The organism is Bradyrhizobium sp. USDA 4502 (genome assembly GCF_054063355.1).
In genome coordinates this window covers 2,352,792-2,408,546 of the sequence record NZ_JBSSGF010000001.1, presented here as the reverse complement: position 1 = coordinate 2,408,546, position 55,755 = coordinate 2,352,792, and the positions used below count along the sequence as shown (strand labels likewise).

At 61.3% G+C, this 55,755-nt stretch carries 55 protein-coding genes and 4 pseudogenes (2 of these 59 running past the window's edge); 33 read left to right on the top strand and 26 right to left on the bottom strand.

Going from position 1 to position 55,755, the window contains the following annotated elements; genetic code table 11:
- A protein-coding gene (locus ACVW1B_RS10780) for an alpha/beta fold hydrolase (RefSeq protein WP_456821599.1) crosses the window boundary here: on the bottom strand, window positions 1–414 show its beginning. 2,802 nt of this gene lie to the left of the window's left edge; 414 of the gene's 3,216 nt are visible here — the first part of the coding sequence; its start codon is at window positions 412–414; its stop codon lies beyond the left edge, outside the window.
- Between the two features lie 1,129 nt (window positions 415–1,543).
- Between ACVW1B_RS10780 and ACVW1B_RS10775 the strand changes: the two genes are divergently transcribed.
- From ACVW1B_RS10775 to ACVW1B_RS10745, 7 genes are all read left to right on the top strand, one after another.
- Window positions 1,544–2,386 (top strand): DUF1194 domain-containing protein, encoded by an 843-nt coding sequence (locus ACVW1B_RS10775; protein WP_253609022.1) that lies wholly within the window; start codon window positions 1,544–1,546, stop codon window positions 2,384–2,386.
- A 270-nt stretch (window positions 2,387–2,656) separates the two neighbouring features.
- A complete protein-coding gene (locus ACVW1B_RS10770; protein ID WP_253609023.1) occupies window positions 2,657–3,211 on the top strand; it encodes a thioredoxin family protein in 555 nt (184 codons plus the stop codon).
- The gene (locus ACVW1B_RS10765) at window positions 3,208–3,381 is read left to right on the top strand and encodes a hypothetical protein (RefSeq protein ID WP_253609024.1); all 174 of its coding nucleotides are present in this window, start codon (window positions 3,208–3,210) and stop codon (window positions 3,379–3,381) included. Before ACVW1B_RS10770 ends, ACVW1B_RS10765 begins: the two co-directional genes overlap by 4 nt.
- A 256-nt stretch (window positions 3,382–3,637) precedes the next feature.
- Window positions 3,638–4,060, top strand: a complete 423-nt coding sequence (locus ACVW1B_RS10760; RefSeq protein WP_253609025.1) for a hypothetical protein — start codon at window positions 3,638–3,640, stop codon at window positions 4,058–4,060.
- A gap of 413 nt (window positions 4,061–4,473) precedes the next feature.
- Entirely contained in the window at window positions 4,474–5,313 is an 840-nt protein-coding gene (locus tag ACVW1B_RS10755; protein ID WP_456780764.1) for a universal stress protein, read from the top strand.
- A gap of 262 nt (window positions 5,314–5,575) precedes the next feature.
- Window positions 5,576–5,908 (top strand): hypothetical protein, encoded by a 333-nt coding sequence (locus ACVW1B_RS10750; RefSeq protein WP_253609027.1) that lies wholly within the window; start codon window positions 5,576–5,578, stop codon window positions 5,906–5,908.
- A gap of 390 nt (window positions 5,909–6,298) precedes the next feature.
- Window positions 6,299–6,721, top strand: a complete 423-nt coding sequence (locus ACVW1B_RS10745) for a hypothetical protein (RefSeq protein ID WP_456780765.1) — start codon at window positions 6,299–6,301, stop codon at window positions 6,719–6,721.
- Window positions 6,722–6,951: 230 nt separating this feature from the next.
- On the opposite strand, the gene ACVW1B_RS10740 is transcribed toward ACVW1B_RS10745, so the two are convergent.
- Window positions 6,952–7,152: a DUF6494 family protein gene (locus ACVW1B_RS10740; RefSeq protein ID WP_456780766.1), complete on the bottom strand. Its 201-nt coding sequence runs from the start codon at window positions 7,150–7,152 to the stop codon at window positions 6,952–6,954.
- Between the two features lie 272 nt (window positions 7,153–7,424).
- Between ACVW1B_RS10740 and ACVW1B_RS10735 the strand changes: the two genes are divergently transcribed.
- Together ACVW1B_RS10735 and ACVW1B_RS10730 are read left to right on the top strand one after the other, a co-directional pair.
- Entirely contained in the window at window positions 7,425–8,864 is a 1,440-nt protein-coding gene (locus ACVW1B_RS10735; protein WP_253607763.1) for an IS1182 family transposase, read from the top strand.
- Between the two features lie 133 nt (window positions 8,865–8,997).
- Window positions 8,998–9,744 (top strand): molybdate ABC transporter substrate-binding protein, encoded by a 747-nt coding sequence (locus tag ACVW1B_RS10730; protein WP_456780767.1) that lies wholly within the window; start codon window positions 8,998–9,000, stop codon window positions 9,742–9,744.
- Window positions 9,745–9,972: 228 nt separating this feature from the next.
- On the opposite strand, the gene ACVW1B_RS10725 is transcribed toward ACVW1B_RS10730, so the two are convergent.
- From ACVW1B_RS10725 to ACVW1B_RS10705, 5 genes and pseudogenes are all read right to left on the bottom strand, one after another.
- Window positions 9,973–10,275, bottom strand: coding sequence for a hypothetical protein (locus tag ACVW1B_RS10725; protein WP_253610088.1), 303 nt, complete (start codon window positions 10,273–10,275; stop codon window positions 9,973–9,975).
- Window positions 10,272–10,610, bottom strand: coding sequence for an adenylate/guanylate cyclase domain-containing protein (locus ACVW1B_RS10720; protein ID WP_456821598.1), 339 nt, complete (start codon window positions 10,608–10,610; stop codon window positions 10,272–10,274). The genes ACVW1B_RS10725 and ACVW1B_RS10720 overlap by 4 nt, the downstream gene beginning before the upstream one ends.
- 46 nt (window positions 10,611–10,656) lie before the next feature.
- A pseudogene (locus ACVW1B_RS10715) lies at window positions 10,657–10,767 on the bottom strand (SAM domain-containing protein); the annotation flags it as partial.
- A gap of 46 nt (window positions 10,768–10,813) precedes the next feature.
- Window positions 10,814–12,256 (bottom strand): FAD-binding oxidoreductase, encoded by a 1,443-nt coding sequence (locus ACVW1B_RS10710; protein WP_253609031.1) that lies wholly within the window; start codon window positions 12,254–12,256, stop codon window positions 10,814–10,816.
- A gap of 888 nt (window positions 12,257–13,144) precedes the next feature.
- Window positions 13,145–13,894 (bottom strand): annotated as a pseudogene (locus ACVW1B_RS10705) (MFS transporter); the annotation flags it as partial.
- A 106-nt stretch (window positions 13,895–14,000) separates the two neighbouring features.
- Between ACVW1B_RS10705 and ACVW1B_RS10700 the strand changes: the two are divergent.
- Window positions 14,001–14,246, top strand: a pseudogene (locus ACVW1B_RS10700) (AMP-binding protein); the annotation flags it as partial.
- Window positions 14,247–14,310: 64 nt separating this feature from the next.
- Window positions 14,311–15,489: a class I adenylate-forming enzyme family protein gene (locus tag ACVW1B_RS10695; RefSeq protein ID WP_456780768.1), complete on the top strand. Its 1,179-nt coding sequence runs from the start codon at window positions 14,311–14,313 to the stop codon at window positions 15,487–15,489.
- Window positions 15,490–15,499: 10 nt separating this feature from the next.
- Here the strand turns inward: ACVW1B_RS10695 and ACVW1B_RS10690 are convergent, their stop codons facing one another.
- A complete protein-coding gene (locus ACVW1B_RS10690; protein WP_456792127.1) occupies window positions 15,500–16,552 on the bottom strand; it encodes a hypothetical protein in 1,053 nt (350 codons plus the stop codon).
- Entirely contained in the window at window positions 16,549–17,190 is a 642-nt protein-coding gene (locus ACVW1B_RS10685) for a TetR/AcrR family transcriptional regulator (RefSeq protein ID WP_253609033.1), read from the bottom strand. The genes ACVW1B_RS10690 and ACVW1B_RS10685 overlap by 4 nt, the downstream gene beginning before the upstream one ends.
- Window positions 17,191–17,279: 89 nt before the next feature.
- Between ACVW1B_RS10685 and ACVW1B_RS10680 the strand changes: the two genes are divergently transcribed.
- From ACVW1B_RS10680 to ACVW1B_RS10660, 5 genes are read left to right on the top strand one after another with little or no spacing between them, the layout of a single operon-like run.
- Window positions 17,280–18,470: a CaiB/BaiF CoA transferase family protein gene (locus ACVW1B_RS10680; protein WP_456780771.1), complete on the top strand. Its 1,191-nt coding sequence runs from the start codon at window positions 17,280–17,282 to the stop codon at window positions 18,468–18,470.
- Window positions 18,467–19,684 carry an ABC transporter substrate-binding protein gene (locus ACVW1B_RS10675; RefSeq protein WP_253609035.1) on the top strand — a complete coding sequence of 406 codons (1,218 nt, stop codon included), beginning with the start codon at window positions 18,467–18,469 and terminating at the stop codon, window positions 19,682–19,684. The genes ACVW1B_RS10680 and ACVW1B_RS10675 overlap by 4 nt, the downstream gene beginning before the upstream one ends.
- Before the next feature lie 16 nt (window positions 19,685–19,700).
- Window positions 19,701–20,474, top strand: a complete 774-nt coding sequence (locus ACVW1B_RS10670) for a crotonase/enoyl-CoA hydratase family protein (protein WP_456780772.1) — start codon at window positions 19,701–19,703, stop codon at window positions 20,472–20,474.
- The gene (locus tag ACVW1B_RS10665) at window positions 20,474–21,490 is read left to right on the top strand and encodes an NADPH:quinone oxidoreductase family protein (protein ID WP_456780773.1); all 1,017 of its coding nucleotides are present in this window, start codon (window positions 20,474–20,476) and stop codon (window positions 21,488–21,490) included. The genes ACVW1B_RS10670 and ACVW1B_RS10665 overlap by 1 nt, the downstream gene beginning before the upstream one ends.
- On the top strand, window positions 21,487–22,629 hold the full coding sequence (locus tag ACVW1B_RS10660; RefSeq protein WP_456780774.1) for a CaiB/BaiF CoA transferase family protein: 1,143 nt from the start codon (window positions 21,487–21,489) through the stop codon (window positions 22,627–22,629). The genes ACVW1B_RS10665 and ACVW1B_RS10660 overlap by 4 nt, the downstream gene beginning before the upstream one ends.
- Window positions 22,630–23,653: 1,024 nt before the next feature.
- Here ACVW1B_RS10660 and ACVW1B_RS10655 read toward each other — a convergent pair.
- The 11 genes from ACVW1B_RS10655 to ACVW1B_RS10605 all read right to left on the bottom strand — a co-directional run bounded on the left by ACVW1B_RS10655 (window position 23,654) and on the right by ACVW1B_RS10605 (window position 31,323).
- Window positions 23,654–23,779: a hypothetical protein gene (locus ACVW1B_RS10655; protein ID WP_258769898.1), complete on the bottom strand. Its 126-nt coding sequence runs from the start codon at window positions 23,777–23,779 to the stop codon at window positions 23,654–23,656.
- Window positions 23,780–24,040: 261 nt separating this feature from the next.
- On the bottom strand, window positions 24,041–24,442 hold the full coding sequence (locus ACVW1B_RS10650) for a host attachment family protein (RefSeq protein WP_456780775.1): 402 nt from the start codon (window positions 24,440–24,442) through the stop codon (window positions 24,041–24,043).
- Between the two features lie 44 nt (window positions 24,443–24,486).
- A complete protein-coding gene (locus ACVW1B_RS10645; protein WP_456821597.1) occupies window positions 24,487–25,065 on the bottom strand; it encodes a Na+/H+ antiporter NhaA in 579 nt (192 codons plus the stop codon).
- Entirely contained in the window at window positions 25,016–26,356 is a 1,341-nt protein-coding gene (locus ACVW1B_RS10640) for a Na+/H+ antiporter NhaA (RefSeq protein ID WP_456821596.1), read from the bottom strand. Before ACVW1B_RS10640 ends, ACVW1B_RS10645 begins: the two co-directional genes overlap by 50 nt.
- Before the next feature lie 30 nt (window positions 26,357–26,386).
- On the bottom strand, window positions 26,387–27,454 hold the full coding sequence (locus tag ACVW1B_RS10635) for a sensor histidine kinase (protein ID WP_456780777.1): 1,068 nt from the start codon (window positions 27,452–27,454) through the stop codon (window positions 26,387–26,389).
- A gap of 689 nt (window positions 27,455–28,143) precedes the next feature.
- Window positions 28,144–28,353, bottom strand: coding sequence for a hypothetical protein (locus ACVW1B_RS10630; RefSeq protein ID WP_456821595.1), 210 nt, complete (start codon window positions 28,351–28,353; stop codon window positions 28,144–28,146).
- Window positions 28,350–28,538, bottom strand: a complete 189-nt coding sequence (locus ACVW1B_RS10625; RefSeq protein WP_456780779.1) for a hypothetical protein — start codon at window positions 28,536–28,538, stop codon at window positions 28,350–28,352. Before ACVW1B_RS10625 ends, ACVW1B_RS10630 begins: the two co-directional genes overlap by 4 nt.
- A 289-nt stretch (window positions 28,539–28,827) precedes the next feature.
- Window positions 28,828–29,136, bottom strand: coding sequence for a hypothetical protein (locus ACVW1B_RS10620; protein ID WP_456821594.1), 309 nt, complete (start codon window positions 29,134–29,136; stop codon window positions 28,828–28,830).
- Between the two features lie 282 nt (window positions 29,137–29,418).
- A complete protein-coding gene (locus ACVW1B_RS10615; RefSeq protein ID WP_456780781.1) occupies window positions 29,419–29,880 on the bottom strand; it encodes a winged helix-turn-helix domain-containing protein in 462 nt (153 codons plus the stop codon).
- 346 nt (window positions 29,881–30,226) lie between these two features.
- Window positions 30,227–30,862 (bottom strand): response regulator transcription factor, encoded by a 636-nt coding sequence (locus tag ACVW1B_RS10610; protein ID WP_456780782.1) that lies wholly within the window; start codon window positions 30,860–30,862, stop codon window positions 30,227–30,229.
- 266 nt (window positions 30,863–31,128) lie between these two features.
- Window positions 31,129–31,323 carry a hypothetical protein gene (locus ACVW1B_RS10605; protein ID WP_456780783.1) on the bottom strand — a complete coding sequence of 65 codons (195 nt, stop codon included), beginning with the start codon at window positions 31,321–31,323 and terminating at the stop codon, window positions 31,129–31,131.
- 578 nt (window positions 31,324–31,901) lie between these two features.
- Between ACVW1B_RS10605 and ACVW1B_RS10600 the strand changes: the two genes are divergently transcribed.
- Window positions 31,902–32,303: a response regulator transcription factor gene (locus ACVW1B_RS10600; protein ID WP_456792123.1), complete on the top strand. Its 402-nt coding sequence runs from the start codon at window positions 31,902–31,904 to the stop codon at window positions 32,301–32,303.
- On the opposite strand, the gene ACVW1B_RS10595 is transcribed toward ACVW1B_RS10600, so the two are convergent.
- The gene (locus ACVW1B_RS10595) at window positions 32,269–38,697 is read right to left on the bottom strand and encodes an AAA family ATPase (RefSeq protein WP_456821593.1); all 6,429 of its coding nucleotides are present in this window, start codon (window positions 38,695–38,697) and stop codon (window positions 32,269–32,271) included. The two genes, ACVW1B_RS10600 and ACVW1B_RS10595, sit on opposite strands and share 35 nt — an antisense overlap.
- Before the next feature lie 253 nt (window positions 38,698–38,950).
- On the opposite strand from ACVW1B_RS10595, the gene ACVW1B_RS10590 reads away from it, so the two are divergent.
- The 8 genes from ACVW1B_RS10590 (at window position 38,951) to ACVW1B_RS10555 (ending at window position 44,546) form a co-directional block, all read left to right on the top strand.
- Window positions 38,951–39,835, top strand: coding sequence for a LysR family transcriptional regulator (locus ACVW1B_RS10590; protein ID WP_456780785.1), 885 nt, complete (start codon window positions 38,951–38,953; stop codon window positions 39,833–39,835).
- Between the two features lie 232 nt (window positions 39,836–40,067).
- Complete coding sequence (locus ACVW1B_RS10585; protein WP_456780786.1) at window positions 40,068–40,349, top strand: DUF427 domain-containing protein; 282 nt, start codon at window positions 40,068–40,070, stop codon at window positions 40,347–40,349.
- A gap of 347 nt (window positions 40,350–40,696) precedes the next feature.
- Window positions 40,697–41,083: a DUF1003 domain-containing protein gene (locus ACVW1B_RS10580; protein ID WP_456780787.1), complete on the top strand. Its 387-nt coding sequence runs from the start codon at window positions 40,697–40,699 to the stop codon at window positions 41,081–41,083.
- A 139-nt stretch (window positions 41,084–41,222) separates the two neighbouring features.
- Window positions 41,223–41,636, top strand: coding sequence for a cupin domain-containing protein (locus tag ACVW1B_RS10575; protein WP_456780788.1), 414 nt, complete (start codon window positions 41,223–41,225; stop codon window positions 41,634–41,636).
- Between the two features lie 111 nt (window positions 41,637–41,747).
- Window positions 41,748–42,353 carry a sulfite oxidase-like oxidoreductase gene (locus tag ACVW1B_RS10570; protein ID WP_456821592.1) on the top strand — a complete coding sequence of 202 codons (606 nt, stop codon included), beginning with the start codon at window positions 41,748–41,750 and terminating at the stop codon, window positions 42,351–42,353.
- The gene (locus ACVW1B_RS10565) at window positions 42,346–43,092 is read left to right on the top strand and encodes a ferredoxin reductase (RefSeq protein WP_456780790.1); all 747 of its coding nucleotides are present in this window, start codon (window positions 42,346–42,348) and stop codon (window positions 43,090–43,092) included. The genes ACVW1B_RS10570 and ACVW1B_RS10565 overlap by 8 nt, the downstream gene beginning before the upstream one ends.
- 250 nt (window positions 43,093–43,342) lie before the next feature.
- Window positions 43,343–44,029: an antibiotic biosynthesis monooxygenase family protein gene (locus ACVW1B_RS10560; protein ID WP_456780791.1), complete on the top strand. Its 687-nt coding sequence runs from the start codon at window positions 43,343–43,345 to the stop codon at window positions 44,027–44,029.
- A gap of 19 nt (window positions 44,030–44,048) precedes the next feature.
- A complete protein-coding gene (locus tag ACVW1B_RS10555) occupies window positions 44,049–44,546 on the top strand; it encodes an OsmC family protein (protein WP_456780792.1) in 498 nt (165 codons plus the stop codon).
- Here the strand turns inward: ACVW1B_RS10555 and ACVW1B_RS10550 are convergent.
- From ACVW1B_RS10550 to ACVW1B_RS10540, 3 genes and pseudogenes are all read right to left on the bottom strand, one after another.
- Window positions 44,543–44,895: pseudogene (locus tag ACVW1B_RS10550) on the bottom strand (DUF488 domain-containing protein). The gene ACVW1B_RS10555 and the pseudogene ACVW1B_RS10550 overlap by 4 nt on opposite strands.
- A 43-nt stretch (window positions 44,896–44,938) precedes the next feature.
- Complete coding sequence (locus ACVW1B_RS10545; RefSeq protein WP_456780793.1) at window positions 44,939–45,484, bottom strand: carboxymuconolactone decarboxylase family protein; 546 nt, start codon at window positions 45,482–45,484, stop codon at window positions 44,939–44,941.
- A 200-nt stretch (window positions 45,485–45,684) separates the two neighbouring features.
- Window positions 45,685–46,689, bottom strand: coding sequence for a helix-turn-helix domain-containing protein (locus tag ACVW1B_RS10540; protein WP_456780794.1), 1,005 nt, complete (start codon window positions 46,687–46,689; stop codon window positions 45,685–45,687).
- Between the two features lie 479 nt (window positions 46,690–47,168).
- Between ACVW1B_RS10540 and ACVW1B_RS10535 the strand changes: the two genes are divergently transcribed.
- Window positions 47,169–48,227, top strand: coding sequence for a LysR family transcriptional regulator (locus tag ACVW1B_RS10535; RefSeq protein ID WP_456780795.1), 1,059 nt, complete (start codon window positions 47,169–47,171; stop codon window positions 48,225–48,227).
- 81 nt (window positions 48,228–48,308) lie between these two features.
- Here the strand turns inward: ACVW1B_RS10535 and ACVW1B_RS10530 are convergent, their stop codons facing one another.
- The gene (locus tag ACVW1B_RS10530; protein ID WP_456780796.1) at window positions 48,309–48,995 is read right to left on the bottom strand and encodes a redoxin domain-containing protein; all 687 of its coding nucleotides are present in this window, start codon (window positions 48,993–48,995) and stop codon (window positions 48,309–48,311) included.
- A gap of 298 nt (window positions 48,996–49,293) precedes the next feature.
- On the opposite strand from ACVW1B_RS10530, the gene msrB reads away from it, so the two are divergent.
- The 4 genes from msrB to ACVW1B_RS10510 all read left to right on the top strand — a co-directional run bounded on the left by msrB (window position 49,294) and on the right by ACVW1B_RS10510 (window position 51,977).
- Window positions 49,294–49,746, top strand: coding sequence for a peptide-methionine (R)-S-oxide reductase MsrB (msrB, locus tag ACVW1B_RS10525; RefSeq protein WP_456780797.1), 453 nt, complete (start codon window positions 49,294–49,296; stop codon window positions 49,744–49,746).
- Window positions 49,747–49,748: 2 nt separating this feature from the next.
- Complete coding sequence (gene msrA, locus ACVW1B_RS10520) at window positions 49,749–50,261, top strand: peptide-methionine (S)-S-oxide reductase MsrA (protein ID WP_456780798.1); 513 nt, start codon at window positions 49,749–49,751, stop codon at window positions 50,259–50,261.
- A gap of 309 nt (window positions 50,262–50,570) precedes the next feature.
- Window positions 50,571–50,825, top strand: a complete 255-nt coding sequence (locus tag ACVW1B_RS10515) for a DUF2171 domain-containing protein (protein WP_456780799.1) — start codon at window positions 50,571–50,573, stop codon at window positions 50,823–50,825.
- A 123-nt stretch (window positions 50,826–50,948) separates the two neighbouring features.
- Window positions 50,949–51,977 carry a transaldolase gene (locus tag ACVW1B_RS10510; protein ID WP_456781921.1) on the top strand — a complete coding sequence of 343 codons (1,029 nt, stop codon included), beginning with the start codon at window positions 50,949–50,951 and terminating at the stop codon, window positions 51,975–51,977.
- A 256-nt stretch (window positions 51,978–52,233) separates the two neighbouring features.
- Here the strand turns inward: ACVW1B_RS10510 and ACVW1B_RS10505 are convergent, their stop codons facing one another.
- Window positions 52,234–53,508, bottom strand: coding sequence for a helix-turn-helix domain-containing protein (locus ACVW1B_RS10505; RefSeq protein ID WP_456821591.1), 1,275 nt, complete (start codon window positions 53,506–53,508; stop codon window positions 52,234–52,236).
- A 730-nt stretch (window positions 53,509–54,238) separates the two neighbouring features.
- Here ACVW1B_RS10505 and ACVW1B_RS10500 point away from each other — a divergent pair.
- The 3 genes from ACVW1B_RS10500 to ACVW1B_RS10490 all read left to right on the top strand — a co-directional run.
- Window positions 54,239–54,559, top strand: coding sequence for a hypothetical protein (locus ACVW1B_RS10500; RefSeq protein WP_456780801.1), 321 nt, complete (start codon window positions 54,239–54,241; stop codon window positions 54,557–54,559).
- Window positions 54,537–54,833 carry a GNAT family N-acetyltransferase gene (locus ACVW1B_RS10495; protein ID WP_456780802.1) on the top strand — a complete coding sequence of 99 codons (297 nt, stop codon included), beginning with the start codon at window positions 54,537–54,539 and terminating at the stop codon, window positions 54,831–54,833. The genes ACVW1B_RS10500 and ACVW1B_RS10495 overlap by 23 nt, the downstream gene beginning before the upstream one ends.
- Before the next feature lie 350 nt (window positions 54,834–55,183).
- On the top strand, window positions 55,184–55,755 hold the 5' portion of the coding sequence (locus ACVW1B_RS10490) for a gluconate 2-dehydrogenase subunit 3 family protein (RefSeq protein ID WP_456780803.1). It continues 223 nt past the right edge of the window; 572 of the gene's 795 nt are visible here — the first part of the coding sequence; its start codon is at window positions 55,184–55,186; the stop codon falls past the right edge of the window.

The following is a 55,755-nucleotide window of genomic DNA, read 5'->3' as shown; positions in this document are numbered from 1 at the left end:
GATGTATCCCTCGAAGCGCGCCACCGCTGCTGCAACCGCCTGGTGGTAGGCCGCAAGGATCTCTCTCATGTCCTCGGGGTCTAGACGCACCGAGAGGGCAGTCGACCCGACAAGGTCGGCGAACATCACTGTCAGATGACGGCGCTCGGCGCGCTCCATTTTCCTCGACGGCGGCGAGGAACTGACTTCCGCCACCGGCAGCCCGCGATCGTCCTCCACCGCTCCGTCACGCGGCTGGGATAAGGCGGCGATCGCCGAGAGGAGCCTCTTGCGATGTCCCAGTGACGTGACGCCGAGCTCACGCAAATCCTCTGCCGTCAAGCTGAGCAGCGTCTCCGTGTCCACGTCGTTCTCACGAAATGCGCTTTCGTACTGGTCTAACCCCAGGCGTCGCAGCCAGTCCGCCAGCTCCATATCGACCTCCCAGAGAGCGCCGATCCTTAGCCGGAGGAGTCTAGCGCCGCCTACGACCGTACACAATCGTGATCCCCCGCTTGCCGGCAAGGAACGGCCGCGGTCTGCACCGCCCGGAGTGCCAGCGCAATCCCAGTCATCGTCCTGCCCAACCTATTGTGACCCCGCCGGAGAGCCGAGCGTAACGTCAGCCTTTGGCCCTGCAGAGACGTGCGGGTCCGGCAGAATGACCGCTTTGCGCCAAGGGCTGCCCTCCCCGCCAAGTCGGTGCTTGGCCCTTCCGAGACATGCGGCACCGGCATAACGTTCGGTTTGGGCCAAGAGTTACCTTCCTTGAACTGAGGGTTCGCCTGCGTCCTGCCTTCCTTTCTCATCCGAGACCGCCAGCCTGGAGCTCTGGGCCCCCCATGCCGACCATGGTCGGGAGCCCGGACCTGCTCGGCTTCTTTCCCCAGGACAGCTCGTTGGGGCAACTCGCAACAGCCATGCGTAGCAGTCGCAGACCTGCAGAAGCGAGCAGCCAGCTGGGCTGCATGGCTTTATTGAGCGACGGAGAGCATTTTCTCCCGATGCACTAGCAAAAAAGACCGAAGCAAATCGCAGACAGCGAGCCTCTCAACGATCGCTTGGTGCTGGTTCTCGGGTGCCCGAGATCCATGCCAAGCCCCATGCCGCGCCAGAACGGACGGGTCAAGGCCGCGAAGCGCTCGTAGGGCTTGGCCTTGAAGCGACCGGTCTGGTGTGGCTGCATAAGAGAATTGTTATCAGTCCCGGAATGGCTGAACGGTCAAACGCTGGAGCAACGCGGAGGCCAGAGAAAACGCACCCGGTCGCGTGTCAGGTGATAGCGGTGCCGCAGGCAGACGCGCGAACGAGTGCAGCCCCGAGACCGGTCAATAACGGCACCCGGCGCGCGCATTAGTGATAGCGATGCCGCAGGCAAATGCGTGACCGAGTGCCTCCGGCGAGGGGTTCATCGTGTCCTGGCGTAAGGCATTGCGATCCGAAGGGCGCAGCCAGCACAGAATCTCCAGCGGAGATCCAAGCGGGCTCCGGGCAATTGCATGTTTCCGCTTTTCGGACTGCGTTCTGGGTGTCACCATGCTCGTGAAAGGACGGGAGAGCCACCATGCGCAGGTGTGTCTCGGTCGGGGCGGTGCTTGTTGCGGGGGCGATCGTGGGAGGTGACGTTGCGGGCATTGCCGCGCCGACCCCGAACTCTCGATTCGCCGACACCAACCGCAGTGTACAGCCCGTCAATGTCGAGCTCGTTATCGCAGTCGACGTCTCCTATTCGATGGATATGGACGAACTCGCCATTCAGCGCGAGGGCTATGCACAGGCCATCATGTCGAAAGACTTCCTTCAGGCGCTGAGGGCCGTTCCGGGCAGCAAGGTGGCCGTGACCTATTTCGAGTGGTCGATGTCGGGCGACGAAAAGATCATCATTCCCTGGCGCGTGATCGACGGCCCGGAATCGGCGGATGCCGTGGCCGCCGAGATCATGAAAGCGCCGGTTCGTCGCGGCTCGAGTACCTCGATTTCCGGCGCGATTGATTTTGCGGTGCAGCTGTTCGAAGAGAACCCCTATCGCGGGTTGCGGCGCGTCATCGATATTTCCGGCGATGGGCCGAACAACGACGGAGCCCCCGTAACCGGCGCCCGCGACGCTGCCCTGGAGAAGGGCATCATTATCAACGGCCTCCCGATCATGGTGAAGGAGCCATCCCTCTCGACGACCGATATCGAGAATCTCGATCTCTATTACGAGGACTGCGTGATCGGGGGGCCGGGCGCCTTCATCATGACGATCAAAGATCGCGAAAAATTTCAGGAAGCGATCCGGACCAAGCTTGTTCGCGAAGTTGCGGGCCTCACGCAAGAGAGCGGGATCGTGCCAGCCGCGGAGAAAGAGCCCCGGGTGCCCTGTCTGATCGGCGAAAAACGATCGCAGGAGCGCGGCCGGCGGTGAGTGTCGAGGCAATCATTCAGAGGCGCCGGACGAACAAACTTTAGACAGCAGCATATTATGGTCGCCGCCCCACGCGCCGGGCATTGGAGGTGCTAATGTCCGTTCGCGGTCCACACCGACGAATTCCCGCGCTCGTCCAAATCGCGGCTGTTAAGGGTCGCCCGGGAAGGGTCGACGTACGGTCAAAACGGCGCGACTGGCGAAAAGGTTTTGGAAACTGTGCCCCAGCAGGCCGTCATCAGCGTATATTGGGGCACGAGGAGGTGCGATATGGCGACACCAGCTACCCAACTCGTTCTTGATACGCCGGCGGCGGGGTTCCGGCTTCCGGCCACCGACGACAAGACCTACGCACTGGACGACGTTGCGGGGAAAAAAGGCACGGTCGTCGTCTTCATCTGCAACCATTGTCCCTACGTTAAGGCGGTGATCGACCGCATGGTTGCGGACGCCCGCGTGCTGATGTCGGAGAGCGTAGGCTTTGCGGCGATTTGCTCGAACGATGCGGCGAGCTATCCTGAAGATTCATTTGAGAATATGAAGCGTTTCGCGAAGGCTCATGAATTCCCGTTTCCATATCTCCACGACGAGACCCAGACAGTCGCTCGGGCGTATGGGGCGGTCTGTACGCCGGACTTCTTCGGTTACAATGCCGACCGCAAGCTCAAGTATCGCGGCCGGCTCGACGAAGGGCGCACAACCCCGCCTCGCGCCGGGGCGCCCCGAGAGCTTGTCGAGGCCATGCGCGCGATTGCGACCACCGGTCTGGCGCCGGCTGACCAAAAGTCGTCCATTGGCTGTTCGATCAAATGGAAGGACGAATGAAGCCGATCGCTGTCAACGGGTTTCGTATCCGAGACCGCCGCGTGCGGCAGCATTTGCTGCACATGTGCGATTTGACTGGCGGCATCACGAGGGCGCTGCGGCTGCTGCCGGCGTCGCTTCGCCCCCTTCTCCAGGTCTGCTTCCGGGGCAACACGGACATCAACCGGTGAGATACCCGGTTAAGCCCGTCGAACATGACCCACAGCGGACGTTTCAGTGAACAGATTTACCAGGCTGGACGTACCGAACCGTTTTGCGAAGCCGCAGCAGATCGGAGCTCTGCCATCGCCTCTCAGGCAATAGTCGCGCGGTGTTGCAGCCAAACTTCCGATTATACGATCGTGCAGCGTTATTCACGGGTGCGAATCTCATGTTGGCTTTGCAGGCCCGACGCCCTAGAATCGTGGCGATCGCAGGACGAGCGAAATGCAGTATGTTTGCGACGCGCCGAAGGGTAAGACCTGGTTCCGTATCGAGACGGAAGGTGAAGCGGCGCATGAGTCGCGCCTGATGAACCACAACGTCGAGAAATATTTCCGCAACGAGCGGGAGAAGGCACTCCAGTCCTGGCGTCCGGAGCGGCCCAACGCGATCGAGCGCGACATCGGCCTCGAGGCCCATGTACGACGAGAGATGCCGGTTTTCCTCACGTTGCGCGACAGGGAGGGCAATGCACTGGCTACAGCGATGCTGCCACCGGGTGGCAAGGATCGCGGCAGGTTCCGGATCATCATCGTTGCCGCATCCAATGCCGATCCTTATCCTGAGCAGGAAGCGGCCATCGCTGCGCTGGGAGCGCATTTCGGTCTCACACTCGATCGTCACCGCTGCTTCCCTTATGGCCGCTAAGAAGCCTGACAAGTATCGCGCGGGATTGGAGCGACGTCGGGCTCATGGCCCCGTTTGGGACATGCCAAGCGGCCCGGAAGCTGTCCGCGCGCGAGCGTCTGCAGGAGCGCGCCGGCCTGACCTTCCGCGCGCGTTAAGAACGCCCAGAATTGCAGCAGCTTGCAGGATTACGTGGATCGTAACCCACGAAAGCGCGGACTGGCGTCCGCCGGTTTGCTCGCTGGCGACGTGATCGCGTTTTGGCTGATGTCGAACAGACCGCCGGGCAGTGCTAACATGGAGGGCTAATCGCTCGGCATTTTGATAACGATCTGCACAGCGACCGGAAGATTCTATCGGCCTCAGTCGCAAGCCGTTAGTCTTCAAGGGCAACTAGACGTTGTCAATGTTCACCTGAAACACGGGGGTTGAGAATGAAGACGATCTTGGTCCCGATCCAAAACATTGCGACCATGGCATCCACACTCGAGGCCGCCGCACGTCTCGCGCAACGTACCGGCGCCTACATCGAAGGCTTTCCGCTCCGGTTCGGTATCCCTCAATACTTAGTCGCAGAATTGGCTACTGGCATCCCTTTGGATTCCTACTATGCGAAGAGCCAGGAAGAGTTAGCCGAAATGCACCGTTTGTTCGAAGCGTTCATGCTAACGCACGATATTCCTCCAGCCACTGCCGGCTCGAGCCGACCATGCTTCGGCTGGCTGGAAACCGCGCCTGAGGGTGAAGACTTTGTTGGAAGTTATGGGCGTGCTTTCGACGTCATTGTAATGCCGCGGTCGGACGTTGATGCTGCCGGCCCGAACCGGCGCGCCATTGAATCCGCACTGTTTGAGAGCGGTAGACCCGTTCTACTGGCGCCACCAGACGCGCCAGGAAGCATCGCGACAAACATTGTGATCCACTGGAACGGTAGTACCGAGCAGGCTCGGGTCAACGCTTTTGCCATGCCGCTGCTTCGTCTGGCAGAACGGGTAACGGTGCTGACCGTGATTGGCGGACAAGACGTACCAGGCCCATCTGCCGATCAGATAGTCCGACAATTGCGGTACAACGACATTGCCGCCAAGCTAGTGAGCATAGAACTGGAAGACCGCGACACAGGTGAGGCGGTTCTTGATGCCGCCAGAGTACAAGGCTGCGATCTGTTGATAAAAGGAGCCTTTACCCGCAACAGGCTGCGGCAAATGATATTCGGTGGCGCAACCAGTTACATCATGGAGCACGCGGATTTACCCGTCCTAATGGCGCATTAGAACTGCGCGTACAATTCGCTCCGCCTCCGACGCAGTGCGGCGCGAGCAAGCATAGAATTGCTTTCTATCGCAGCTTGCCCAACGCAGGAGTGCGCCTTCCTCGCGCCCTGTCAGCCCGCGGCAATTCCTTGGGGCCTTTGGCTTTATCTCTGACCGATAAGAGATCCATCCCTGACTAGGTCCGGTTTGCGCCACAAGACCCTAGTCCAGTGATGGCTCGATATGCTTTGATGCGAGGAGCCGGAAACGCGTAGGTGGCCTCATGTACATGGTCATTCGAAAGTACACCAAGGTTCGTTCGGTCGCGGATGCTGCTCGCCGCGCGAAAAGTGGCATCGGTCAGATCTTAAGGGAATCGCACGGCTTCAGATCTTATTATGTATTGGACGGGGGCGAAGGCGTCGGCGTCGCTGTGATGATATTCGACGACCGAGAAAGCGCCATCGCGGCGAACGATAGAGTACTGGCATTTGTTCAAGCAAGCTTGCATGACCTTGATCTTGGAGACCCCGAAATTCTCGCCGGGGAGGTTCTGGTGGATATAGAGGCGGATGCGTCATCATTCGTGAAGGCTCATCCAGCGCGTGAACGCTAGGTCGTCACACAGGAAGGTGCTTAGAGGACTGCACCTGCGATGTCGGCCGTTGGCCGTTGCTGACGTAGCGCTCCAAACATATGTCCGCTTTGCGCCAGGAGCGGTCCTCCTCCCGATTCGCAGAATGGCCCTTCGCGACATATTGCAGCGCCGCGCGGCTTTGGTCGCTAAGGGCGTATAGCGGAAGTCCGATGGATGCGTAGGAACGGCGGTGCCGGTTGCGTTTGGTTCATCAGATCTGAGTTCCACCATCGCCTCTCAGGCAATAGTCGCGCGGTGTTGCAGCCGAACTCCCGATTATACGATCGTGCAGCGTTATACGGGAGCGAAACTCATATTGGCTTTACAGGCCCGTCGCCCTAAAATTGCGGCGATCGCAGGACGGGCGAAATGCAGTATGTTCGCGACGCGCCGAACGGAAAGACCCGGTTCCGTATCGAGACGGAAGGTGAAGCGGCGCACGAGTCACGCCTGATGAGCCACACAGTCGAGAAATATTTCCGCCGCGAGCGGGAGAAGGCAGTCCAGTCCTGGCGTCCGGAGCGGCCCAATGCGATCGAGCGCAACATCGGCCTCGAGGCCCATGTGCAGCGAGAGATGCCGCTTTTCCTCACGTTGCGCGACAGGGAGGGCAATGCACTGACTACAGCGATGTTGCCACCGGGTGGAAATGATCGCGACGGGTTCCGGATGATTATCGTTGCCGCATCCAATGCCGATCCTTATCCCCAGCAAGGCGCGGCCATCGCTGCGCTGGGAGCGCATTTCGGTCTCACACTCAATCGCGACCGCTGCTTCCCCTACGGCCGCTAGGGAGCCTGACAAGTATCGCTACTTGATTGGAGCGATGTCGGCTCATGGGCTCATCACGTCATTTCGTCGCCGCGCAGTAGTGGGGCGCTTTCGGGGAAAAAGCAGACATCAAACGGCAGGCAGGATCGGTTGGGTCGGTCGCGAATGACCCAAAGCAGTCTGTTGCTAGAAATCAACTGGATTGAATGCTCCACCAAGAGGGCGGCAATGCCGGGGCAGCCGGGACATCGTCAGAGTGCGATTGTTTCCTCGACTACATGTTTCAGCGGCGTCCCCTCAGCGGACAGGGTCATCCGCAGTTTGAGCTTGCCACCTTTCACCGCCCCGCTACGCACCAGGTTCTCAATTTCACGCTGCGATGTAACTCCGACATGCTTCAGAAATTTACGGATAGCCATATTGAAGCGGTCTTCATCGAACTCGGCGATCATGGCTGTTCTCCCTAGTCGGGCAGGCGAAGTCTAACATGAGGCGAGCAAAAACCAAACATCGAGACCCAACTCGCGTCGCCGCCGACCTCCTCGTCAACCTGATTGCCTACAACGCCGGCCCGGAGCTGAAGACTACACCTGAGGCTGCAAGGTCGGCCGTTTGAGGTGGACCGGACACGGCTGGCGCTGTCCCCGACCGCCGCTTGTGACCCTGGCTGTGTGAAAACGCTGGGCTGCTGTTATGATTCTCCTGTGATTCTTTGGGGGAATCGATGAGGCGCTTCGTTGAAGAGGCGGATCGTGGACAGCGGTCGCTGTTGCCCGAATGCCTCGATGACTTCATTGACGAGAGCAACCCTGTTCGCGTGATCGACGTATTTGTCGATGCGCTCGGTTTGGCTGAGATGGGCTTTGAGGGTGTGGAGCCGGCGGCCACCGGTCGGCCGTCGTACCATCCCTCGGTGCTCCTGAAGCTTTACATTTACGGTTATCTGAACCGGGTACAGTCGAGCCGGCGGCTGGAACGAGAGGCCGGGCGCAACGTCGAGGTGATGTGGCTGCTGGGTCGGCTCGCTCCCGATCACAAGACGATTGCGGACTTCCGCAAGGACAACGGCCTGGCGCTGCGCAGGGTATGTGCGCGCTTCGTCGAACTCTGCCGAGAGATGGGTCTGCTGGCGACGGCGAGCGTCGCCATCGATGGCAGCAAGTTCAAGGCCGTGAACAACCGGGACAGGAACTTCACGCGCGCGAAGATGGAGCGACGGCGTGCTCAGTTGGAGGAGAGCGTCGCGCGCTATCTGAGCCAACTTGACACGGCCGACCGCCAGGAGCCGACCGAGGCCCTGGCCACGAAGGTGACGAGGCTTACCGAGAAGCTGACGAAACTGAAGGAGGAAATGGGCAAGCTTGCCGTCTACGAGAAGCAGATGCTTGCGTCACCCGACCAGCAAATCTCCCTGACCGACCCCGACAGCCGCTCGATGGCGACGAGCGGGCGCGGCTCTGGTGTTGTCGGCTACAACGTACAGGTCGCCGTAGACACCGAACACCATCTGATTGTGACGCACGAGGTGACGAACAGCGGCTCGGATCGGGCACAACTTGCCAATATGGCCAAGCGGGCGAAGGCTGTTCTGAAGACTGAGACGCTCGAAGCTGTAGCCGATCGCGGCTACTTCAACAGCCCAGAGATCCTTGCGTGCCACGAAGCGGGCATCACGGTAACTCTGCCCAAACCGCTAACGTCCGGCGCTAAGGCAGACGGACGCTTCGGTAAACAGGACTTTGCCTATTTGCCAGAGGAGGACGTCTATCGCTGCCCGGCCGGGGAGCGGCTATCATATCGCTATACGAATGAAGAAGACAGCAAGGTGCTGCGGCGCTACTGGACCACGGCCTGTCAAAGCTGTTCGCTCAAGACCCAATGCACGCCTGGGTCAGAACGGCGGATTACGCGATGGGAGCATGAGCATCTGCTCGAGGCTGTGCAGCAGCGCCTTGATGCAAGCCCGCACGCCATGCGTCAGCGCCGCGAAACTGTCGAGCATCCGTTCGGCACCATGAAGGCCCGCATGGGAGCGACACACTTCCTCACCAAAACGCTTCCGAAAGTGGCGGCCGAAATGGCGCTCTCCGTCCTGGCCTACAATCTGACACGGGTCATGAACATCGTCGGGATCAAGCCGCTGATGGCTGCGATCGCGGCATGACACCAATCCAGTCCCGACTGCCTCGGGACTGGCGTTTTTACACGACCAAGACCCGATGCGGACGACAGAATTCCCCGTTTTCATTTACTGCATGCTAGCTTCGAGTGTCGAAGTCCAACAACTAGGGGCTGACATGAAGTCTGGATTTATAGTCGCTACGGCAGTGTTCCTACTTGTATCCGGCGCTGCGAGCGCCGCGGAAATCAAAGTGCTCGCCTCGGGCGCGACAAAGGAAATCATCAATGAAATACTTCCCGCTTTCGAGAAAGATTCTGGTCACAAAGTTGCAATCACATTTGCAGGCACCGCCAATATTAAAAGGCACATAGCGGCTGGAGAAACGTACGATCTAGTTATCGTCGGGGCACCGGTAATTGATGCGTTCGCACAGCAAGGCAAAATAGCGTCCGGCACTCGGACGGATTTGATGAAATCAGGTGTTGGTGTCGCAGTGCGGGCAGGCGCATCGAAACCAGATATCGGATCGAGCGAAGCGCTGAAAAAGACGCTGCTCGCAGCCAAGTCCATCGGCTATTCAAGCGGACCAAGCGGGGATCATGTGCTCAACTTGGTTGAGCGTATGGGTATCGCCGATCAGGTTAAGTCAAAAATGAAACAGGTCCCCTCTGGCAGCCGGATCAGCACGATGATCGAAAGTGGTGAAGCGGAAATCGGTTTTCAGCAGATCAGTGAACTGATCCACGAAAAAGGCATCGACTATCTTGGTCCGCTGCCCTCAGAGCTTCAGAAGATTACGGTGTTTTCAGCCGGCCTCCACACTGGCGCAAAAGAACCGGAGGCCGCGAAGGCTCTGGTCAAGGCACTGACAGCTCCGAACGCCGCAACTGTCATCAAGGCATACGGCATGGAGCCTGGCTGAAGCTTTCGACTAGACTGTACAGGTTGATGCCTTCCGACCGAACGTCCGCCTATGGCCCAACTCGGACCTCCGATGATGTCCGCCGTTGCGCCGCTGTCAGAGGCACAGCGGACATCGCGAGCGCCTTGTGGTGTTGAGAACGGCTCCCGGCGGGTGGGCCGCGTCAGGAATGCCCACCCGCCGAGCCGCGCCGCCAGACCATGCCGTGCAGCGGCGCATCGGAAAGCGTTATGGGCCGACGCGGTGGACAATGCCGGCTTGACCCTCGTCCTCGCGAGGGACAGCGGGGGCCGCCGAAACCAGCTTGACGCCGAGCACAGCCGCCGGCGCAAGGTCGGCTCGAGGTATGATCGCCGCGCCATCGTGCATCGTCCGCCAGGTCAATTCCGCCTCTAACCGCTGCGCTGCCAGCCGACTGGCAGATAGCTCGGCCATTTTGCGCTGCCTCTCCTCGTCAGACAACGCGGCGCTATGGTCGCTGACTTCGTCGATCTCGACGGCAAGCCGTGAAATCAGCGCGTCCTTGTTCATCCTGCGCCTGACGACATGCCGCTGAACGCTGTTGCCACCGCAAGTCCCGCCCGGACAGCTTGCTCTGCCGCATCTTCGCTTGCGCGCGGCCAGCCGAAATAGGCCTGCACTCCGTCTCCCAGAAACTTCGCGACGTGGCCCTCCAGTCGCGCAATCTCTCCCGCCACCGTGTTCGAGTAGGCCCGCATCACCTCGCGCAGCTCCTCGGGATCTAGACGGCGGCTGAGGTCGGTCAAGCCGACGAGGTCGACGAACATGAGCGTGAGCTGTCGGCGCTCCACCGACGCGGCGGGCCGCGCCCGCCGCCAGGTCCGCTGGTAGCAGGCCGATTGCATCGAAAAGCTTCCGCCGGTGGCCGACGGCCTGGACTCCAATCTCCTTGAGATCTTCAACCGTCAGGTGGGGCAGGATCTCAAGGTCAATTCCGTTGTCGCGGAACGTCTGCTCATAGGATTGCAGACGCAGGCTGCGCAGCCATTCTCCGATGTCCAACTTCGTCTCCGTAGTCCCCTCGATTGCGGATCCCCTCCTCTTCTTGTCAGGCGGCCGGTCGCTGTGCGGCGGACGGCCTGATGTTCTGGTTTAGCCGGAACAGGTTGCCGGGATCGTACTTGGCCTTCAGCGCGGCAAGACGAGCGTAGTTCGGGCCGTAGGCGCCGACTACGCGATCGGTCTCGTCCTCCGGCATGAAATTGACGTAGACGCCGCCGGTTGCGTGAGGCGCGGTCTCAGTAAAGAGCCTGCGCGCCCAGGCGATCGAACGTTGCTCATCCGCCGGATCGCGCCATCGCGTGTGAACGTTCATGACAAACTTCGCATCGCGGTGGGGGAACGCCGTGGCGTCGACGGCCTTACGACCGGTGGCGCCACCAAGCTGACCCATGAAAATCTCGCACTCCCCGGTCGGCAGGCTTGTCGTATGGCTCACCAGCGTGTCGAGAAGACCGTCGTTGAGCTCAACGAAATTGTGCGACTTCCAGTAATTACAGGCGCCGGGCGTGAGCAGTGGGTCAAACGCGGTCTGCCAAGCCGCGAAGGGCTGCATGCCGATCACGTCAGCGATCGGCTCTCCGAGCGCGCGCAGCGGCTCTAATGCATGCTTGCCCTCGTTCTCATCTCCCGCATAGCAGACGGCGAACGCGACGATCTTCTTGCCGTGAACCTCGGCGGGCAAGAACGGCAGCGGCGGCGCCTGCCTGAGCACCACCCACACCGTCAGTTCGTCGGGCGCCTTGGCGGCGACGTCGCGATAGCCCGCGAGCAGCTCCTTCGCCCGCGCAAAGGGGTGGACGATGAGTCCGGCCAGAACCATCGGACCAACAGGATGCAGGCGGAACTCGAACGAACTCACCACCCCGAAATTGGCTCCGCCTCCGCGCAGCGCCCAGAACAGGTCGGTATTCTCGGCGATGCTTGCCCGGACGAGCTCGCCTTCGGCCGTCACCACGTCGGCCAAGATCAGGTTGTCGGCGGCAAGCCCGAACTTGCGGCTAAGCCACCCGAAGCCGCCGCCCAGCGTCAATCCCGCAACGCCGGTCGTCGAGTTGATCCCGAGCGGGGTGGCGAGGCCGAAAGCTTGCGCCTCCTTGTCGAAGTCGCCAAGCGTTGCCCCCGGGTCCACGCGCGCGGTGCGGTGAAATGGATCAACCCGGACGGAGCGCATCAGCGAAAGATCAATCAAGAGCCCGCCGTCACAAACGGCATTGCCCGCAATGTTATGGCCGCCGCCGCGCACGGCGACCAAGAGGCCGTGCTCACGCGCAAGCCGTACGGCACGAATGATGTCTGCGGCCCCTCTGCAGCGCACGACCGCGCCTGGGCGGCGATCTATCATCGCATTCCAGATCGTGCGTGCTTCATCGTAGCCCGGCTCCTCGGCCAGACAAACGTTGCCTCGCAAGGTTTGGCGAAAGGCGGCAATTGCATCGCTTTCAAGCGTAGTCGCCCCGCCCTGCAGCGAGGCCAACCGGATCTCCGTCATGGCATCTCCTCCGTGACTAGTGGTCAGTATTGCAGCAGTCCGCTTCATGCTCTTGGACAGATCGGCAAAGGGGCGACCACCGCCCACGGCTCTTGCAACCTTGACGGCGCAGGATCGCCCGTTGCATGCCGCTCGAATTGCGAACGACAGATTTCCGCCTGGAGGTTAGTCCTCCGGCAAACGAATGGTTCTGCGACAGAATGTCTCGCGGATGAGGAGCGCCTACAACCCCGCGCAGGTACCGGCAAACGAAACCCAGAAAATCCGGTCCGCAGAGGGAACTTCGGGGTATCGGAACGGATGGTATCCGCTCTGGCCCCGATCGCTGAAGTCAATTCGCCGGCCGATGTCCGCTTTGCGCGCCAGCAGCTACCACTTCTCGCAAGTCAGCTCATGGCCTTCTGAGACATGCGGGGCCGGCTGAACGTCCGGTTTGTGCCAAGAGCTGCCTTCCTTCGACTGTGAGGCTTGGGCCTACCCGGCTCCGACCTTTCTGCACGCTGCAATGCGCCACAATAGTCACCTGGCAGAAGCAGGATGAAAGTCTGACCGCGATTCAGGATAAGTGGATGGTCACAACTTTGGAGAGTGCCCGGCTATGAAAGGAAGCGGAGAACTGCCCCACCCAAACCTACGCCAAACCACGCGGTAGCAGCCGTTCCCACTACTCCCCACTCTATCATTTCGATCGACGTTTCGCCGTTGCAAGGACAAATCTTGGAGGTCTGACGGACAAATCCCGACGGTATACCCGCCGCAATTTTTCGGTCTTGAATTCACAGGAAAATTTGCACGGGCCGGAGGAGTGGCTACTTCGGCAACTATCGGAGTCGATCGACAAAGCGAGGCGTTTGTTGGGCATACGCAGTGTCCCTCCGCACCGACTTTCTACTCCACGGATACCGACCTATTGGATTGCGTCCCCCCCGCCCATAGCAGCGCTAATGGACCCAACAGAATCCCGGCTGCGAGAACGGTGAACACCAGCAGCCAACCGCGCGCACTCTGCGGTCCGCCCGCAGCGTCGAGCGCGACGCCCGTCCCCCAAGCACCGACGGCTGAGAGCCCGAAGCCGACGGTGGAGTGCAGAGCCAGCGTCGCACCACGATGCTCGGAGACGGCCGCAGCGGACATGCCGGCCGTTAACGCGCCGGAATCCGCCGGTACTGTCAGGCCATAAATCAGCAGCAGCAACGCGAGCACCCACGCAGGCGCGGTCGCGTTGAGACCGATGATGATCGCAATGCACGCTGATGCAATCATCACAATCGTGATGGCGCGATGTCGTCCGAATTTTAATGCGGTCTCGTTGCCGAGGATGCTGGCCGGCATCGAGATCACCGCGAAGCAGAAGCTCATTAGCACGGGCGTCAACCACGAGGGTGCGCTTTGATGAGCGACGACGAAGGTCCAGAATCCGACCAGCCAGGTACGAATGCCGTACAGCTCGAAGCAGTGGGCTCCATAACCGAAGATGTAACCGAGAGCCTCGCGGTTTGAGAAAGCGGGCCCGAAATTCAACAGCCGCCCTGCCTTCGGAGCGGGCCGACGCCCCTCGATCAGAAGACATGCGATCACCATCGCGATGGGACCGATGCCCGTGCTGTAGAAAGCGACCCGCCAACCCCAGCGATTTGCCTATTGGCCTGCGGATAAGACGCGGGCCATTATCGACGCCAGCATCGGGACTGCGCTCGCCACGACGGCCGCTGAGGCTCCAGATCGCATCGCGCTGATCGAGGTCGTGCCGGCATCTGTGCCTTCGCCGGCGGGCGCCGCACAAACCGATCGGCGCTGGACGTACGCTCAGTTGCAGGACGACGCGAGCCGCTGCGCGAGCTGGCCGGTGGGGAAGTTCAACACGGGCGACCGCATCTGCGTCTGGGCACCGAACGTGCCCGAGTGGGTTGTGTTGCAGTACGGCGCCGCGCTCGCTGGCGTGATCCTTGTGACAGCCAATCCGGCATTCAAGCCGAGCGAGCTGGAGTTCGTCCTGCGTCAGTCCAAGGCCTCCGCCCTCTTCCATCTGTCGAGCTTCCGCGGCGTCGACACCGGTGCCGTCGCCCGCGAAATGGAGAAGATCGGCCTCAAGTGCTACTCCTTCGAAGGGTGGCTCGAGGAGATCCGGAGCGCGCCGGCTACGAACCGAGATCGACCCGGGACATGCTGCGCAGATCCAGTACACGTCTGGAACCACAGGCCGTCCCAAGGGCGCCCTGCTCCATCACCGCGGCCTGGTGACGAACGCGAGCTACATTGCGGCCAAGGCCGGACTGGAAAACGGCGTCTTGCTCAGCCCGATGCCGCTCTTTCACACGGCGGGATCTGTGATGAGCGTTCTCGGATGCATGACATCGCGCGCGACACTAATTCTACCGCTGTTCTTCGATCCGCCTACGGTCCTGCAGGCTATCGAAGCGAGAAAAGCCGAGATCATGTTCGGCGTTCCGACGATGTTGCTCGCGCTGATCGACGCTATGAAGACCGCACCGCGCGACCTTTCGTCGTTGCGCGTCGCGCTGTCCGGAGGCGCTCCGGTCTCCCCGGAGATACATCGGCGGGTGAAGGAAGCGCTTGGTCTTCCCGTCCTTACGGTCTTCGGCCAGACTGAACTCAGCCCGATTGTCGCCCAGACAAGCGTCGACGACCCCGAGACGGAGCTTGTCCACACCGTCGGAAAGCCGCTCTGGAATGTCGAGGTGCGGATCGCTGATCCGATCGATCTACGGGTGCGGCCGATCGGCAGCGAGGGCGAGATTCAGGTCCGCGGCTATCAGACGATGATTGGCTATTTCGAAGCGCCCGAGGACACGCGCCAGGCCATCGCGACGGACGGGTGGCTGCGCACAGGTGACCTTGGGACGCTTGATGAGCGCGGGTACCTGCGCGTCACCGGCCGGCTGAAGGACATGATCATCCGCGGCGGAGAGAACATCTATCCGGTCGAGGTCGAAGCCTGCCTTCTGCGGCATCCCGACGTCGCCGATGTCGCAGTGTTCGGGGCTCCGGACGAAAAGTGGGGAGAGGTCGTAGCGGCCGCCGTCCGCCTGTCACCGAACGCGTACGGATGCGCGGAGAAGCTGATCGAGCACTGCCGCGGGGCGATGGCGCACCACAAATCGCCGACGCTCTGGTTCGCCTGTACCGAGTTTCCGCTGACTGCGTCCGGCAAGGTCCAGAAATTCAGGCTGCGAGAGGCGTTGGCCGCCGGCACGCTCGACAAACTGGATTAGCGAACGACCTTCAGCGGAAGCGCCACGCCCAGTATGCGTCGCCCCGATCCCGCCGCTCAGTGACGTCGATCCTCATGAAGCGGTCGTGCGCCAGCGCGGCGCCGACCCAGAGTTCGTTCCAGGCATCGAACACCGACGGCGAGAGGTTCTCTCGTTCCGACATCAGACGCCACGACGTCTGACGGACGGTGAAGGCGTTTCCGTCCTGGCTCAGTTCGGCGTCGTCGCCCTGCCCGCGCGCGATCCGCGCGAACGCGTTCGCGAAGCCGGCAGCGCCCGGCTCGACGCCGCCGAGGTGCGTCACGACTTCGTCGAAAGTATGCATACCGATCAGCCTGGCCGCTGCGCCAGCTAGATGCCCGCCCTCGTCCGGACCGAGAGTAACGACGGCCTCCGGGACGATCGAAGTAATGTACTCCATCGAGTAGTTGCGTAGCACCTTGAGCAGCCGTTCTTCGGGCCAGGTATTTTCGGGAAGTTTGGGCGCACGCTCCGGATCGAAGGCCGGGCAACGCTCTCCCGGCGAGAACTGCAGCCGCTCCTCGGGAGCCAGGTCGTGATCCCACTCCTTGTAGTAACCCTCCAACCCGGGCTGCCCATCGACGGTCTGGCCGGTGCAGACGAAACCCAGTCGCGGATTGCCGAGAACGACGCCGTTGTTGGCGTGCCATCCCCGTAGCATGGCGCGCGATACGTCGGAAGGGATCCCGCAGATCGCCGTACCCGACCAGATCCATCGCGGCGGCGGGTACCGGACCCACGCCTTTTTGTCGCTTTCGTAGACGTATTCGACCTTCACGCCGCCGACCTGATTGGACAGGTAGTGATACTGTGCGCAGGCCAATGCGTTCGGCAAACCGTCAAGTCCGAGTTTCTTCAGACCGGGAAGGAAGCGGGCCAGTTGTTGACGGCGGAAGGTACGGAAAACGATTTCTGCCGCGCGCTGCGGCCCCGCTTGCGACGACACCTTGAGAATGAGGCCAGTCAGGTAGGAGTGATAAATCAAGTCTATGGCGCGATACGCTGCGACATCAGCGGCTGTTTCGTGGCTCTTTGTCTTCACTTCTTCGCCTCCAGGCCAGCCGTGACGAAATCGGCGATCGATTGAGCCAGCTTCTTCTTGTTTGCCTGCGTCTCGCCGTCGCGAGGTTGATACCAACGCGACGTCCAGTTCAACGCTCCGAGCAGCGGCTTGGCCGCGAGCTTCGCATCGACGCTGCGGAAATCTCCGGACGCCACGCCTTCCTTGATGACGCGAATGTAGAGATTCTCGTTGGCTTCTCGCAGCGCGGCCACTTCCGCGAGTTCCGCTCGTTCGCTTTCGTTGGTGCGCTCGAGCAGATGCATTTCCAGTCCCTGGGCGATCACGCGGAGGTACGGAAGGTGATCGATAACTAGCAGCGTGTGCGCGAAAGCCATGCCGTGCAGCCGCTCTCGCGGGGCGACCTGCAATTCGAAGGGCGGGCGGATTGCCGCGTTGGTCAACTCCATCCCACGGCGATGGACCGCAAAGAACAGCTCGGATTTGCTCCGGTAGTAGTAATAGATAGCGCCCTTGGTCGAGCCGATCTCGTCGCTCACCCGGTCAAGCGAAGTCGCGGCAAATCCCTGCCTCATGAACGCGCGCGCGGCCGCGTCCAGAAGTTCGACGCGTCGGTCGCCTAGCGGTTCCCCTACCTCGACCTTGCCGATCTTGCTCAATGATCTGCTCTCCCCTGAACGAGGTTGACAGTCAAACATACTACTCAGTATCCTGCAACATACTACTGGGTATCTAAGGAGGTGCCGCCATGCTGGACGACTACGCCGGCGTACGCGTGCTTGACGTCAGCCAGGGCTTTGCTGGCCCTTATTGCGGCGCGATCCTCGCGCGAGGTGGTGCGTCGGTGATCAAGGTCGAGCCTCCGTCGGGCGACTGGGCGCGCGCAATCGGCGGCGCCGTTGACGGGCACACGGCTTTCAGTCTGGTTCCGAATATCGGCAAGCGCGCCGTCTGCATTGATGGAATCAGAGAGCAAGGGCGCGCCCTCCTGGTGAGGCTCGCCAAGAGCACCGACATCGTCATCCAAAATTTCCGGCCGGGCGTCGTCGATCGTCTTCAGATCGCTGACCACCAGTTGCGGCCCGACAATCCGGATCTCATCTACGTCTCGATTCTCGGTTTCGGGGCCGGCCCCTACGAAAAGCGACCAGCCACCGACACCATCATTCAAGGCTTTACCGGAATGATGGAAATGAATCGCGACTCGCAAGACACGCCGCGACGCATCGGAATGTTGGCCGTCGACACGGCTGCCGGCGTCTATGCAGCGCAACAGGTAGGCGCGGCCCTCTATCGCCGCCTCACGAAGCGAGGCGGGCAGCACGTCAAAATTTCGCTGGTCGAGGTCGCCGCGGCCTTTCAAGCCATGCCGATCGTCGACGACGCGCTGCGCCGCCGCGGCCAGCCGAATGTGCCCTTGAGTGTGCCGATCGGAACTTTCGCGACTGCGGACGGGCACATCAATCTCTCCTGCGTGTCAAACGCGATGTTCCATGGCATCTGCAAGGCGCTAGGCAAGGCGGATTGGATCTTGGACCCGAGATTCGTGACGGAAGCTGGACGTCTCGACCATGCAGGCGAGATCACGGCGGAAGTCGCGCGTATCCTCCATACCAGGCCGAGCGTGTACTGGATCGAGGCGTTCGAACGGCACGACGTGCTGTGCGGTCCCGTGCAGGGCTATCGAGAGTTTCTCGACGATCCGCACGTCCGTGGTTCGGGGCTGCAGGCGACGCTGCAGGGCGGCGCATTCGAAGGGCTGCCCCTTACGCTGCTCCCCGGCACGTCGGCCGCAGGCACCCGCCTGCCCGCTCCGCCCCGGCTGGGCGAACACACCACGGAGGTGCTCGCGGAGCACGGATATTCGCAATCAGAGATCGATCGTTTCATCGAAGACGGCACGATCGTTCAGGCAAAAACCGAAGGGAGAAGACAATGAAAAGAAAATCAATCGCCGCATTGGGGGCTGCCTTGGTCGCAGGCTTCATGTCGTCCTCGGCTCTCGCCCAGGTATCGGACAATGTCGTTCGCATCAGCATTCTCAACGACATGACGGGAATCTATGCCGATGCGGGGGGCAAGGGATCCATCGTCGCTGCCGAACTCGCTGCGGAAGACTTCGGCGGTAAGGTCGCCGGCGCGATGATCGAGGTCGTTTCAGGTGACCACGCCAACAAACCCGATATCGCATCGAACCTTGCAAGAAAGGCCTATGACGCCGAAGGAGTCGATGTAATCGCGGACGGCGGCTCGTCCGCGGCGGCTCTGGCGATGCAGAACGTCTCGCGCGAGAAGAAGAAGATCATCTTGCTGTCGGGCCCGGCGACGGCGGAGATCACCGGCAAGGCTTGCTCGCCTTACAGCTTTCACTGGATGTACGACACCTACGCACTCGCTGCGGCGCCCCCGGAGGGCGTCCTGAAGCGCGGCGGAGACACCTGGTTCTTCATCACGGCCGACTACGCCTTCGGCAAGTCGATGGAAGCTGAAGCGACGAAGCGGATCCAGGCCGGCGGCGGCAAAATCGTAGGCGGCGTCCGTGCACCGCTGGATACGCCCGACTTCTCATCGTATCTGCTTCAGGCGCAGGGATCTGACGCCAAGGTCATGGCGCTGGCGACCGCGGGCAGCGACACCAGCAATGCCATCAAGCAGGCGCAGGAATACAAGGTTATCGGCCCGAACACGCAGGTCGTCACGTTCCTGATGTTCATCAACGACGTAAACGCCATGGGTCTGAAGGACGGACAAGGCTTGATCTCGTCGACGACCTACTATCACGATCTCGACGACGGTAGCCGAAAGTTCGCAAAGCGCTTCTGGGACAAGATGGGCCGGCCGCCGTCCATCGTTCAAGCCGGCGTCTACAGCTCGGTCCTGCACTACCTGAAGGCGATCGCGGCGACAAACACGGATGACGCAGACAAGGTCGCTGCGAAGATGCGCGAGATGCCCGTCGAAGACGGATTCACCCACGGCGCAAAAATCCGAGCCGACGGTCGCCTGCTACGCGATCTCTACGTGACCGAGGTCAAGAAGCCCGAGGAATCAAAGGGGCCTTGGGATTATTGGAAGATCGTTGCGACAATCCCGGGCGATAAGGCCTGGCGGCCGGTCGAGGAGAGCAAATGCCCGTTGCTCAAGACCCACTGACCCAAGGAGGTTGAGCATGGCGGACGATCCGAAGCTGTTGGTCGAGAACGACGGCCTGGTCACGATCATCACCATCAATCGTCCGGCGGTCCGCAACGCTCTCGACAACGAGACTGCCGCGGCGCTTGCGAAGGCGCTGCGGGGCTTCGACCGCGACGAGAGCCAGGCCGTCGCAGTCCTGACCGGCGCCGGTGGGCATTTCTGCGCGGGCGCGGATCTGAAGGAGCTCGCTGCGGGCCACGAATACAAGCCATGGGCCGGCGATCCGGACGGCCCATGCCATGGCATCATGTCGAAGCCCGTGATCGCCGCCGTTGCGGGCTACGCCTGCGCGGGAGGCCTCGGGGTCGCCCTTAGATGCGATCTCCGCGTCGCCGAGGAGACCGCCACCTTCGCCGTTCTTTCCCGGCGATGGGGTGTTCCGATGAGCGATGGAACGACCGTTCGTTTACCGCGCCTCATCGGCGCCGGCCGAGCGCTCGACCTGCTTCTGACGGCACGAAAGGTCTCCGGGACGGAAGCACTTGCGATGGGGCTGGCCGACCGGCTTGTCCCGACAGGCAAGGCTCTGAGCGCGGCGGTGGAGCTCGCGCGTCAGATTGCTGCGTTTCCGCAGATCGCAATGCGGTCCGACCGTATGTCGGCCATCCGTCAGTGGAACCTCTCGGAGAAGGACGCCATTGCTCTGGAGACCGAGCTCTCCGTTGAAGCTCGCGCCAAGGAAGCGCAGGCCGGGGCCGGTCGCTTCGCCTCCGGATCCGGCCGCCACGGTCAGGTAGGAAAGAATTGATGATGCGCGCGGTGATAGGACATCGCTTCGGCGGGATCGACGACCTCGTCTACGACGATACAACCTCACCGGCAATCGAGCCCGGTACTATCCGGGTTTCGGTGCGAGCCGCGGGCGTGAGCTTCGCGAACCTCCTGTTCATCGCCGGCAAGCATCAAAACCGGCCGAGTATTCCGTTCGTACCCGGCACCGAGATCGGCGGCGTCGTCAGCGAGATCGCGTCCGACGTCCGGACCGATCTCAAGGTCGGCGACCGCGTCTGCGCTGGTCTTCCATCCGGCGGGTTCGCCGAAGAAGCGATCGTTGATGCGGCCAATGTCTTCCGCATCCCCGATTCCTTGAGCTTCGAAGGCTCGACACTTTTCCCGACCATCTACGCGACGGCTTATGCCGGCCTTAAGTGGCGCGCGAACCTTCAATCCAGCGAGACCCTGCTCGTCCACGGCGCGGCCGGCGCCAGCGGTTTGGCCGCCGTCGAGGTCGGGCGCGCTTTGGGAGCAACGGTCATCGCGACCGCTGGAGGCGAACGGAAGATCGAAGCGGTGAAGCGGTACGGTGCCGATCACGCCATCGACTACCGCAGAGGCGGATTCCGGGATCGCGTGCTGGAGATCACCGGCGGCCGGGGCGCTGACGTCGTGTTCGATCCGGTGGGCGGCGACGTTTTCGACGAGTCCCTGCGCTGCGTCGCTCCGCTCGGGCGGTTGATTCCGATGGGCTTCGCCGCGGGCCGCATTCCGGAGATTCCCGCGAACATAGTCCTGGTGAAGAACCTCACCGTGATCGGTCTATACTGGGGATTCTATATGGCGTGGGGCAAGACTAAGGCGGATGCCGCGCTGCGTGAGAAGGTCCGCATCCTTTACGGAGAGATGTTTGACCTCTTCGAAGCCGGAAAATTACGCGCGCCCGTCGACGGTTCGCTGCCGCTGGCGGACTTCGCTACAGCGATGCGCCGCGTCGAAAGCCGGGAGGTCGTCGGCAAGATCGTCCTGATACCGGAGCAACGAGCATGACCGCGTCCTTGCAGCCAACCCACGAAGCCCCGTTTCGCGGACTGCGCGTCCTCGACTTCGGTCAGGGCGTGGCTTCGCCGTACGCGGGCTATCTCCTCGCCGCCAACGGCGCCGACGTGATCAAGGTCGAACCTCCTGAAGGCGATTGGTCGCGTCGTCTGGGTACGACCTACGGCAGTCATTCGGCATTGTCGGCCGTCTACAACCGTGGCAAGCGCAGCCTCGTTCTCGACCTCAAGAAGCCCGAGGCAATCGCCACCGCGCGCAAGCTGGCGGCAACAGCTGACGTGTTGGTCGAGGGCTTCCGTCCGGGGGTGATGGATCGCCTCGGCCTCGGATACGATGCGCTGAGCCGCGACAATTCCCGCCTCATCTATCTCTCGATCAGCGGCTTCGGACAGGACGGCCCCTACGCGCAGCGCCCCTGCTCCGACTCCGTCGGCCAGGCGTTCGCCGGCCTTGTCGCGGTCAACGTGGGCGCCGACGGGATCCCGCATCGGGTCGGGGCCACGCTTTCCGACGTCTGCACCGGTCTATATGGATTTCAGGCCATTTCGACCGCGCTGTTTGCCCGCAATGCGGTCGGCAATGGCCGGCACATCGACGTCAGCCTCTCGCAATCGACCGCAGCGCTGCTTGGTCACAAGTTCGCGGAACACGTTCTCGAAGGCGGCGCGCCTCGCCTCCTCAACGTGCCAGCCGGCAGCTACCGGACGAGCGACGGTTGGATCATGGTCACTCTTGTGACGGAAGCGCAGTACGGCCGGCTGTGCTCCGCCCTGCAGCGGGAGGACCTTGCCAGGGATCCGCGGTTCGCCAGCTTCGCGCTGCGCGCCGATTGTGCCGACGAACTCGCCGCCGAACTTCAGAAGGTCTTCCCGACCGACACCACGGCGTCATGGCTCAAAAGACTTCATGCGTCGGATCTCATCGCGGACCGGATTCTGAACCCTTCTGAATGGGTAGCCAACGAACAGGTCGAGGCCACCCGCGGCGCGCTGCGCACAGAAACTCCTAACGTCGGAGGCGTTGTGGCGGCACGAACCCCAGGAAAGGCGGCCGACCTCGAGGGGGATCTGCGTCCGGCTCCAGATGTCGGACAGGACTCCGCTACCATCCTTTTGAGCGGCTGGAGTTGAGCTTTGCCGTGATACCTCCACGACACAAACGCGGCCGCGGGAAAGCTTCACGAGCGGGAGCCTAGGTGTTCGGAGACCTGCTTTCCGCTGAGGGGCATCGATGCGACCGCGCCGTCTACGAGAACCACTCTCTTGATTGTCTTTCCTTGAACAAGCATTCGAGCCACCTCGCCAACGTTTTTCCATGGATTGGCGTCCGCCGCGGCGACTGGCCGCCCGCCTTTCCAGAACCACGCCGAATACACGCTGGAATGCGCAACGTTACTGGCTTAGCGAAAGTAGAATGACAGCTTGATGCGATCAGGTTAAGTGAGGTCACGACTCTGGAGAGTGCCCGGCTATGAACGTAAATGCGGCGTGCCCAACTAAACTCTACGCTAAAGCACGCTGTAGCGGCCGTTTCCACTACTCCCACTCAATCATTAAGGACGACGTTTCGTCGTTGATTTCCAAGAACAACTCTTCAAGTTTGACGGACAAATGCCGACGGTATACCCGCCGCATTTTTTCGGTCTTGAATTCACAGAATAATTTGTGCCGCTCGGAATATTGGCGATTCCGCTACCTATCGGAGTCAATCGACTGAATAGCTCTGCATACGTAGCGGAAATCGACACTGCTCGTACTGGCACGTCGTCGGTTCATATACCGTCAGAGATCGGGAAGGCGCTGGTTTGGTCGTCCGATGGTCCCCTACGCCGCTCACCCCCACTACTGCGCGCTATCGAAGCAGGTCCGCTTTCCGCCAAGACCTGCCGAGGCCGCTTCTGCGAAGCGGTTCGAAGCGCCGGTGCTTTGCAACCACGCGGTGAAGGGAGCGCGGCCTTGACTGCCACGTCATCCGACTCCACCGCTTTGGCTGAAATCGTGCAGATAGTGCTAGTGAGCTCGTTATTTACTCTGTGGTTCCACTCACGAAGAAGCAACGATCCATCGGGATTCGGTAACGGTGCAATGCGCTTTGTCATTTCAGGCGCCCACGATCTTTCTCTCTGGCACGTGCCGCGAGACCAAGCAGGGAGCCCTATGGCTCCACGCCGCGGCGCTCCAATTCGGTCTTTAACGCGTCAAAGAGGATCTCGGTTGGCACCATTGCAAGGCTCGTCCAGAAGATGATCGCGGCGCGTGAGGCGATTAGGTAATAAGTCATGCGGAGGCGCCTCCTAATGCGAGATGCCGGTTAGTCGAGAGATTGGAGCGTGACACCGAGCAGTCAGCAGAACCTTGCTTCCTCTTGATGCTGCTTAGAATGCCAGAGGCCACTTTTATTATCTTGTCCATTGTTGATCCATTTAGAGGGTTTGGGTTGGTTCAGATTGGTCGAGAGCATTAGTCGTCGCCGGTAACTTTGAGTTATTCGCGCGGGTTATGACTGGACTGACTTGCGCCAGCAGCCGCTTCCAGAGGCGCGTCAGGCGTCAGCGATCAATGAGGCGATGTCCTCGAGCGGACGCCGGCTGAAGTCCTTCGCGAACTCGCCCATGATCTTGCCTCTCAGGTCGCGGTGGAAGTGCTTGCGCATCTCCCCCAGGGTCCTGGGGTCGGAGACGACGACCAGGTGTTTTATGGTCCCGTCCAGGCTGAGCTTGTTAAGGTACGCGGCCGTAGCTGCCGCGAAGTCGTCCTCGTCAAGCCGCCTGCCATCGGGGTTGGCGGAGCCGGCGTGGCGCACACCCGAGCCTGAGTGGGCGGGCGCAGGCGGAGCCGCCGTGATCTCGACCAGATGCACCCCAGGTTTCACGCCCGTATTGCGGAACAGACGGACTGTCTCGCCGTCAGCGACTGCTACTGTCGTACCGGTAGGTAGAATCATCGAAAGATCTCCTGTTCACGATCCTGCATAAACGCCCGGCGGGGCTATGATACTTGCATACTGGCGGCCTGCTGCGCCTCTTCGATAAGCTCCTGACGCGAAGCTCCCCAGAGCAGGGCAGTCCCAACGACGGCCGAAAGAATCGACGCAGCGAACACGGCGATCTTGGCGGCCGAGAAGTCGGAAGCGCTTGGAAACGCCTGCCCGGCGATAAAGAGCGACATCGTGAAGCCGATACCAGCGAGGGCTCCCGCCCCGGCCAACTGCCGCCACGTGTACTCTGCCGGCTTGACGGCTATGCCTGCGCGCACGGCCGCAGCAGCCATGAGGAACACGCCGAGCGGCTTTCCTATGACGAGGCCAGCAACGATCGCGGCCATGAGCCGGCCATGCCCAACAAAGACGCCCGGATTGATCGCCACGCCCGCATTCGCCAGTGCGAAGATTGGGAGGACAGCGTAGCTCGATCGCGCGCCGGCGTGCCGCAGCAGCCGATCGGCCGGCGATTCAAGTCTGTCGAAGATTGCATCGAGCGCGTGCAGCGCCGGGGTGGAGGGGCCGTGCCTGAGAACCTCACCCTCGTGCCGGGCCTCGGAGGCGATGATGGTGCTGGCCTGCGTCATCAGGGCAGCCAGGTTGGCGGGCGGGCGCGTGGGAAACGAACAGCGCCAGTACCACGCCGGCCAGCGTCGCGTGGAGACCGCCCGCGTAGACGAATGTCCACAACGCGATGCCCAACAGGATGTAAGGCGAGAGAAGGTAGACTCTTGACCGGCTCAGCAGCGCCAGCGCGACGACGACCGCCGCGGCGGCGGCCAAGTATGCCGGATGGATATCGCCGGAGTAGAACACAGCGACGACGACGATCGCACCGATGTCGTCGACGATGGCCGCCGCGGTGAGGAAGATGCGCAACTCGACGGGAACGCGGGCGCCCATCACGGCGATTAAAGCAATCGCGAACGCAGTGTCGGTCGCCATTGGAACGCCCCACCCGTACGACCACGGCCCCGCAGGGATGACCAGCGCGAACAGAAGCGCCGGCACGACCATGCCGCCGAGCGCGGCGGCGATCGGAAGCGCTGCGGAGCGGCGGCTTGCGAGATGACCAACTGTCATCTCGCGCTTCACTTCCAATCCCACGACGAGGAAGAACACCGTCAGTAGGCCGTCGTTGACCCAATGGAGAATGGACATCTGAAAGGCTGCGTCACCCAAGCTCACGCCGAGCTCTTGGCGCCAGAGCGCCTCGAACGACGGCCCGACCGGCGAGTTCGTCAAGACCACCGCCGCCACGGTCGCGAGGACCAGCAAAATGCCGGCGGACGGGCCCCAGCTCGCGAAATCCAGGGCTGCCGTACGGACGCGGTGGCCGAGCGTGCCAAGCATCGCGTCGACGAGAGAGCTCTCGTCCCACGGTCCGTCGTAGCGCCGGCGGTTGATGTAGAAGGTCGGCGTGAATCTCACCCCGCTCGCACGTGAGCTTGCGACGTCCGCCTCCACCCTTGCTCTCGCGCGCCGCACGGCGTCGCTGTCGCCGAGCGCGAAGTTGGCGTTCACGCCAAGATCGGCGGCCACCGCGACGAGGTCATCCTCTGTGAGCTGCATCGACCTCGTCATCAGCTTGATGTGCGCGGACCAGAACGCCTCTGGCGTCTGGGCAAGCTCGGCGAGCTCGGCGGCCCGAAACGAAAGGCTGTTGTCCGTGAGCGGCCTATGGCGGAAGGCGTAGCAGACGCGGTCGCCAAGTTGGTCGCGTGCTTGCGCGATGCGCTCGTTGGCAGCCCTGCAGTGCGGGCACGCGTAGCTGCCGTACTCGACGAGCGTGATCTCGGCATCGGTGGGACCGAGCACGTGGTCCCTCTCGTGGTCGACCGGACGGTCGAGGCGGCCGGGCGGGATCATGAGCTGCATCGCTGAACCGATCTCAGGTGTTAGCGCCGGCTACGAAGTCGGCGCAGCCGCTGCTGGGTTGACGACGTGGAATACGCCGCCGTTGGGTGACGGCGTGTACGCGATCTCCGCGCCGACGATACGGCCGGGGAGCCCAGCTGCGTGCACGCGCGGGAGGAAGAGGCGCACCAGCGTGCCGCCGCCCCGCTCGCTCTCAATACAGACCGCGCCGCCTCGTCCCTCGGCGAAGCGCTTGACCTGGAGGAGCCCGAGGCCGGTGCCGCGGCCCGCGGCCTTTGTCGTGAAGTACGGGGTGAATGCCTGCGAGAGAACCTCGTCGGGCATGCCCTCCCCGTCGTCGGCGACGACGATCTCGACGAATCCCCAGGCCGTGCCAGCGGAAGGTTCGACGTTCCGCGCCGCGACGGTGATCGCGCCGCCTCCAGGCATGGCATCGGTCGAGTTTCGGCAGAGGTTCAGCAGCGAGAAGTACAGCTCCTCCGGGTCAGCGTCGAAGTCCCACAAATCAGGGGCGATATCGGTGCGGACCGTGATGTCGGAACGCAACGCCTGGTCCAGCGAACCCGCCAGCGCTGCGAGGCGGTTGCCTGCGACGAACCCGCCGATCGACTCGGGGTATGGTCGCGCAACGTCGAGGAGCTGACGACTGAGCAACGCTGCTCGCGTGATCGCGTGCTGCATCTTGCTGATGATGGCCTTTCGGTGTGCGGCGTCGCTCTGGCACTCGAGCAGCCGCAGGCCGCAGTCAATCACGGCGAGAAGGTTGTTGATGTCGTGGACCGCGAACTGCGCCACGTCTCCGATCGCCCTCGTTCCCTCCGGCCTGCGGGAGGAGAACACGCCGCGCGTATCGGACCGTGGGAGGGGCCGGCGCAGAACCCCGGAGATCTCGCCATCGCGCCCGACGAGCGGGATCTCGACGCACCTGGACGCGATGAGATCACTGCCGTCATCGCAGACGCTCCACACCCTTGCGCTGAATGCGCGCTGCACTCCAAGCACGACGCCGGCGCTGTCCGCGAGCACGACGACATCCTCCAACGGAGGGCTCTTGACCACGCCGAAGAAGGAAACGTCGGTTGTCTCTTTGATCTGCATGTCGGACCTCCTGGCTTGGGATCGTTCAATGGAACGCCGACTTCGGCCCCTACTCGAGGGCGGGCGACGACGGCTCGGAGATTGAGTCTATGACAGTCAAAAGGAAAATCACCTCTCGCCATGGAGTCGATAGCCGACCGTTATCGGGATGACTGAGAGACGCTTGGCGCGCGCTTCGACGACTCTCCATCCGTCTTTTGCTCATCGACTGGGCTTCCCGCACTCGTCGAGTGCACTACGCCCATCCGATCCAGCGCCGTTGCCCGTCGGCCCTAAGGAGGGGCGGCCGGTCCTCGGGAGGGAAAGGACCGGCCGCGGGCGAACCACGGCGAAGGGGCGATCGCCGTGCGCCGAGCACTTGGGAAGCTGCCTGCCTCCGTGAGGCAAAGTGGTATCCGACGAGGAACGTCGGTGCGAGTGAAGCAATCCAAATCTCAACAACTCTTGCCGAATGCGTACGCCAGCGAGGCCGCTGATATCGATCGAGATCGACAGCCTTTCGGCCGCGGCGCGCCAATTGAAAACGCCGCTGCCAACAGTCAGCCGCAATATCTTCGAGGTTGAGTCCCACCTGTCGACAATACTGATCAACCAAGCTGCAAGCCCGTCCTTAACCCAAGCGACGATCTTCCAACACTCGCGCCATGATATACTGCGCTCCGAGTTTGCGAGCTCGTCGACATTTCACCTTAAGTAGCCCGGCCATTCTCTTGACCGATCACGCAGCGCCATGTCGCAAGACGCTCAGTCGGATGCTGATTCATCCAGTTGGCAAGCTGCGGTGCGCCCATCAGGCAGGATTGCATCGAGACGTCAGCGAAGTCAGAGGTGGTGACGGTCTGCTCGTGGCAATTTTCCGGAGAAGACAAACTGCAGAGCACGGCGATGATCGCGATCATGATAGGCCCCCCTCGCCGTGATGAACGTCTGCGCCGCTGCGCATATGGCTCGCGGATGCCTCGTCCAGCTGCTCGCGGACGGGCTCAGATGGCGGAAAGACACTGTCGTAGATCGCTCGGGCTTCTCGAATAAGGCGAGCTCGCTCCCGCTCGGACTTTGAGACAAATCGAATAACCTCACCCACGTTTTCACTCCTGTTATACTACGCTACTCATTTCATCCGGCGCCGCAGCGATCTGCGAAAACCTTCTTCGTGTTGGAGCGGTGAAATCGACCTAGGTCATGTTCAACCTCGTTCAACAACACTCCGACGGGACTCAACGAGGCGTTAGCGTCAGAGCTGTCCTCAACCGGACGGCCCGAAGATGGGAGCGGTGACGCGGTGATGATTTGAAACCACATCCAGGTGGTTATGAGCGGGAAGATAATCACCTGCAGACCTCGTGCATCGCATTGTCAGAGAATAGTGAGGGTCAGCTGACGCATTTCGTCGCGGACAGATGTTTGAAAGCGTCAATCACGGAATCGATCGCAGTTAACACCCGCGCGCCGTCGACGCGGCCCGCAGCGACTTGCTGCCGCATCACGGTCTCATACGATGAGGCGGCGTAGGTGCGACAAGTCTTCTCGTTGTCGGTCGCATTATCGGGTTTGTTGTGTACAGTCGCCGAGACCGCGCGAGCGCCGTGAACATTCTTGTTTAACGTGGACTCCGCCGCAAGCCCGGGAATTGTAGATGCATTGATCAGAGCAGAAACGATGAGAACAGTGACTCTCCTCATGAGCGGACTCCAGAGCGCGAGTTGTTGCGAGGAGACTTACATTTCTGCCGGTCCATCTTCTATTGCACATGGGTTGTTCAGGGTGCGGCTGTAGTTGCGCCACATAAACCTTGGCTTAGAAGAGGCGAGTGACGGTTTCGGGTGCCAGCCGAGGGGCCGCCGCCCTCACCCTCCTAGCAATTTGACGGGCTCCAGGAGTTGACGAGAATGTTCGCTACAGTGAATGCCTCACCCGTACAGTGAATGCCTCACCCGAATTTCCTGGTGCTTCGCCAGTCGCGCTCAATTCTCGTGAGCGGATACAGCGACTGAGGCGACGAAACAGTAACCGCGTCCGGGAATGTTGATGATGAAGCGATTCCCATCCTGACCATCACGCAACGCGCGACGCAGCGCTGACATATGAACCGTGAGGTTAGCGGGCTCAACGAAAACATTGGGCCAAACGCGAGCCATCAAATCCTGCTTGCTAACCAACTCTCCGTGGCGTTCAAGCAAGGCAATCAGGACTTCCAGAGCACGACTTCCAAGAGGCACGGGCTCGTCGCCTTCCAGCAAAAGGTACTGCGCTCGAAGCAGGCGAAACGGTCCGAACGAAGCTTCTATTGGCGTTGCGCCGGCTGGTTCGGTTCGTTTCTCGAAGAGTGGACTGGCTGCATTCGGACACTGAACGACACGTCCGACGAAACGCTCCGGTTCGAGATGAAACCTCTCCAAGCGTCGGAAAGCTGCAGTCGATCGCATAATGACCTCGCTTGCTTCGACAGGGCTAATCCCCGCACAGATGTTGGTGACTTGTAATCTGACAGGTTGGAGCGCTGCGAGCTATTCCGCGCAGGTGGCGCGCAATGACAGATTTGGCTGCGTTGCCTAAACCTAGATTTACAAGCCGGGAGGCGGCTTCGATCGGGCGGCAGATTGCAAGTGCAATGGCGGGATCACAGCGGAACCGGACCCGCGAGCCGGCAGTTGCAAGATAAGGTCGGCGGCTTGGCGCCCGCCGGCCCTTTCTCTTGGTTTGCTTTGCAGATTGCGCGAAGGCTCAACTCGTCCGGCCGCGCGAATAGCACATCGAGCAAGAACGCACACCTTAAGCGCTTTGCGGCGTGTTAGGCACCAGCTTGAGCTTGTCAGCCATCCGACCAAGTTCTGGAAGCGAACCGGCCTGCATCTTCTGCATCGCCCTGCTGCGATGCACCTTCACCGTGGCTTCGGCGATGCCGATATCGTGGGCAATCTGTTTGCTCAGGCGACCGCGCGCCACCTGAATTACGATCTCGCGCTCCCGCGGGCTTAGGGAGGCGAAACGCTGCCGTAGGGAGACCAAATCCTTGTCATTCTCCCGCCGCGCTCGATCGCGGGCCAAGCCAAGCTGAATGGCATCGAGAAGATCCTGATCGCGGTACGGCTTGGTCAGGAACTCGATCGCACCCCGCTTCATTGCCTGCACAGACATCGGTATGTCGCCGTGGCCCGTGACGAAGATGATCGGGATCTCCCTGTTCGCCGCAGCCAGCTCGCGCTGGAAATCGAGGCCGCTTTGGCCGGGCAATCTGACGTCGAGCACCAGGCAGGTAGGGCAATCCGGTGGATCGGATTTGAGGAAGTCGGAAATGGAGGCAAATAGCTGAACGTTGATGCCGAGCGATCGCAGCAGGCGCCCAACCGACGCGCGGAGATCCGGATCGTCGTCGATGACCAACACGGTGGAGGTTGCGTCAGACATCGCTGCCACTCGGAAGAGATCGCGAAAATCAGCCTGCATCTTGCTTTTGCAGGTCCGACAACACCGCGCATTTCTAGTCCCAATCCCGGAACCTGAACAGCCCCTTTTTTCTGAAGGATGCGCGCCGGGAACACCAACGCTTGCGAGCACTGACACAACTCGTTTCCTCCGGACCCTCGGGTCGACTTTCGTCTGAAGTTCGATCTCTGGTCGGACCGATAGCTGCTGAGGGAAGCTGCCCATCGGCACTTGTATGCCTCGCGTATTCAGCGCTCGGCGGATCGAGCCGACGCCTTGGCTGCATCGTCGAACGTAGCCCTCTCGGCTCGCCGCTCGTAGTCGTCGGCAAGAGCCTTAAGCTGAGCCGCAATGGCTTGGTCCGTCATGCTTTTGGCAGTGCGAAGCAAAGTCTGCGCTGTCTTCAAATATTCCTTGCCTCGCTGTGAGATCTGAAGCGTCACGACGCTCTCGCACGGTTTTTGGGCGACTGGTCGAAAGCGAATGGGAACCAGCCCATCCAATTGTGGTCACCTTGGCGGCGCGCCTTGAAGCCATCGACGCACTTCCTGGAGCAAAGCGGCGTTCGCCACGAATAATGGCGGACGAGACCAAACTTGCCCCCACAGACCGCGCATCGCATGGCCTTGTCAGACCCGTGGCTTTTCAAGTGGTAAGGCATTGTTTTCTCCTCTTGGCCTGTGCGCATTTCGGATGCACTAAAACTAAGAGGATTGTCACCAACGGCTCAATTGAGCGCAGGTTGAGCTCGGACATCCAAGGGGGGCGGGACGGTGATACGAAGGCTTAGGGCGCTCGGGCGAGTCCTAGAGTTCGCCCGCTACGATCCCGCGACTGCTTTCGTCCGGCGAAAGCCTCGATTTGCAAGTCATGCCGGATAGGCTTCGCAATCATCGTCCAGATAAACCAAAGTTTACGGGGCACAGGCGGCACACTGGTGGCATTCTCTCAGATATCAAGCAATGTGAGTGTTACTATAATTGGATAGTTATCTGCCCGCAGACGCGTCCAGCGAACGGCCATGGGCGGTATGATGAAGAAGGTACTAGTTTCGGTCGTCGAAGATGATCGGTTCCTTCGTGAGTCCATGTACAGGCTCATGAGATCGCTGGGTTATACGGTCGAAATTTTCGCGTCTGCGGCGGATTTTCTCGCCTCCCCGCGGCTTACCGAAACAGCTTGCCTGATCGCCGACATCCATATGCCTGCTATGACCGGGCTCGAACTCCACCGGCATCTTGTCGACACGGGCAACGCGATACCGACAATCCTCGTGACGGCCTTTCCCAATGATGCTGATCGGGCTTGCGCCCTGAACGATGGGGTCTTGTGTTACCTGCGTAAGCCGGTGGATGAGGACCATCTCACACGATGTGTTTGCGCGGCTCTCAGGTCGGCAGGCTCGCCTGAGAAGGGGTCGTGAGCTCCCGTTCCGCCCTCGGCAGTGTGAACTGGAACACGGCGCCGCGGGGTTCGTTCGCCTCCGCCCATAGCTTGCCGCCATGAGCGCGGATGATAGACCGGCAGATCGACAGCCCCATGCCGGTTCCATTGGACTTCGTGGTGTAGAAGGCGTCAAAGACCCGGTCGAGATGTTCCGGATCAATGCCCGGCCCAGAATCGCGCACGGCCACGACGGCGCCTGCTTGGCCTTCCTCTGCGCTGATCAACAACTCTCTCGCCCCCTCCTCCATCGAACCCATTGCTTCAGCCGCATTCAGAATCAGATTCAGCAAGACCTGTTGCAGCTGAACGCGATCCCCCAGAACCGAAACTAGCCCCTCTGCAAGCCGGGCCTGGACCGAAACGCCATTCCTGAGGGTCACGCTTCGAGCCAATACGATCACTTCGTTGATTGCCACGTTGAGGTCAAAGCACTCTTTTCGCGGCGGCGCTTTCTTGATTTGCTCTCGGATGCGATCGATGATTTCTCCTGCCCGATCAGCATCTCCGACGACACAGGAAAGTGCTTCCCTTACCTCACCTAGGTCCGGCGACTGCATCTTCAGAAAATTCTGGGCCGCCCGCGCGTTGTTACGTGCGCTGGCGATCGGTTGCGCGATTTCGTGCGACAGCGAGGCTGCTAACTCTCCCATCGTGCTCACGCGGTTCATGTGGGCGAGATTCGCCTCGCTTTCCCGCAATGATTCCTCAGCTTGTTTGCGCTTTGTCACATCTACAGCGGTACCGACAAACTGGATGAGCTCGCCGTCTTCGTTGAGAACCGGATGACCTGAGGCACTGATGTGCCTAACTGTTCCGTCTGGCAGCACAACCCTGTACTCGGCATAGGTGTCAGTTTTTTTGCGAAGCGACTCCTCAAATCTCTCCTTTACCCACTCGCGGTCCTCGGGGTGGATCTGCAGTCGAAAATTTTCTCGAGAAGGTAGGCTCGACCGTGGATCCAGGCCGTAAATGTGGAACATTTCCTCGGAACAATACAGCACCTGTTCCGTGCGGGGATCCCAAGCCCAACTGCCTGTATGCGTCAGCTTCTGCGCTTCGGCCAAATAATCCTTACTTCGCATCAGAGCTTCCTCGGCGCGCTTGCGTTCAATGAACTGACCGATCTGGCTGCCGATGGTGGCCACCATGTCGAGCAGCTCTTGATCGGGTTGCTTGATCTCGCGGCTGAAAAACTCGATCACGCCCAAGACTTCGCTCCCGAGCAGGATAGGAAAGCCGATGGCCGCGTGTAGTCCTTCGCGTTCGGCGATGGGTCCGCGCGGCAAATTTTTATCAGGAACGACATCCGGAATGTATACGGGCTTAAGGCTGGACCACACCCGGCCCGGTAGTCCCACCCCCGGATTGAAGGTGAACTGCCAATCGGCTCTTTCAAATTCGGGGATTTCTATCGACGCTTTATGCCAAAGCTCGACACAGCGCAGCGCCTCGGCCTCCCGGTCCACACGCCAGAGCGCGCCTACGTCCCATCCCAGACACTCGCCCATGGCCCGCAGTATTCTCGGAGTGACCTCCTCGATCGTGGCCGCTTCCGCCAAGACCTGCGCGACGGTGTGCTGCACGCGGAGGCGGTCCTCCGCACGCTTGCGCTCTGTCAAATCGAGCACGAATGCTAGGCCCTCGTCGCCTCCTTCTCTGAACAGAGCGACGCCAATAAGCACAGGAACGCGGCTGCCGTCTTTCCGAATATACTCCTTCTCGAAGGGCTGAACTATCCCGGTTGAGTTCAGTTCCGCCCGAGTCAACATGTCGCGCTCGCGCCATTCCGGCGGCGACAGCTCGGTCCAGCGCACGCGGCCCGAAACCAGGTCTTCACGGTCATATCCCACGATACGGAGAAACGCGTCATTGGCCTCGAGAATTCGACCTTCGCGGTCGGCAATGATGATCCCAATGATGTTCGCGTCGACCAAACGCCGAATCTTCCCTTCGCGGTCTGCGACGTCGCGATAAAGCCGCGAATTTTCGAGTGAGATCGCCGCCTGCGACGCAAGCACCGTCAACAGGGCGACGCGGTCGGGCGTAAAGGCCATGGGCGTCAGATTGTTCTCCAGGTAGAGGATGCCCGTAAGCCTTCCCTGGTTGATTAACGGAAAACAGAGAATAGAACGGAGATGATTCTCAACGATGTAGTGATCGTCAGAATATGGATTGCGAGATGACGCGTCGTCGAGAATAACGCTTTCCCGGGTGCGCAGAACATAGTGGATCACCGACTCCGGCAGCACTGTCGCAGCCACCTCCTCGTCGCGCAGATGCACGGTCACCGAATCGCCGTCCGTCGTGGCTTCGGCGGCGATCCGTTGCTCAGCTCCGCGTGAAAGAAGCAACAAGCCTCGTTCGGCGCCAGCCTGTTCGAGCGCCGTGCGCATAAGCATTTCGAGCAGCTTCTCCAGCACGATCTCGGCCGAGACGGCCTGCGACACCTTGATCACCGTTGCGAGGTCGAGTTGCTCGACACACGCTGCGATCGTGTTTGTCGAAGCAGGTGCGGGCTCTTCCATCCTGAGGCGCGGATACATCGCATCCAGTTGGCGCACCTTGCCGTCCGCGCCCCAGCGCAGATAGCAGTCGCGGGCGTTTCGCAGATACAGGTGCGCGATTTGCTCGAAGCCGCACGCGGTGTAAAAGCGCGCCGCCAACTCATTGGCGAGCGCCTCGTTGTGGACAAAGCCGTTTGCCCGTGACGAAAGGATGGCTTGTTCGTAAAAGTTCATGGCATCGAACGCGCGGCCATCAATCCTGGCAATCTCCGCATCAACCAACGCAGCGCGGTTCTCGAAGTTTTCCGGACAGGCTGCGGCCCAGCTGGCGAGCTGACGGTGATGAGGGGCCAAGGCCTCCAGAGACGGCGTCCGCTGGCTGGCGGGCATCGAATCGCAAAACGCCGCGTACGACAAGGCGCCGTAGAAGTGATAGTCGGCCGCCTCCATGATCGTGAGGGACATGCTCAGAAGCGGCTGCGCCTTCGATGCAGCATCAACCGCCGTCGCATAGTCACCAGCCAAAAAGCGGGCCTGCAACTTGCAGATCCAATACAAGCATTGGGCGGCCGTCACGTCCGAAGTGTTCGCGAAATCGCGTTCGATTCGCTGCTCATCAAACTGCCCGCCATCCAAGGAGCCGAATCTTGCCGTTGCGCCGCGCAGCATTCGCACGATAGCGAGTGCCACACCGACGATTTCAAGGTTTGTGCCAAGCTGTATGTGGCCCAAGTGTACCCTTTCAGCTTCACGTTCGATGTCGGCAAGCGCATCACCGACCGCAAGAAGATTCAGGACCCTCAGCCCGGAGCAGATCCCTGCATACACGAGGTCGCCGGTTTTCTGCGCCGCATCAAATGCGCGGCCGATGAGTTCACAGCATGTTCTGATATCCCTTGTCCAAGGCATGACCATATTTCCGAAGTTCAGATATACACCCGCCTGGAAACGCCATAGTCCACGCTGCTCGACGAGCTCACAAGCGAGTTGCCCGACGCGGTACGCGCCCTCGTAATCGCCGAACCGCAGCCCGGCGATCATTCCAAGCCGACCATAGGCGACGGCAGACGCGTCGCTGTTGCCACGATCCAAGGTAAGACGCAGCATTTGGCAGACGACGAGCGTGTAGAGGTTGAGGTCGGTGTATTGCGCCGGCGAAGAGAGCCGGTTCAGGACATCTAGCTCGGCGAGGGATGCCGGGTCGGTCATCAAGGGAAGGGCGATCAGCTCCTCGGTCGCGCGCTGGCCGAGCTCCGACCAGACACGCTGATACGCTTGGCGCGCCTCCTCATCCGTCGGATGCGGCGACCAGCTGATGCCGAGGTACCTTAGGTACTCGAGACCGACGGCGACCGAGCGGCTGGGCTGATTGAGCGTGAGGTAAAGGTCGATTCCGAGGCGTGCCACACCCGCCCGATCAGCCATATCCGTGACGCGAGCAGATAATGCTGCCAAGTGGTTTTCTGCGTCCGAGAGCGCGCCAGTCAAGAGCTCGCATTCGGCGCGATGGAGGTCGAGTGCGAAGATGAGCTCCCGCCGGTGCTCCCAGCACCCCTCCGCCAATAGGCCTCGACCGGTGATAAAGTAACTGAGCGCCGAAACGTAGGCAGCCGATGCTTTGGCGCGCCGGCCTGCTGCCAAGTTCCATTCCGCGGCCTGCTCGCGTTCATCGACCGATGTGATCAAACCAAGACCTCGGTTGAGCTGATTAACAATTTCAAAGGTCGCTTCGTCTCGCTTCTCCGGAGATGTCCGTGCCGCGAGCAGTCTCCCTATCCGGAGGTGCGCCTCGCCGCGCAGCTGCTCCGGGATCAGCCCATAGGCGGCCTCCTGAACGCGATCGTGGACGAACCGATAAGCGCCTGCCACACGCTCGACCAACTCCTGATGGAGGGCCGGCCATAGACTCGTATCGAGTTGCTCCTCCGAAATCCCGAGTACCATCGAAAGGACTGTGCTCTCGGCAATGTTTCCAAGACAAGCCAGCTGCTGCAATGCATTCTGCGCCTCGGTCGGCAGGCGGGTTAGCTTCCCGACCATAAGATCAGCGACATTATCGGTGTAGCCCTTGGCTTCAATGCGGTCGATATCCCAGGACCAGCGCGCGCCATCATGATCGAATTTGAGTAGTCCTTCCTCGACGAGCGAAGACAGGAACTGAACGGCGAAAAACGGATTTCCGCCGGTCTTCAGTTGTACCAGCTTCGCAAGCGGCTTTGCGCGCTCTAACTCGCAGCGAAGTGCGTCCGCAACCAACTGCCCAAGGTGCTCTTGGGCGAGCGGCGACAGCTTGATCTCCGCGACCTTTCCGCCAGCGGTCTTGATGGCGTCGAGTTTTCTCGTTAGCGGATGGGCCGCAGTGACTTCGTTGTCGCGATAGGCACCGATAAGCATGAGGTGCTCCGAATCTGGCCGCAACAGGTCCTCCAGCAGATCAAGCGTCGCCGCGTCGACCCACTGCAGGTCGTCGAGGAAGAGCGCCAGTGGCCGGTTCGAGCGGGCAAGTGCGCCAATGAAGCGCCGAAATACGAGTCGAAAACGGCTTTGTGCCTGCTGTGGCGGCAACTCAGGAACCGGTGGCTGGTCTCCGATGACTAGCTTGAGTTCGGGTATGAGGTCGATCATGAGTCGCCCGTTCGATCCAAGCGCCTCTAAAAGCACGTGCCGCCAGCTTGCCAACTCGGTGTCGCCCTTGCTGAGGAGAGACCGGACGAGACTTTGAAAAGCCTGCACCAGTGTCGCGTAAGGAATATCGCGCTTGTACTGGTCGAATTTGCCAGACGCGAACAGGCTGCGCTGCGGCACGAGCGCCATGTGTAGTTCATCGACGACTGAGGACTTGCCGATGCCGGAATATCCTGAGACCAGCACCAACTCCGGCATACCGGTCTTGATGATGCGATCGAAGCACGAAAGCAACGTCGCGATCTCACGATCTCGTCCGTACAGCTTTTCGGGGATCAGCAGCTCATTCGGCGTGTCCTGCAGGCCCAGCGGGAAGTCATCGATGCGGCGGCGCGCTTCCCATTCCGCCAGGCAGCGTCGCAGATCGCGCTCGATACCGCCGGCGGTCTGGTAACGATCCTCGGGTGTCTTGGCGAGCAGTTTCATGATGATCGCCGAGACGGGCGCCGGGACAATCTCCAACCGCTCCCTTGGCGGCATCGGCTTTCTGGCAATATGGCAGTGCACCCACTCCATGGGATCGGCCGCCGTTAAGGGCAGAACGCCCGTGAGCATCTGGTACAGCGTGACGCCGAGGGCGTACAGATCGCTGCGGGCGTCGATCGAGCGGTTCATCCGCCCGGTTTGTTCGGGTGCCATGTAGGCGAGCGTACCGGCGATGGTTTCGGGCGGCTCAGGCGCCTGCCGCTCGCGGGACAGGCGCGATGCGATGCCAAATCCGGTGAGCCGTACGTGTCCATCGGCGCAGTGCACCACAATGTTAGCTGGCTTGATGTCCTTGTGGATGAGGCCGCGCTGGTGGAGCTTGCCTATAGCCGTTGCAGCACCGATCGCGAGGGCCAAGAAGCCTCCCACATCCATCGGTGACCCGAGCAGCCTAGCGAGCGGCTCGCCGCCCGGATCCTCGAGCACCAGCAGCATGGTGCGGCCGCTGCCGCGCTCCACCTTGAGCGGTCGCACAGCCCAGGCTGCGTCCAGCTCATCCTTCAAGCTCAATTCGTGAGCGAGGCGATCGAGTCTTGAGCGGGACGGTTGGTCGATGGCACGGGCATCAAGCAGCACGGCAAGCCGGTTGCCATTGTCGTCCAGTCGCCAGCCACGGCTCAACACGCGCTCGCCGTCCTCCCACAACACCTGAGAGCTACCGTCCGAGTACGCGACGTTCAGCGACTGCTGCACCATCTGTCAGACTCCGACGTCGGGCTTCGGCTTGAAGTCGGCTGATCAAGCTCTTCGTGCGCCACACGCGCGGCCTCCCGTCCCTTAGTCTTGCCGGATGCGCGGACGGAGATCTTCCTTCTCTTTAGCAGCAATTTGGAGCGATTTGCCGGGCTTTACTCGCTACGGCGGCGCACACGAGTCAATAAGCGCCCTGCCCGCTGGTTCCAAGGGAACTCGGAGCGCAACCGCGACCCGGAAGGAAAGAGAACAACCCATGGAGCTTCATCAAGTTCGCTACTTCCTCGCCGTCGCGTCCACACTCAATTTCACCCGCGCAGCCGAGCAGTGCAATGTCACGCAGCCCGCCCTGACCAAGGGGGTGCAGAAGCTCGAGCAGGAACTAGGCGGCCAGCTGATCTACCGCGAGCGCCAGTTGACGCAGCTCACGGACCTTGGGAAGGAAGTCCTTCCGATGCTGGAGCGCACATTGGCCTCGGAAGAGGCGGTGCGTCGCAGAGCCCAGGAGTTCCAACGCAAGGAGGTCGCGCCACTGAAGATCGGCCTCGCCCCCTCCATCTCGGCGTCGCTCGTCCTCGATCCGATCGCGGAAATCGCAAAGTTAGTCCCTGGGCTTCACGTCGAGCTGCGTGAGGGCGCAGCGGAGAAGCTCGTCGACCTCTTGCTTGAGGGGGACATCAACGCCGCAATGGTCGGGGACGTGCAGGACATGCCTGCCCGCATCGATGACTGGTTACTGTTCGAGGAGCGCTACGTCGTGGTTCTCGCGCCGACACACCGGCTCGCAAACCGTCCCTCGATCGGCATCGACGACCTCCGCGAGACCGTCTTGCTGGAACGCGCCGGATGCGACGTCGCCCCGAAGATCCAACGGTCGTATTTCCCCGAGGAACCGCTCCGGCTCGGCTATTGCAGCGGTCACGACTTGCACCTGCAGCACATGGCCGCGGCTGGCTTCGGCGTGATACTCGCACCCGAGCACATGCCACACCTTCCGACGCTCAAGACCATTCCGCTCGAAGGCGCCCCGGTTTCGCGGGAGGTGCGGCTGCTGGCTGTGCAGGGGCGCCGCTACTCGCCCGCGCTGGACGCTTTCGTCAAGGTCGCGCGGCTTCGCGACTGGTCGGTCGATGTCCCCTAGAAGGGCATGCTGCATGCAACGCTTTCGGAGGTGGCGAGCGCGCCCGCATAACCACGACGCGCACGCCGGCGGACAACCGCTTCAGCCACCGGCCGGGGCACTTGCGTCACACTGGAGTGGCCCGGCGAAGCGTAGCGCTATGCAATCCATTCCCGATCGTTATTTCGCGGAGGCCGCGGCGTGCGATAGCGTCGGAGCCATCGCGACAACGTAGCAGGACGAGGAACAGGAAATGACAACGGCGACTTGGAACGGCGCGATGATCGCGGAGTCGGATAAGACGGTCGTCGTCGAGGGAAACCACTACTTCCCGCCCGGGAGCATCCGCAAGGAATTCCTACAGCGGAGTTCGAGGACGAGCCGCTGTCCGTGGAAGGGTACGGCGAGGTACTACTCGTTGGTGGTGGACGGAAAGACCAACGAGGACGCCGCGTGGTACTACCCGGAGCCGTCGACGGCGGCCGCGAACATCAAGGACTACGTGGCTTTCTGGAACGGGGTTGACGTCAGGTAGTGCGCGATGGCGACCGCCAGGCTCGACGCGTGGCAGCAGCTGAGCGAGAACGAGCTTGCCGGCGCCTGGTACCAGGGGCGCCATCGCGGAGACCGCCGCCACGGCAGAACGAGGCGATCAGAACGCGGCAGGGCACTGGCCGCGTCGACCCCGCAATCGAGCGGACCGGGTCCTCGTAGCGTGGAAAATAAGGCGGAAGACCAGGGCAGCATGGAACAGGCCGAGCACGACCTGCTCGCCGACCTACGGCGAGCACGCCGCTCGCTTCGGCTTCAGGACCTGGATGAGCCCGCGGCGGTTGCGCGCCTGACACTGGGCAGAGGATAGCGGACGCGGTCGCCACCGTCATGGGATCGTGGAGCTTCATCATCGTCCCGAGTGCGATCCTTTTCGCCTGGGTAACCGGCAACCTGGTCGGCGCGACGAGGGGCTGGGACCCCTACCCGTTCATTCTTCTCAATCTCGTGCTTTCGTTCCAGTCGGCCTACGCCGCGCCGATCATCATGATGAGTCAGAACCGGCAGCAGGACATTGATCGCAAGGCTGCGGAGAACGACTACCGGATCAATGTGAGGGCAGAGCACGAGATAGAGTTGCCGCACGAGAAGATCGACCAACTGCGTGAGCGCGAAGTCCTGAAGCTAACGGAGGCCGTCAGGACGCTAACCGCGCTGCTGGAGCGGTCGGCGTTGGGTGCACGCGAGCCCGATGCGGAAGGCGGACGGCCGTCATAACGCGCGGCTATCGACTTCATGGCGTGACGTCATTTCCCATTCGCCGCACGGAATACCATGTTTCACGGTACGTTGTGAGCGGCGACCCTTCGCCGCCACTGCGAAGTCGAATAAGGGTCCAACAATCAGGAGTCTACAAATGTCAGTCCAGCAGCCGGTCCTCACGCCGCCACACGGCGGCGAGACAGTGACCTCGAGCGGAGGCTCGAGCATCGAGATGAAAGTGGAGAGCAGCCAGTCCGGAGGCGAATATGGCGCTGTCATGTGGACGGTGCGGGCCGGAGAGGAGCCGCCGCTGCACACCCACTCGCGCGAGGACGAGCTGCTCTACGTGGTGCAGGGCAAGCTCATCGCGCGGGTCGGCGATGCCCGTGTCGAGGTGGGACCGGGCGCCTACGCAGCTCTTCCCCGCGGTGTGCCGCATACGATCGAGGTGGTCGGCGACCAGGCGACCCTGTTGCTCAGCTTCGTGCCGGGTGGGCTGGAGCGTTTCTTGGTCCCACGGAAAGGCGAGCAGCCCGATCCGGCCGCTTTCGGCCTGACGTTCCCCTAGGGGCGGCGACCGCGGCGCGCGGCGTTCGTGACCGCGCGCGCGGGTCCGGGCGCCGACCGCTCGCGACCGCCGGATGATTGATGTCACGCGCCGGCACGGAGGAAATCCACCATGGTCACTCGCGGTTTCACAGGCCGCCAATCCGGATCCGAACCATCGGACCAGATTCCCCCGGGGCAGCACCTCGTCGACAATTTCCCGGTGCTTACGGCCGGCCCCACGCCGCAGATCGAGCCCGCGGACTGGACTTTCACGCTAAAGGTCGGCCCTCGTCCGGCCAAAGCGTGGAGCTGGTCGGAGTTCAACGCGCTCCCTCGAACCAGGATGACGCGAGACATCCACTGTGTGACCTCGTGGTCGAAGCTCAACACCGCCTGGGAGGGCGTGGCCGTCGACGACATCCTCGCCGACGCTGGCCTTACCGCACCCACTCCTTTTGCGCTCGCACATTGCTACGACGGATACTCCACCAACGTGCCACTCGCGGACCTCACGACGGGGAAGGCTATGGTCGCGCTCAAATACGAAGGCCAGCCGCTGCCGCGCGACCACGGGGGACCGGCGCGCCTGCTCGTGCCACATCTCTACTTCTGGAAGTCGGCGAAGTGGGTGAACGGGCTTCAGTTCACGGAGCGTGACGAGGCCGGCTTCTGGGAGTTGCGAGGGTACCACATGTACGGCGATCCGTGGCATGAGCAGCGATACACGAATGACTGAAGCGATTGCCGCAACCGCGCAATGGCAGAGCTGCGCGATTGTCAAGATTGCGACGAGGACGCCGGCTATCAAAAGCTTCTTTCTCCGCCTCTCCGAAACGTTCGACCATACGGCCGGACAGCATGTTGACGTGCGGCTGACCGCGCCCAACGGCTACACTGCCATGCGCAGCTACTCGATCGCCTCGGCCCCGAGCGATTCCGAGGTGATCGAGCTGGCGATCGAGCGCCTCCCGGACGGCGAGGTCTCCCCGTTCTTCCACGACGTCGCCCAAGTAGGCGACATGATCGAGCTTCGCGGGCCGCTCGGCGGACACTTTCTCTGGCCGGGGCCTTCCAACAAGCCAGTGCTCTTGATCGGCGCCGGCTCCGGCGTCGTGCCGCTCATGGCCATGATCCGGTATCGGAAGGCCAGCGGCGAGCCGGTGCCTGTCGCGCTGTCGCTCTCCTCCAGGACCTGGGGTGACGTGCTGTTCAGGGACGAACTCCTCGAGCTCGAGAGCTCGCTTCCCGATTTCGCGCTCGCCTTGGCGCTGACACGCGAGCCTGCGACGCGCCGCACCGACTTCAGCAGGCGGATCGACGCCAGAATGGTCGCTGACGTCGCGGCACGGCTGCCTATGTCTCCCGGCTGCGCCTTCGTGTGCGGGTCGAACGCCTTCGTCGACATCGCGGCGGACGCCGCCCTCGCCTTGGGACTGGAAGCGAGGGCGATCAAGACCGAACGCTACGGCGCTTGAGAGACGACTCCTCTCGCTTTGCGAGAGGATAGTTTTCGCAAAGGCCAGATTATCCGCGCGGCCTGTGGCGATCACGGTCGCGCCGAATGCAAGAAGACGCAACAGCGAACGAAACGGGAGCCGCGTGGATGCTGGCCAAAACGATCGATGATGACAGCTTGAAGGTCTTCTGCCGTGAAGAGCGCGCCTAGCTTGGGCAATTCGACATCGAAATCGACTGCGTCGCACACTCTAAGAGCGGGATACGAACATGTTTTCAGTGATTTTTGAAGTCCTCCCCAATAAAGTGAACTGCAATGACTACCTCGACAACGCCAAGATGCTGCGCCCCGATCTGGAGCAGGTCGAGGGCTTCGTCGACAACGTCCGCTACAAGAGCCTGACCCGCGAGGGCTGGATCCTTTCGGTTTCGAACTGGCGGGACGAAAAGTCGCTCGTCCGCTGGCGCACCCGCATGCGCCATCACGAGGTTCAGCAGAAGGGCCGCGACGAAATCCTCGCTGACTACCACCTGCGAGTCGGCCAGATCACTGCTGACAATCAAGTGCCTCCGGGGTACGCCCTCACGGAGCAGAGGCTCGACGAGACCGAAGTCGGAGACGGAACGACGGTCACGCTGATCAACGCGACTCGCCCCGCGGAGTGGAAGCAGACCAACAACCCTTACGATTGCGCCGAGTGGCTCGGCTTGAATCCGTGGGCCGCCGACAGCACGTCCTGGGACGTCTTCGACGCCATACTTACGCCCGGCGAGCTGATTCTCCTCGTGTCCTGGAAGGACGCCGATGCAGCGCAGGCCTACGAGGACGCTTCCGGGCCGAATGATAAGGCAAGGGTCCGTAGAGTGCGGATCGTGCGCGACTACGGGAAATACGACCGTCGCGAGGCGCCTCAGTACTACGCAGACGCCAAAGGCGGCGAGACCCTCCACGCCTGACACCGCTCCGGAAAGCACGATGACGAATTCGAACGACGATAGAGCCCCTCGCCCACAGGCTGAGGTGGCCGGGGACCTTGACGGTCCTGGCACCCTTAACGGCCGTGCCGGCGCATCGGTGTTTTCGATCGGCGGCCCCGACGGCAGGGGCGGCACGGCGGCGGCAGCTAACCCCTACGAGTTGTTAAGCGCTTCGCTCGCCGCGTGCACAGCGATGACGATACGGCTGCAGGCGCGAAGGCGGAGAATCCCGTTATCCCACGTCGAGGTAGCCGTGTCGTACCACCATGGCGGGGATGGCGGCCGCGATTCCTTCGAGCGCTCCATCAGGCTCGAAGGAAACCTTGGCAACGAGGCGCGCGCGCAACTGATGCAGGCTGCGAACATGTGTCCCGTCGGGCGGACGCTCGGCCTTAGCGCCGACATCCGCACGAACGATAACGTCGACGTCGCGCCAGCGGCAAGCTATGACGACGACTTGAGCGAGCTTTCGATCCCGTACATCGACCCCGACTAGTGTGCCGCGAGATAGTCCGCGAGCGCCACGGCGTTGTTGCGCTCGGTATCGTGCGCGCCGAAGAGCAGCGTGACTTCGCCCGTCGATACAAGATCCGTCAGGTGCGCGACTGCGGCGTGATTGGCGCGGAGTTCCTCGAAGTATCGCCTGTGAAACTCGCGTCGGGTCATGGCCAAACCAGGTCCTGAGGCTTGCGCTCGGGGCGATGTCCTTCCACCCGTCAACGCTGGCATGCTCCTTCGTGAGCCCGCGCGGCCAGATGCGGTCGACGAGCGCCCCTCATGCCGTCCGAGGCCTCGGGCGGCTGGTAGACGCGCTTGACACCAGGCCGCGGGCATCGTCGAGACATCGGATTCACCAGCCCTCCCCTCTCCAAAGGAAGGTGCCTCGCGTTAGCCTGCCTTCGCGGGACTGACCTTGGGAAAATCGATCGGGGTCTGCACCGCATTGTTCATGAAGTTGGTCAACAGGAACTGGGCAGTCAGCGCAATCATCTCGACGATGTTGGCGTCTGTCCACCCAGCATCCCTGACCGCCGCAAACTGGGCGTCGGAAACTTTGCCGCGCGTCTCGATGAGCGCCTTCGCGAAGGCGACCGCAGCCTGGCGCTTGGGATCGCTCGAGCGGCCCTCCCTGTTCAGCCCGATTTCGTCCGCCGGGATTTTGGCCAGGTTGCCCGCGATGAAGCTGTGCGCGGCCAGGCAGTAGTCGCACCCGTCCGCCTCCGACACCGCCAGCGAGATCCCGTCTCTCGTCTTGACGTCCAGGGTCTTCGTGAGCGATCCCATCAGGGTAGCCCAGCCGGAGAGCGCGTTAGGGCTGATCGACATGAGGCGGTGCAGGTTGGGCACGAAGCCCAGCATCTTGTCAACGTTGTCGAGGATCGGCTTGGACTCCGCGGGGGCGTCCTCACGTTTCGGAATGGCAATACGCGGCATTTGATCCTCCTACCGTAGACCGCGAACGATTATTCGGTTCGTGACGATGCGGGCCGTCACTGACGCCCGACCGTCTCAGCCAGTGTTCGCCACTGGAGTGCCTCGAAAGCTAGCGCGCGTCACGCCGCGGCGGGCATGTTTCTTGATCATGCAATCGATAACAGCAGGTCATCGACTGAGCACCGACCGGCGCACCAATGTCACGTGTCCCGGCCTTCGTCCTCAGCTGCGCCTGCCCCGCCGCGCTGACCATGCGCGGAGCGCCCCTTACCCTCGGATTCTGCCGGGACGTATCCATGCACTTGGCGAAAAGCACGGAGAAAGCTGCTGCAGCTCCTATAACCGACCGCCCGCGCGATCTGCTCAACTGAAAATGTCTTCGCGGCGAGCATATCGGCTGCGCGCTTCATCCGCATTTGCCGGAGCGCGACCATCGGTGAACTTCCGATTGCGCGCACAAACCGCGCCATGAATGCGGATCGGCTCAAGCCAGCTTTCTGCGCCAAGGCCATGACGGAGTGATCGGCCGATGGCCGCGCCACCATATCGGCGAACGCATGGGCGATTTGACGGTCACTCAGGATAGAAAAGCGCTCGAGCCAAACGCTGGTCGAATTCAAACTCCGACGGATGAGCGTGACGAGCACCTGCTTCAGGATGGCGGTAGTCATCGCCCGCATTCCAACCTGCCGGCCGCTAATTTCTGCCAACGCAGCCTGCAACTTTGACCCCAGTTCGTCGTCGGGTTCGAAGCGCTCGACAATCGGCGTGGAAAGGTCAGCAAAGAGGTCGATCGACGAGCCGTAGGTGGCGCGAAAGTACCCGCAGATCAGCATCACCGCCGGGTCGACGTTCCCGGCGACAAATCGCTGGATACCCTCGCCGAAGCGGGAATCCCATTGAGCTTCGACCACATTCACTGTTTTGGCCGCTGTGCGGTCATCAACCTCGATGTGAAACGGCTTCTTGGGCGGTGTGATGACAAGGGTGTGAGGTACCAGAGGAAATGCGGAGAAACCACTCACGATCATTCGTCCGGTCCCGGAAAGATTGTAGTGGATAGCCGGCGCGTCCGCGCTCTCGAATGACAGGCGCCAACCTGGACTGACCAAACACTCGATAAGACCAATGACTTCGACATCGAAAGTTGCCATCAGTACATCGAGATCGGATCGAGGCAATGCAAGATTTGGACGATCGGACATTTGTTTCGGACTCTCGGGGTGAGCTGATGTCCTATTCTTGGGACAGGACAATTGCAAATCTTGGTACTGCTTTATGGCTAACACGGTGCGTGCCTGCGCCCTGACAGCCTGGGTGGAAGCCTGGAACCTCCTTGACGAACGTGGGCTTGCCGCGCCCCTCATTCCGACGTTTCAGAACTGAGACCTTAGGAGATCCTAATGAACAAAAAGCACTTGATGAAAAAGACGACCGAGCCGATCCCGACGCAAACCCTGACATATGACTGGTCTCGCCTATGATGTTGCACGCAACCGCTGCGTTAATAGGAAACAGCGTCGGTGAGAACACTTTGCGCAAGACGCGGATCGACAATTCCGAGCCGGCGCACAATATCGGTTTCCGCGGAAACTCCGCGACAAACCGCTTTGCCAATCGGCTCTGCCTGCTACGGCAACGAACTGGAACGGTCCGAACGAGGGCAAGTCTTTCGAGTATGAGTATGCAGCTCCAGTTTTATCAGGTGCGATATTTCTTAGCTCTAGCAAGGACACTCAATTTTACGCGGGCTGCGGAGCAATGCAATGTGACGCAGCCGGCGCTGACAAAGGCAGTACAAAAGTTAGAGCAAGAACTCGGTGGCGCGTTGATTCACCGTGAGCGTCACCTCACCCAGCTCACCGAGCTGGGCAAGATGGTTTTGCCCACACTGGAGAAGATATTTGCCGCCGCCGAGGCGGTACGGCTTCAGGCGCGAGGCTATCAAAAGAAGACAATCGCCCCGCTCAAGATCGGGTTGGTGCCGTCAGTCTCCGCCGCACTCGTTACGGAATTGCTCCTGGAAGTCGCCAGGATTATCCCTGACCTGCGAGTCGATCTGCGCGAGGCGGATGCCAACGGGCTCATTGCGATGCTTTTGGATGGCGAGATCAATGCCGCACTCGTCGGTGACGCCGTGGAGCTACCTGAGCGTATCGATCGCTGGCGGCTGTTCGAGGAGCGGTACGTGCTCGTCCTGTCTCTGAGACATCCGATGGCGAGGCAAACCGTTATCCGGCTCAAAGACTTGCATGAGGTGGAATTTCTCGAGAGGGTCGGATGCGACGTCGCCGGCCGATTCAAACAGGCTTGTTTTGCCGACCAGCCAGGCCCTAAGGTTGTGCACAGGAGCGATCAGGAAAGCCATCTTCAGGAAATGGCGTCCGCCGGTTTTGGGGCCATCCTGGCGCCAGAGCACGCTCCAAGGCTGCCGTCGCTCGCCGCTATGCCAATTGAGGGCGACCCCGTCCGGCGCGAGGTGCAGCTTCTGGCCGTGGCGGGGAGGCAGTATTCGCCCGCGCTTGACGCCTTTATCAAGGTCGCTCGTGTTCGTAACTGGACGACTGCACTGGACAAACTCCGCTGCGCGTCTGCCCCTACCTCAAGCAATGTCAATGTTCGCAAGGTTGACGCACAAGGTGCAGGCTCCTTGTTCCAGATCACAGGTCCCGGTCCCGCCTCCTCACGCCCGAGCTTGTCGCGGGCATCAACCGTCGTTGCTAAAGTGGCACGAAGTCGTTGATGGTCGAGGGACAAGCCCACGACGCAGTTGCAGTTACCCACGCGTAGCCTCTTGAATTGACTCGTCTCGTTTCCGGTTAGCCTAAGGGCGAGGCTTAGGCCCATCCAATTCGGACAGGGCAGCAAGCACGGTTTCGGTCGTCGCTCCCGTGATGGAGTCCGGCCCGACACACGCTCGACGGATGATCCCTCGTTGGTCGAGGACATATGTGGCCGGCATTGGCAACATCCAAAAGGAGAAGCCATGGGGAGCGGAGAGATCAAGGCCGCGCTGCAAGAGACGGCTCTTTATCTCGGCTGGCACCACGGACACCAGGCCGAACGAAAGGCTCACCCCAAGATCTAGGTCTGAGAGGATTTCCAGATCCAGCCGGTGATCGCATTTGAGATTGCGTGGCAAGTCTCCAGTCTCGGGCGTTATGGCAATTGCTCTGGCGCCGGCAGCGCGGATTCTGGGGGTGGCCCCGTGAAGAACCCGTAGTCCAGCTGCGCACAATGGGGACCAAGTCCCGTAAACGAAGGTGACGATCAACGGTGCAGTTTGTCGCAATTCCAAAGATAAAACGAGCTTTCCATTTGCCTCGGGGAGAAGGAAATCGGGCGCAGATTCGTTCACCTTCAGGGCGCCGTCAGGAACCCCCGCCTCTCTCAGCCATGATGAAATCAGCCGGTCGGTTCGGATATCCAGCGTGCGAAAACCGCTCAAGGTCTCCGCGGCGGGGTCGATCGTCTTACTAACCGGGCGCCCCTTCGAAACTTCGTCGTCCATTCTGGTTCTCCCCCAACGGGGGCCCCTCGCAGTACCTGTCCGCGTATGTTTCTTGCATGGTGACCGTGCGTTCCGGGAAACTAAAATTCAACTTTGGAATGGAAGTCGTTGACGAATTATCTTTAGGAATAGTCGGGCGAGCGTCTCAGACCCGTCGCCTGGGCCGATAAATCGGTCCCGGCAGATTGAAACACCTCCTGGTGTCGATCCGCATGGCATCGTTTCTATAGCCGGAGGTGATTGGACGGTCGACCACCCGGTGCGTATCCTCAATGCTGAACAACGAGGAGTACGGCGAATGGCGATCTATAGGAAAAACCTCGAAGCCGTCTCGAAGTTGACTCCCGAGCAGTACCGCGTCACGCAGACCGCCGGGACCGAGCGCCCCTTCGCCAACGAATACTGGGACAACAAGGAGCCTGGCCTCTACGTCGACGTAGTTTCCGGCGAGCCGCTCTTCGCATCCTTCGACAAGTTCGACAGCGGGACGGGATGGCCGAGTTTCACGCGGCCCCTGGAGGCTGCAAACGTCGTCGAGAACGTTGACAGCTCGCACGGCATGGCCCGGACGGAGGTTCGCTCCAAGCACGGCGACAGCCACCTTGGCCACGTTTTCCCAGATGGGCCGCGCGACAAGGGCGGGTTGAGGTACTGCATGAACTCGGCCTCCTTGAGATTCATCCACCGCGACCAATTGGAGCGCGAGGGTTACGGCGCGTATGCAAAGCTCTTCGCAAAGCAGGAGGCCTGACGATGGCAGCGACTACAGAACGCGCAATCCTGGCAGGGGGTTGCTTTTGGGGAATGCAGCAACTGATGCGACGCCTGCCCGGTGTCGTCTCAACGCGGGTCGGGTACTCGGGCGGCAACGTCAAGAACGCCACGTACAGCAACCACGGCACGCACGCAGAAGCGATCGAGATCACGTTCGACCCGAGTCAGACGAGCTTCCGCGACCTGCTGGAGTTCTTCTTCCAGATCCACGACCCGACGACGCCCAACCGGCAGGGAAACGACCGAGGCGCGAGCTACAGGTCGGCGATTTTCTACACGAGCGAGGAACAACGCCGCGTCGCCGAGGACACCATCGCCGACGTGGACGCCTCAGGGCTGTGGCCGGACAAGGTGGTGACGGAGGTTTCGCCCGCTGGCGATTTCTGGGAGGCCGAGCCCGAGCACCAGGACTACCTGGAACGCTACCCGAATGGCTACACCTGCCACTTCGTCCGCCCGCAGTGGAAGCTTCCGCGCAGAAGCGCCGCCTGAGTGCGGCGCGGGGACGTGTGGACGGCGCCGGACACAGCTTACTTCGCTTCGTGAAACGAGGGTTGCGACGCACCCTCGCCAATACCCGCACTTCCGCGCGGTCGAGGGAGCGGTCGGCGAGTGCAACGGCAACATTCATGTCCGGCCAGTTCGTGCTCCCGGACGGTTCGTGCGTGACACCGCCGGGCCACGTCCGCGCGAGCTACCAGAATTTTTCGCCGGCGCACACGCGTTGGCAATTCGCGGGTCTCTGGCTGGCGGAGCACGCTTCGCTTCGCCACAGTTGGCGAAATCACAAGGAGAGATGAGATGACCACGAACAAGATCGTCCAGAACATGGAAGTGATCGGCGCGGACGGTGTTCACGTCGGCACTGTCGACGGTGTCGCCAACGGTCGCATCAGGCTCGCCAAGGGCGACAGCGGCGAGGGCCAGCACAAGGGCCACGCGCATTTCATCGACCTCGGGCTGATCGCCGACGTCGAGGGGAAAAGGGTTCGCCTCTCGGCAAACGCGGCGGTAGCGGTCACGTTCGAAGAGGAGCAATCGGGAAAGCCCGTTTGACGAAAGAAAACCCGACGACCCTGGCCACGCGCGAGGCATAAAAAGCCGCGAACCGACGACAGGAAACCGGTTTCGCGGGCATGGTGCATGCACGACTTGAGCCGACATCGAGAGGAAAAGGCCTTGGTGTCTAAGCTGGATCAACTACGCGCAATGACAACGGTGGTCGCCGACACGGGCGATCTCGGTGCGGTGGCGCGTCTCAAGCCGGTAGACTGCACGACGAATCCAACGATCGTCCTGAAAGCTATCGACAATCCCGAGTACAGGGATGTTGTCGAAGAAGCGCTGACATGGGGACGAAAACTGAGCGGCGACGCTGCACGCGTCGCCGCCGCGACTGCCGACCGACTCGCAGTCTCCGTCGGCGTCGAGCTCTTGCAACTCGTGCCAGGCTTTGTGTCCGCAGAGGTGGACGCCAACCTGTCGTTCAATATCGGAGCATTGGTCGCGAGGGCGCGCCAGATTATCGACGCCTACAAGCAGCGCGGCGTCGGACCCGACCGCCTGCTCATCAAGCTCGCATCGACGTGGGAAGGAATACGCGCTGCAGAGATCCTCCAAAGGGAGGGCCTGAAGTGCAACATGACGTTGCTGTTGAACCGGGCGCAGGCGATTGCCAGCGCCGAAGCTGGCAGCTTCCTGATCTCGCCGTTCGTGGGCCGCATCTATGACTGGCACAAGAAGTCTGGTGGAGAGGACTTCGACCCCGCCGAGGATCCAGGGGTCCGGTCCGTGCGGGACATTTACGGATACTACAAGTCGAACGGCATCGAGACGATCGTCATGGGGGCGTCATTTCGCAACACCGGCCAGATCGAGGCGCTGGCCGGATGCGATCGGCTGGCGATCGCGCCAGCCCTCATAGACGCGCTTGCGTCCGAGGGGGGCGAGCTCAAGCGGGTCTTGGCGCCGACCGCCGTGGAGCCACGCTCCCTTCGCACGGCGGAAGACGGGATCTGCCACTGGTTCGTGAGCGAAGACGCCGTCGACATTAAGCACCTGGACCCCGCGGGTCCGATGGACGAAACAACCTTCCGGTGGATCATGAACGAGGACGCGATGGCGACCGAGAAGCTGTCCGAGGGCATTCGCGTGCTCGCGAACGACCTGAAGACGCTCCGCCGCAGGACTGCAGAACGCCTCCTGTGAGCCGCGACGTCGCCACGGCCGACAGCGAACGCAGAGCCGTGATCATCGTGATGCACCACCTGAACAACTTGAGGTCTCAAAGATCCCATGGCTGCTCGAGGAGCTCGGGCTGCAGGTCCGTCCAGCGTATCTCGCGGAGTGAAGGCCGGCGTCAGGCCGAATCGGATTCCTCGATCGCATCTTCGCTCGGCGTGGTGGGCCATACGGCAGACCTGCTCCTCAGCGAAATCTTCGGCGATGCAAACGTTCTTTGCTTCTAGCGTTGCGACCACCGAAACTCTCGAGGGGTCTCACCGAGCAAATGACGGAAATGACGTGCTAGATGACCCTGGTCGAAAAAGCCAACAGCGAACGCAATTTCTGCTAACGGAAGATCCGTCCGAACCAACATCTCCTGGGCGCGCTCAACGCGCTTTTGCGTGAGGTAGACATGCGGCGTCACCCCGGCGGATTGCTTAAACTGTCGTGCAAAATGATGCACTGATAGTCCGGCAACTCCAGCCAGCATCGAGAGATCGATAGTTTCGCCCAAATGCACTTCCACGTACTCCCGCACCCGACGCATTGCGCCCGGCGACAATCCGCCCCATGCTTGCGGTGCTGGCGGCAGGGTCGAAACATCAATCGAGCCCAGGCGCGGCCGCGTGTGCAGGTCATGGCTCGTTGGATTGTTTGAGGCAGTCACAGGGCGATCGGGTGGAGTGACCAGCGCGGGCCGACTATCATTGCTGCCGGCGATCGGTAACCGCACAGAGAAATCGGTCCGGTCCCGGTGCCGGAAAATGTCGACGTTTCGCTCGAAGATCGACCACAAGCTGGTACCTGCCCGGAGTCCACGATCATCGAGCATAAGGGACGTGCGCGCGAACCGGTTTGCGCCCATGATACGTTGGTTGCCGTCAATCGCCAGCAACATGCCTTGAGCGCCTCTCTCCGGCGGCGCTATGGCGACGATCCACTCTCGACGGAAGTGCTCACGAAAAAATCGCTCTTCTATCGCGCATGCCGATCGCAGTGTGAGCGCACCAGTGAGCGCGTGCGCTCGTTCCGAGAGTTCAGGATCGACGGCAGAGACGTCCAACACTGCCATCAATCGCCCATCAACCCCGAAGATCGGCGCACCAGAGCAGCTCAGATTAATGTGTCTGGACCTAAAATGCTGGCTTCTGTGGACCGTGACAGGCCGCTCTTCTATGATGCAGGTGCCGATGCCGTTTGTACCCTCCAACTCCTCGGACCACACTCCCCCAAGCCAAGTTCCCCAATATTTGAACTCGCTTGCCCGCATATCTTCACCGCGATGGGCGACTACGATTCCCGCGCTATCACAGAACAAGATGGCATAACCAGCTTCACGAACCACCCTATATAATTCATCTATCTCCTCTTGGGCACTAAAGGTGAGCTTATCCAGCGGTTCGCGAAAATGCTTCAATTCAGCCGGCGTAAGGATGCGCGGCGCCGTGCTATCGACTGGATCAAGTCCGTATTTTTTTACTGATCTTTGCCAGGAGCTTGATACTGCTTCCACCCCCGGCGGAGGCGCCGCCCCCTGTGCAACCGAACAAACGTGTTCGACGTGCCCAGCGAAAGTGTCGAGCGAGCTTGCAGACCGTTCCAGGAGTCCCATCACCGCACCTGGTTCACGATGGACAGGCTTACAGCAATGGCGCGCCGTCCATCTTCTGCCCGTGGCAAAACGCGCTATCGCGGCACGCGGCGCCGCAGGTCCTCAAGACACCACGGACACCTAAAATATCATCCTCGAAGCTGCATCAAGGTATACCGCGCGGAGTACCCTCGCAATCTCCGCAGGGGCAGCTGACGGTACTGCTTTCGGCTATGGAACAGCGAGCCTGACGGCGCGCCGTAGGCCAGAGTTCCAAGTAAAAAAGCAAGGGCCTCCGGTCCGGATCAAATCCCTCCAAGAATGGCTAGATCATTTGTTGGATGGTCAGCCATCGGACCAGACCTTCGCGGTCTTGTGTTCCGCTCCGAACATCCAAAGGAGAACGCTATGATCGACACTGGACATGTGGGCGCCGCGGCAGACAATATTGCTGAAGCGACGCAGCGCATCGCGACGATAGTCGCTAACGCTCGGGCCGCTCGGCACCTTCTGGATTATCGGCCGCCGGACCTAGACGAGATACGACAAGCGCTCGATTGCATCGTGAGGGACGCTTATCGAGCCAGTGACGTGATCTACCGGGTCCGCGGGCTGCGGCCCCTTCAAGGAGGCACCACCGAGGAAGGAGCGCGTGGAGATCAATGGAGCGATCCGCGACGTGCTCAAACAGACGCGTGACGAGGTAACGAAAAACGGCGTATCAGTGCTGACCCACTTCGCAGCGCGCTCGCCGACTGTCCAAGAAGATCAGGTGCAACTACAGCAAGTAATCCTCAATTTGACTATCAACGCCGTGGAAGCAATGAGCGGCATGCGCGAAGAACCGCGCATCCGTCGCCGTCCGTCCAGACACACGGCTCGCCCCGCTTGCTGCGGCGGTATCCTGGACAATCCGGCAATGAACCGGCTTGAAATGCCCTTCGGCGACGGTGCGCTCGCAGTCGCCTACTAAAAGCCGCCTCGCCCTGCTCCACACGGAGGTGCCGCAAGAGCTGTCCGGCCAAGGGTACGGATCGCGGCTGGCACAAGGCTTTTTCGAAGCGTTGCGATGCGATGGAAAAAGGGTGATCGCGAGGTGCCCCTTAATGTCTTCCTACGCCGCCCGACACCTTGAGTATGGCGCGCTCCTCGATGCTGATCGAAGACGGACGGGACGCACGCGCGCACAACGCTTCTGGATGAGGATACCTCCGCCTATCGAATGCATGACCAAAGGTAATTTCTAATTTCGTCGGCTGCGTCCGATCTTTGGGTCTGCTGGGCCGGCCGAGCACACGCGGTCGCCTCCACTAATCGAAAGCATTGCGGCGAGTCACCGTGCCACGCGTGGGCGGTAAAGGAGCCTCCATGAAGTAACCGACGACTGTTGGCCTGGCTGTTGCCGTCTCGCTGCTCGCCACCACTTTGGCGGCGCTCGCGTAGATCAGCGCAGCGGCTCCGACCGGCCCGACCGCGAACGCGCGTCAGGCAGACTGAGCTCCGCATGAGGCGACCCAGCTTCCGCCGCACAGAGGGACGCCTCGCACATGGATGATCACGCGATTACGCCGCGACAAAAAAGTGGACTGCAACTCCGATGACCAATGACCAAAGCGACAAAACCCTCCATCCGAATCGTCGAGGCTTTCTCGGCGTTGCCGCCGCCACGGGCGCCGCTTCGCTGGCTCCGGGTGTCCTGATAGGAACCGTCGTGACAACCGCGGCGCGCGCGGAAGCACCCGAACCGGCCTCCTCCCAATCCGTCGATGCTTCCGCGAGTACTATCGCTGCCAAGTTGCCGTCGCCAGTGCCCGGCTATCTGTCTTTCGGCCCGGACGAAGCCGTCTTCGTCGAAGTGATGGTCAACGTGATGTGTCCCGCGGATGCGCTGACACCCGGCGGCGTCGATTGCGGGCTTGCGGCCTACGTCGACCGACAACTGGCAGGCGGTTTCGGTAAGGGCGCACGCCTTTATATGCGCGGCCCCTGGCGAGAGGGTAAGCCAGAACTGGGTTATCAATTGCCGCTCACACCTGAGCAGTTTTTCAAGGCGGGACTCGCTGCCGCGGATGCGGCCTGCCGGAAACGCAATGGAAAGGCCTTTAGTGAATTAGATGAGATTGGTGCCGACCGATTTCTCCATGAAATTGCCGACGGCAAGGTGACGGA

Bases quoted from the DNA above. Each gene is read 5' to 3' on its own strand.
- ACVW1B_RS10775 (WP_253609022.1), top strand. From the start codon at position 1,544: ATGCGCAGGTGTGTCTCGGTCGGGGCGGTGCTTGTTGCGGGGGCGATC.
- ACVW1B_RS10770 (WP_253609023.1), top strand. From the start codon at position 2,657: ATGGCGACACCAGCTACCCAACTCGTTCTTGATACGCCGGCGGCGGGG.
- ACVW1B_RS10765 (WP_253609024.1), top strand. From the start codon at position 3,208: ATGAAGCCGATCGCTGTCAACGGGTTTCGTATCCGAGACCGCCGCGTG.
- ACVW1B_RS10760 (WP_253609025.1), top strand. From the start codon at position 3,638: ATGCAGTATGTTTGCGACGCGCCGAAGGGTAAGACCTGGTTCCGTATC.
- ACVW1B_RS10755 (WP_456780764.1), top strand. From the start codon at position 4,474: ATGAAGACGATCTTGGTCCCGATCCAAAACATTGCGACCATGGCATCC.
- ACVW1B_RS10750 (WP_253609027.1), top strand. From the start codon at position 5,576: ATGTACATGGTCATTCGAAAGTACACCAAGGTTCGTTCGGTCGCGGAT.
- ACVW1B_RS10745 (WP_456780765.1), top strand. From the start codon at position 6,299: ATGCAGTATGTTCGCGACGCGCCGAACGGAAAGACCCGGTTCCGTATC.
- ACVW1B_RS10740 (WP_456780766.1), bottom strand. From the start codon at position 7,152: ATGATCGCCGAGTTCGATGAAGACCGCTTCAATATGGCTATCCGTAAA.
- ACVW1B_RS10735 (WP_253607763.1), top strand. From the start codon at position 7,425: ATGAGGCGCTTCGTTGAAGAGGCGGATCGTGGACAGCGGTCGCTGTTG.
- ACVW1B_RS10730 (WP_456780767.1), top strand. From the start codon at position 8,998: ATGAAGTCTGGATTTATAGTCGCTACGGCAGTGTTCCTACTTGTATCC.
- ACVW1B_RS10725 (WP_253610088.1), bottom strand. From the start codon at position 10,275: ATGAACAAGGACGCGCTGATTTCACGGCTTGCCGTCGAGATCGACGAA.
- ACVW1B_RS10720 (WP_456821598.1), bottom strand. From the start codon at position 10,610: ATGCAATCGGCCTGCTACCAGCGGACCTGGCGGCGGGCGCGGCCCGCC.
- ACVW1B_RS10710 (WP_253609031.1), bottom strand. From the start codon at position 12,256: ATGACGGAGATCCGGTTGGCCTCGCTGCAGGGCGGGGCGACTACGCTT.
- ACVW1B_RS10680 (WP_456780771.1), top strand. From the start codon at position 17,280: ATGCTGGACGACTACGCCGGCGTACGCGTGCTTGACGTCAGCCAGGGC.
- ACVW1B_RS10675 (WP_253609035.1), top strand. From the start codon at position 18,467: ATGAAAAGAAAATCAATCGCCGCATTGGGGGCTGCCTTGGTCGCAGGC.
- ACVW1B_RS10670 (WP_456780772.1), top strand. From the start codon at position 19,701: ATGGCGGACGATCCGAAGCTGTTGGTCGAGAACGACGGCCTGGTCACG.
- ACVW1B_RS10665 (WP_456780773.1), top strand. From the start codon at position 20,474: ATGATGCGCGCGGTGATAGGACATCGCTTCGGCGGGATCGACGACCTC.
- ACVW1B_RS10660 (WP_456780774.1), top strand. From the start codon at position 21,487: ATGACCGCGTCCTTGCAGCCAACCCACGAAGCCCCGTTTCGCGGACTG.
- ACVW1B_RS10655 (WP_258769898.1), bottom strand. From the start codon at position 23,779: ATGACTTATTACCTAATCGCCTCACGCGCCGCGATCATCTTCTGGACG.
- ACVW1B_RS10650 (WP_456780775.1), bottom strand. From the start codon at position 24,442: ATGATTCTACCTACCGGTACGACAGTAGCAGTCGCTGACGGCGAGACA.
- ACVW1B_RS10645 (WP_456821597.1), bottom strand. From the start codon at position 25,065: ATGACGCAGGCCAGCACCATCATCGCCTCCGAGGCCCGGCACGAGGGT.
- ACVW1B_RS10640 (WP_456821596.1), bottom strand. From the start codon at position 26,356: ATGCAGCTCATGATCCCGCCCGGCCGCCTCGACCGTCCGGTCGACCAC.
- ACVW1B_RS10635 (WP_456780777.1), bottom strand. From the start codon at position 27,454: ATGCAGATCAAAGAGACAACCGACGTTTCCTTCTTCGGCGTGGTCAAG.
- ACVW1B_RS10630 (WP_456821595.1), bottom strand. From the start codon at position 28,353: ATGATCGCGATCATCGCCGTGCTCTGCAGTTTGTCTTCTCCGGAAAAT.
- ACVW1B_RS10620 (WP_456821594.1), bottom strand. From the start codon at position 29,136: ATGAGGAGAGTCACTGTTCTCATCGTTTCTGCTCTGATCAATGCATCT.
- ACVW1B_RS10615 (WP_456780781.1), bottom strand. From the start codon at position 29,880: ATGCGATCGACTGCAGCTTTCCGACGCTTGGAGAGGTTTCATCTCGAA.
- ACVW1B_RS10610 (WP_456780782.1), bottom strand. From the start codon at position 30,862: ATGTCTGACGCAACCTCCACCGTGTTGGTCATCGACGACGATCCGGAT.
- ACVW1B_RS10600 (WP_456792123.1), top strand. From the start codon at position 31,902: ATGGGCGGTATGATGAAGAAGGTACTAGTTTCGGTCGTCGAAGATGAT.
- ACVW1B_RS10595 (WP_456821593.1), bottom strand. From the start codon at position 38,697: ATGGTGCAGCAGTCGCTGAACGTCGCGTACTCGGACGGTAGCTCTCAG.
- ACVW1B_RS10590 (WP_456780785.1), top strand. From the start codon at position 38,951: ATGGAGCTTCATCAAGTTCGCTACTTCCTCGCCGTCGCGTCCACACTC.
- ACVW1B_RS10585 (WP_456780786.1), top strand. From the start codon at position 40,068: ATGACAACGGCGACTTGGAACGGCGCGATGATCGCGGAGTCGGATAAG.
- ACVW1B_RS10580 (WP_456780787.1), top strand. From the start codon at position 40,697: ATGGGATCGTGGAGCTTCATCATCGTCCCGAGTGCGATCCTTTTCGCC.
- ACVW1B_RS10575 (WP_456780788.1), top strand. From the start codon at position 41,223: ATGTCAGTCCAGCAGCCGGTCCTCACGCCGCCACACGGCGGCGAGACA.
- ACVW1B_RS10570 (WP_456821592.1), top strand. From the start codon at position 41,748: ATGGTCACTCGCGGTTTCACAGGCCGCCAATCCGGATCCGAACCATCG.
- ACVW1B_RS10565 (WP_456780790.1), top strand. From the start codon at position 42,346: ATGACTGAAGCGATTGCCGCAACCGCGCAATGGCAGAGCTGCGCGATT.
- ACVW1B_RS10560 (WP_456780791.1), top strand. From the start codon at position 43,343: ATGTTTTCAGTGATTTTTGAAGTCCTCCCCAATAAAGTGAACTGCAAT.
- ACVW1B_RS10555 (WP_456780792.1), top strand. From the start codon at position 44,049: ATGACGAATTCGAACGACGATAGAGCCCCTCGCCCACAGGCTGAGGTG.
- ACVW1B_RS10545 (WP_456780793.1), bottom strand. From the start codon at position 45,484: ATGCCGCGTATTGCCATTCCGAAACGTGAGGACGCCCCCGCGGAGTCC.
- ACVW1B_RS10540 (WP_456780794.1), bottom strand. From the start codon at position 46,689: ATGTCCGATCGTCCAAATCTTGCATTGCCTCGATCCGATCTCGATGTA.
- ACVW1B_RS10535 (WP_456780795.1), top strand. From the start codon at position 47,169: ATGCAGCTCCAGTTTTATCAGGTGCGATATTTCTTAGCTCTAGCAAGG.
- ACVW1B_RS10530 (WP_456780796.1), bottom strand. From the start codon at position 48,995: ATGGACGACGAAGTTTCGAAGGGGCGCCCGGTTAGTAAGACGATCGAC.
- msrB (WP_456780797.1), top strand. From the start codon at position 49,294: ATGGCGATCTATAGGAAAAACCTCGAAGCCGTCTCGAAGTTGACTCCC.
- msrA (WP_456780798.1), top strand. From the start codon at position 49,749: ATGGCAGCGACTACAGAACGCGCAATCCTGGCAGGGGGTTGCTTTTGG.
- ACVW1B_RS10515 (WP_456780799.1), top strand. From the start codon at position 50,571: ATGACCACGAACAAGATCGTCCAGAACATGGAAGTGATCGGCGCGGAC.